This window comes from Bradyrhizobium sp. (assembly GCF_030646015.1).
Classification (GTDB): Bacteria; Pseudomonadota; Alphaproteobacteria; order Rhizobiales; family Xanthobacteraceae; genus Bradyrhizobium.
Genome location: NZ_JAUSLT010000150.1, coordinates 1 through 55,525 on the forward strand (window position 1 = coordinate 1; position 55,525 = coordinate 55,525).

56 protein-coding genes and 1 tRNA gene (1 of these 57 cut by a window edge) are annotated in these 55,525 nt (G+C 63.4%); 30 read left to right on the plus strand and 27 right to left on the minus strand.

The features are described from left to right. A partial coding sequence (locus Q7T45_RS22700; RefSeq protein ID WP_370691343.1) for a D-alanyl-D-alanine carboxypeptidase family protein occupies positions 1–551 on the minus strand: 551 nt, incomplete at its 3' end. A gap of 165 nt (positions 552–716) precedes the next feature. Here Q7T45_RS22700 and Q7T45_RS22705 point away from each other — a divergent pair. Further along, on the plus strand, positions 717–1,667 hold the full coding sequence (locus tag Q7T45_RS22705; protein WP_304873738.1) for an alpha/beta fold hydrolase: 951 nt from the start codon (positions 717–719) through the stop codon (positions 1,665–1,667). A gap of 9 nt (positions 1,668–1,676) precedes the next feature. On the opposite strand, the gene Q7T45_RS22710 is transcribed toward Q7T45_RS22705, so the two are convergent. Together Q7T45_RS22710 and Q7T45_RS22715 are read right to left on the minus strand one after the other, a co-directional pair. Continuing rightward, positions 1,677–2,609, minus strand: a complete 933-nt coding sequence (locus Q7T45_RS22710) for a septal ring lytic transglycosylase RlpA family protein (protein ID WP_304873740.1) — start codon at positions 2,607–2,609, stop codon at positions 1,677–1,679. A 200-nt stretch (positions 2,610–2,809) separates the two neighbouring features. Beyond that, a complete protein-coding gene (locus tag Q7T45_RS22715; protein ID WP_304873742.1) occupies positions 2,810–3,109 on the minus strand; it encodes a hypothetical protein in 300 nt (99 codons plus the stop codon). Positions 3,110–4,311: 1,202 nt separating this feature from the next. On the opposite strand from Q7T45_RS22715, the gene Q7T45_RS22720 reads away from it, so the two are divergent. Then, on the plus strand, positions 4,312–4,650 hold the full coding sequence (locus Q7T45_RS22720) for a hypothetical protein (RefSeq protein WP_304873744.1): 339 nt from the start codon (positions 4,312–4,314) through the stop codon (positions 4,648–4,650). Positions 4,651–5,103: 453 nt separating this feature from the next. Further along, entirely contained in the window at positions 5,104–5,241 is a 138-nt protein-coding gene (locus Q7T45_RS22725) for a hypothetical protein (RefSeq protein WP_304873746.1), read from the plus strand. A gap of 49 nt (positions 5,242–5,290) precedes the next feature. On the opposite strand, the gene Q7T45_RS22730 is transcribed toward Q7T45_RS22725, so the two are convergent. Together Q7T45_RS22730 and Q7T45_RS22735 are read right to left on the minus strand one after the other, a co-directional pair. Further along, positions 5,291–5,494 carry a hypothetical protein gene (locus Q7T45_RS22730; RefSeq protein WP_304873748.1) on the minus strand — a complete coding sequence of 68 codons (204 nt, stop codon included), beginning with the start codon at positions 5,492–5,494 and terminating at the stop codon, positions 5,291–5,293. Next, the gene (locus tag Q7T45_RS22735) at positions 5,494–6,006 is read right to left on the minus strand and encodes a hypothetical protein (RefSeq protein ID WP_304873749.1); all 513 of its coding nucleotides are present in this window, start codon (positions 6,004–6,006) and stop codon (positions 5,494–5,496) included. Before Q7T45_RS22735 ends, Q7T45_RS22730 begins: the two co-directional genes overlap by 1 nt. Before the next feature lie 703 nt (positions 6,007–6,709). Here Q7T45_RS22735 and Q7T45_RS22745 point away from each other — a divergent pair. Together Q7T45_RS22745 and Q7T45_RS22750 are read left to right on the plus strand one after the other, a co-directional pair. Next, a complete protein-coding gene (locus Q7T45_RS22745; RefSeq protein WP_304873752.1) occupies positions 6,710–7,204 on the plus strand; it encodes a site-specific integrase in 495 nt (164 codons plus the stop codon). Positions 7,205–7,294: 90 nt separating this feature from the next. Beyond that, positions 7,295–7,384 (plus strand) — tRNA-Ser (locus tag Q7T45_RS22750). A 125-nt stretch (positions 7,385–7,509) separates the two neighbouring features. Here Q7T45_RS22750 and Q7T45_RS22755 read toward each other — a convergent pair. From Q7T45_RS22755 to Q7T45_RS22765, 3 genes are all read right to left on the minus strand, one after another. After that, a complete protein-coding gene (locus Q7T45_RS22755) occupies positions 7,510–7,821 on the minus strand; it encodes a hypothetical protein (RefSeq protein ID WP_304873753.1) in 312 nt (103 codons plus the stop codon). Between the two features lie 457 nt (positions 7,822–8,278). Next, the gene (locus Q7T45_RS22760; protein ID WP_304873754.1) at positions 8,279–8,437 is read right to left on the minus strand and encodes a hypothetical protein; all 159 of its coding nucleotides are present in this window, start codon (positions 8,435–8,437) and stop codon (positions 8,279–8,281) included. A gap of 50 nt (positions 8,438–8,487) precedes the next feature. Next, positions 8,488–8,763 (minus strand): hypothetical protein, encoded by a 276-nt coding sequence (locus Q7T45_RS22765; RefSeq protein WP_304873755.1) that lies wholly within the window; start codon positions 8,761–8,763, stop codon positions 8,488–8,490. A 49-nt stretch (positions 8,764–8,812) separates the two neighbouring features. Between Q7T45_RS22765 and Q7T45_RS22770 the strand changes: the two genes are divergently transcribed. The 4 genes from Q7T45_RS22770 to Q7T45_RS22785 all read left to right on the plus strand — a co-directional run bounded on the left by Q7T45_RS22770 (position 8,813) and on the right by Q7T45_RS22785 (position 10,997). Then, on the plus strand, positions 8,813–8,938 hold the full coding sequence (locus Q7T45_RS22770) for a hypothetical protein (protein ID WP_304873756.1): 126 nt from the start codon (positions 8,813–8,815) through the stop codon (positions 8,936–8,938). A 132-nt stretch (positions 8,939–9,070) separates the two neighbouring features. Beyond that, entirely contained in the window at positions 9,071–9,274 is a 204-nt protein-coding gene (locus Q7T45_RS22775; protein WP_304740282.1) for a hypothetical protein, read from the plus strand. A 19-nt stretch (positions 9,275–9,293) separates the two neighbouring features. Next, positions 9,294–9,950 (plus strand): DsbA family protein, encoded by a 657-nt coding sequence (locus Q7T45_RS22780; protein WP_304873759.1) that lies wholly within the window; start codon positions 9,294–9,296, stop codon positions 9,948–9,950. A 78-nt stretch (positions 9,951–10,028) separates the two neighbouring features. Further along, on the plus strand, positions 10,029–10,997 hold the full coding sequence (locus Q7T45_RS22785; RefSeq protein WP_304873761.1) for a tripartite tricarboxylate transporter substrate binding protein: 969 nt from the start codon (positions 10,029–10,031) through the stop codon (positions 10,995–10,997). Between the two features lie 51 nt (positions 10,998–11,048). Here the strand turns inward: Q7T45_RS22785 and Q7T45_RS22790 are convergent, their stop codons facing one another. Next, positions 11,049–11,303 carry a PilZ domain-containing protein gene (locus tag Q7T45_RS22790; protein WP_304873763.1) on the minus strand — a complete coding sequence of 85 codons (255 nt, stop codon included), beginning with the start codon at positions 11,301–11,303 and terminating at the stop codon, positions 11,049–11,051. 296 nt (positions 11,304–11,599) lie between these two features. Between Q7T45_RS22790 and Q7T45_RS22795 the strand changes: the two genes are divergently transcribed. Continuing rightward, positions 11,600–12,001: a VOC family protein gene (locus tag Q7T45_RS22795; protein ID WP_304873765.1), complete on the plus strand. Its 402-nt coding sequence runs from the start codon at positions 11,600–11,602 to the stop codon at positions 11,999–12,001. A 248-nt stretch (positions 12,002–12,249) separates the two neighbouring features. On the opposite strand, the gene Q7T45_RS22800 is transcribed toward Q7T45_RS22795, so the two are convergent. After that, on the minus strand, positions 12,250–12,960 hold the full coding sequence (locus Q7T45_RS22800) for a Spy/CpxP family protein refolding chaperone (RefSeq protein ID WP_304873768.1): 711 nt from the start codon (positions 12,958–12,960) through the stop codon (positions 12,250–12,252). 520 nt (positions 12,961–13,480) lie between these two features. Between Q7T45_RS22800 and Q7T45_RS22805 the strand changes: the two genes are divergently transcribed. The 8 genes from Q7T45_RS22805 to Q7T45_RS22840 all read left to right on the plus strand — a co-directional run bounded on the left by Q7T45_RS22805 (position 13,481) and on the right by Q7T45_RS22840 (position 21,962). Then, complete coding sequence (locus tag Q7T45_RS22805; RefSeq protein ID WP_304873770.1) at positions 13,481–14,821, plus strand: ABC transporter substrate-binding protein; 1,341 nt, start codon at positions 13,481–13,483, stop codon at positions 14,819–14,821. A gap of 137 nt (positions 14,822–14,958) precedes the next feature. Next, positions 14,959–15,897 carry a carbohydrate ABC transporter permease gene (locus Q7T45_RS22810; protein ID WP_304873772.1) on the plus strand — a complete coding sequence of 313 codons (939 nt, stop codon included), beginning with the start codon at positions 14,959–14,961 and terminating at the stop codon, positions 15,895–15,897. After that, complete coding sequence (locus tag Q7T45_RS22815) at positions 15,897–16,811, plus strand: carbohydrate ABC transporter permease (protein ID WP_304873774.1); 915 nt, start codon at positions 15,897–15,899, stop codon at positions 16,809–16,811. The genes Q7T45_RS22810 and Q7T45_RS22815 overlap by 1 nt, the downstream gene beginning before the upstream one ends. Positions 16,812–16,816: 5 nt before the next feature. Continuing rightward, positions 16,817–17,917 carry an ABC transporter ATP-binding protein gene (locus tag Q7T45_RS22820; RefSeq protein ID WP_304873776.1) on the plus strand — a complete coding sequence of 367 codons (1,101 nt, stop codon included), beginning with the start codon at positions 16,817–16,819 and terminating at the stop codon, positions 17,915–17,917. 36 nt (positions 17,918–17,953) lie between these two features. Next, a complete protein-coding gene (locus Q7T45_RS22825) occupies positions 17,954–18,943 on the plus strand; it encodes a hydroxyacid dehydrogenase (protein ID WP_304873777.1) in 990 nt (329 codons plus the stop codon). A gap of 61 nt (positions 18,944–19,004) precedes the next feature. Continuing rightward, a complete protein-coding gene (locus Q7T45_RS22830; protein WP_304873778.1) occupies positions 19,005–20,429 on the plus strand; it encodes an amidase in 1,425 nt (474 codons plus the stop codon). Between the two features lie 104 nt (positions 20,430–20,533). Beyond that, entirely contained in the window at positions 20,534–20,965 is a 432-nt protein-coding gene (locus tag Q7T45_RS22835) for a hypothetical protein (RefSeq protein WP_304873780.1), read from the plus strand. Between the two features lie 196 nt (positions 20,966–21,161). Further along, positions 21,162–21,962: a DUF2147 domain-containing protein gene (locus Q7T45_RS22840; protein ID WP_304873781.1), complete on the plus strand. Its 801-nt coding sequence runs from the start codon at positions 21,162–21,164 to the stop codon at positions 21,960–21,962. 58 nt (positions 21,963–22,020) lie between these two features. Here the strand turns inward: Q7T45_RS22840 and Q7T45_RS22845 are convergent, their stop codons facing one another. From Q7T45_RS22845 to Q7T45_RS22855, 3 genes are all read right to left on the minus strand, one after another. After that, entirely contained in the window at positions 22,021–22,683 is a 663-nt protein-coding gene (locus Q7T45_RS22845) for an FkbM family methyltransferase (RefSeq protein ID WP_304873784.1), read from the minus strand. Positions 22,684–23,029: 346 nt separating this feature from the next. Next, positions 23,030–23,434: a cupin domain-containing protein gene (locus tag Q7T45_RS22850; RefSeq protein ID WP_304873785.1), complete on the minus strand. Its 405-nt coding sequence runs from the start codon at positions 23,432–23,434 to the stop codon at positions 23,030–23,032. A 41-nt stretch (positions 23,435–23,475) separates the two neighbouring features. After that, positions 23,476–24,174 carry a ribonuclease activity regulator RraA gene (locus tag Q7T45_RS22855; RefSeq protein ID WP_304873786.1) on the minus strand — a complete coding sequence of 233 codons (699 nt, stop codon included), beginning with the start codon at positions 24,172–24,174 and terminating at the stop codon, positions 23,476–23,478. A 227-nt stretch (positions 24,175–24,401) separates the two neighbouring features. Here Q7T45_RS22855 and pxpB point away from each other — a divergent pair, with 227 nt between their 5' ends. From pxpB to Q7T45_RS22870, 3 genes are read left to right on the plus strand one after another with little or no spacing between them, the layout of a single operon-like run. After that, positions 24,402–25,133 carry a 5-oxoprolinase subunit PxpB gene (gene pxpB, locus Q7T45_RS22860; RefSeq protein WP_304873787.1) on the plus strand — a complete coding sequence of 244 codons (732 nt, stop codon included), beginning with the start codon at positions 24,402–24,404 and terminating at the stop codon, positions 25,131–25,133. Further along, positions 25,130–26,155, plus strand: coding sequence for a biotin-dependent carboxyltransferase family protein (locus tag Q7T45_RS22865; RefSeq protein ID WP_304873788.1), 1,026 nt, complete (start codon positions 25,130–25,132; stop codon positions 26,153–26,155). Before pxpB ends, Q7T45_RS22865 begins: the two co-directional genes overlap by 4 nt. 21 nt (positions 26,156–26,176) lie before the next feature. Beyond that, complete coding sequence (locus Q7T45_RS22870) at positions 26,177–26,944, plus strand: LamB/YcsF family protein (RefSeq protein WP_304873789.1); 768 nt, start codon at positions 26,177–26,179, stop codon at positions 26,942–26,944. A 118-nt stretch (positions 26,945–27,062) separates the two neighbouring features. Here the strand turns inward: Q7T45_RS22870 and Q7T45_RS22875 are convergent, their stop codons facing one another. The 5 genes from Q7T45_RS22875 to Q7T45_RS22895 form a co-directional block, all read right to left on the minus strand. After that, a complete protein-coding gene (locus Q7T45_RS22875; RefSeq protein WP_304873791.1) occupies positions 27,063–27,215 on the minus strand; it encodes a hypothetical protein in 153 nt (50 codons plus the stop codon). 179 nt (positions 27,216–27,394) lie between these two features. Beyond that, entirely contained in the window at positions 27,395–29,005 is a 1,611-nt protein-coding gene (locus Q7T45_RS22880; RefSeq protein WP_304873793.1) for a sulfite reductase subunit alpha, read from the minus strand. After that, complete coding sequence (locus Q7T45_RS22885; RefSeq protein ID WP_304873795.1) at positions 29,002–30,789, minus strand: NirA family protein; 1,788 nt, start codon at positions 30,787–30,789, stop codon at positions 29,002–29,004. Before Q7T45_RS22885 ends, Q7T45_RS22880 begins: the two co-directional genes overlap by 4 nt. A 322-nt stretch (positions 30,790–31,111) precedes the next feature. Continuing rightward, complete coding sequence (locus Q7T45_RS22890; RefSeq protein WP_304873796.1) at positions 31,112–32,278, minus strand: CmpA/NrtA family ABC transporter substrate-binding protein; 1,167 nt, start codon at positions 32,276–32,278, stop codon at positions 31,112–31,114. Further along, positions 32,275–32,865, minus strand: a complete 591-nt coding sequence (locus Q7T45_RS22895; RefSeq protein ID WP_304873798.1) for an ANTAR domain-containing response regulator — start codon at positions 32,863–32,865, stop codon at positions 32,275–32,277. Before Q7T45_RS22895 ends, Q7T45_RS22890 begins: the two co-directional genes overlap by 4 nt. A 113-nt stretch (positions 32,866–32,978) precedes the next feature. Between Q7T45_RS22895 and rimO the strand changes: the two genes are divergently transcribed. Then, complete coding sequence (gene rimO / locus Q7T45_RS22900; RefSeq protein WP_304873800.1) at positions 32,979–34,304, plus strand: 30S ribosomal protein S12 methylthiotransferase RimO; 1,326 nt, start codon at positions 32,979–32,981, stop codon at positions 34,302–34,304. A 400-nt stretch (positions 34,305–34,704) separates the two neighbouring features. After that, positions 34,705–35,901 (plus strand): acetylornithine transaminase, encoded by a 1,197-nt coding sequence (locus tag Q7T45_RS22905; protein ID WP_304873802.1) that lies wholly within the window; start codon positions 34,705–34,707, stop codon positions 35,899–35,901. Between the two features lie 143 nt (positions 35,902–36,044). Here the strand turns inward: Q7T45_RS22905 and Q7T45_RS22910 are convergent, their stop codons facing one another. From Q7T45_RS22910 to pcsA, 3 genes are all read right to left on the minus strand, one after another. Beyond that, the gene (locus tag Q7T45_RS22910; protein WP_304873803.1) at positions 36,045–37,019 is read right to left on the minus strand and encodes a quinone oxidoreductase; all 975 of its coding nucleotides are present in this window, start codon (positions 37,017–37,019) and stop codon (positions 36,045–36,047) included. 94 nt (positions 37,020–37,113) lie between these two features. Beyond that, on the minus strand, positions 37,114–37,875 hold the full coding sequence (locus tag Q7T45_RS22915; protein ID WP_304873804.1) for a TerC family protein: 762 nt from the start codon (positions 37,873–37,875) through the stop codon (positions 37,114–37,116). After that, entirely contained in the window at positions 37,872–38,609 is a 738-nt protein-coding gene (pcsA, locus tag Q7T45_RS22920) for a phosphatidylcholine synthase (RefSeq protein WP_304873806.1), read from the minus strand. Before pcsA ends, Q7T45_RS22915 begins: the two co-directional genes overlap by 4 nt. A gap of 135 nt (positions 38,610–38,744) precedes the next feature. Here pcsA and Q7T45_RS22925 point away from each other — a divergent pair, with 135 nt between their 5' ends. After that, positions 38,745–39,950, plus strand: a complete 1,206-nt coding sequence (locus tag Q7T45_RS22925) for a UbiH/UbiF family hydroxylase (protein ID WP_304873807.1) — start codon at positions 38,745–38,747, stop codon at positions 39,948–39,950. Here the strand turns inward: Q7T45_RS22925 and Q7T45_RS22930 are convergent. Next, positions 39,923–40,876, minus strand: coding sequence for an AEC family transporter (locus Q7T45_RS22930; RefSeq protein ID WP_304873809.1), 954 nt, complete (start codon positions 40,874–40,876; stop codon positions 39,923–39,925). The two genes, Q7T45_RS22925 and Q7T45_RS22930, sit on opposite strands and share 28 nt — an antisense overlap. 121 nt (positions 40,877–40,997) lie before the next feature. Between Q7T45_RS22930 and hspQ the strand changes: the two genes are divergently transcribed. Next, positions 40,998–41,330: a heat shock protein HspQ gene (gene hspQ, locus Q7T45_RS22935; RefSeq protein WP_304740333.1), complete on the plus strand. Its 333-nt coding sequence runs from the start codon at positions 40,998–41,000 to the stop codon at positions 41,328–41,330. Between the two features lie 271 nt (positions 41,331–41,601). Here the strand turns inward: hspQ and Q7T45_RS22940 are convergent, their stop codons facing one another. Then, on the minus strand, positions 41,602–42,423 hold the full coding sequence (locus tag Q7T45_RS22940) for an invasion associated locus B family protein (protein ID WP_304873811.1): 822 nt from the start codon (positions 42,421–42,423) through the stop codon (positions 41,602–41,604). A 207-nt stretch (positions 42,424–42,630) separates the two neighbouring features. Here Q7T45_RS22940 and Q7T45_RS22945 point away from each other — a divergent pair, with 207 nt between their 5' ends. The 3 genes from Q7T45_RS22945 (at position 42,631) to Q7T45_RS22955 (ending at position 47,347) form a co-directional block, all read left to right on the plus strand. Further along, positions 42,631–44,514: an extracellular solute-binding protein gene (locus Q7T45_RS22945; protein ID WP_370691344.1), complete on the plus strand. Its 1,884-nt coding sequence runs from the start codon at positions 42,631–42,633 to the stop codon at positions 44,512–44,514. Positions 44,515–44,519: 5 nt separating this feature from the next. After that, positions 44,520–46,025 carry a class I adenylate-forming enzyme family protein gene (locus Q7T45_RS22950; RefSeq protein WP_304873840.1) on the plus strand — a complete coding sequence of 502 codons (1,506 nt, stop codon included), beginning with the start codon at positions 44,520–44,522 and terminating at the stop codon, positions 46,023–46,025. Positions 46,026–46,114: 89 nt separating this feature from the next. Beyond that, positions 46,115–47,347, plus strand: a complete 1,233-nt coding sequence (locus Q7T45_RS22955; protein WP_304873815.1) for a GGDEF domain-containing protein — start codon at positions 46,115–46,117, stop codon at positions 47,345–47,347. Between the two features lie 166 nt (positions 47,348–47,513). Here Q7T45_RS22955 and mfd read toward each other — a convergent pair whose 3' ends face one another. The 3 genes from mfd to Q7T45_RS22970 form a co-directional block, all read right to left on the minus strand. Continuing rightward, the gene (mfd, locus tag Q7T45_RS22960; RefSeq protein WP_304873816.1) at positions 47,514–51,032 is read right to left on the minus strand and encodes a transcription-repair coupling factor; all 3,519 of its coding nucleotides are present in this window, start codon (positions 51,030–51,032) and stop codon (positions 47,514–47,516) included. Then, on the minus strand, positions 51,029–51,316 hold the full coding sequence (locus tag Q7T45_RS22965; RefSeq protein ID WP_304873817.1) for a succinate dehydrogenase assembly factor 2: 288 nt from the start codon (positions 51,314–51,316) through the stop codon (positions 51,029–51,031). The genes mfd and Q7T45_RS22965 overlap by 4 nt, the downstream gene beginning before the upstream one ends. Positions 51,317–52,036: 720 nt before the next feature. Next, positions 52,037–52,837: a hypothetical protein gene (locus Q7T45_RS22970; RefSeq protein ID WP_304873819.1), complete on the minus strand. Its 801-nt coding sequence runs from the start codon at positions 52,835–52,837 to the stop codon at positions 52,037–52,039. Between Q7T45_RS22970 and Q7T45_RS22975 the strand changes: the two genes are divergently transcribed. Beyond that, positions 52,827–53,129, plus strand: coding sequence for a hypothetical protein (locus Q7T45_RS22975; RefSeq protein ID WP_304873821.1), 303 nt, complete (start codon positions 52,827–52,829; stop codon positions 53,127–53,129). The two genes, Q7T45_RS22970 and Q7T45_RS22975, sit on opposite strands and share 11 nt — an antisense overlap. Here the strand turns inward: Q7T45_RS22975 and Q7T45_RS22980 are convergent. After that, positions 53,126–53,524, minus strand: coding sequence for a hypothetical protein (locus tag Q7T45_RS22980; RefSeq protein WP_304873822.1), 399 nt, complete (start codon positions 53,522–53,524; stop codon positions 53,126–53,128). The genes Q7T45_RS22975 and Q7T45_RS22980 overlap by 4 nt on opposite strands. 239 nt (positions 53,525–53,763) lie before the next feature. Between Q7T45_RS22980 and recG the strand changes: the two genes are divergently transcribed. Then, on the plus strand, positions 53,764–55,525 hold the 5' portion of the coding sequence (recG, locus tag Q7T45_RS22985) for an ATP-dependent DNA helicase RecG (RefSeq protein ID WP_304873823.1). The gene runs 347 nt beyond the window's last position; the window shows 1,762 of its 2,109 coding nt (coding positions 1–1,762); its start codon is at positions 53,764–53,766; the stop codon falls past the right edge of the window.

Sequence of the window (55,525 nt, forward strand, 5' to 3'; positions counted from 1 at the left end):
AGGCCGATCTCGCGTGCACGCTTGGTCATCATCTCCGTGGCGAAGGTCCGTTCGTTGCCGGCCATCGCCTCGGCCAGGATCATGCAGGCGTCGTTGCCGCTCTGGATGATGGCCCCGCGCAGCAGGTCGTCGACCGGAATCTTGCTGTGGATCGCCGCGAACATCGTCGAGCCGCCCGACGGCGCGCCGCCCTTGCGCCAGGCATTTTCGCTGACGCGATATTCGTCGGTGAGCTTGATCTCGCCCTTCTTGATGGCGTTGAAGACCACCTCGGCGGTCATCAGCTTCATCATGCTGGAGGGGGCGCGCAACTCGTCGGCGTTCTTCTCGAACAACACGCTGCCGCTGGAGGCCTCGATCAGGATCGCGGTCGGCGCATCGCCGTCGAAGCCGCCCTCGACCTCCTTCTTGGCGCCCTGCACGCTGTTGTTGGCGGCGTAGACCATGCCACCCCACCCGACCGCCACGGCGACGAGCGCCGCCAGCAGGCTGCGCCACCGGCGTCCCGTCGCGGACCCGGATTTGCCGGAGGATGATGTTTCGACTGCCATTGGGGATGCCTTGAAGCCGGCCTTCTACCAGTTGGAAGTACCGCAAACAACACGGGTTTTGCCCGATGCCGCGGAGCCGGGTCCGATTGCGGAACCGGTCAAACGACCTTATCCTGCCGGCTTGCAGTTTCCTCAACAAAATCCCTGAAACAAGGCGGAAAAGCGATGCCATCCACACGCACAGTTTCCGCCAATGGCATCGAGATTTTTCTGCGCGAGCAAGGCGAAGGCCCCCTCGTCGTGCTGTGCCATGGCTGGCCGGAATTATCCTATTCCTGGCGGCACCAGATCCCGGCGATCGCGACCGCGGGTTTTCGAGTCGCGGCCCCCGACATGCGCGGTTTCGGCAAGACCAGCGCGCCCGCCGCTGTCGGCGCCTACAGCATTTTCGACCACGTCGGCGACATGGTCGCGCTGGTGGAGGCGCTCGGCGAGAAGCAGGCGGTCATCATCGGCCACGACTGGGGCGCGCCGGTCGCCTGGCACGCGGCGCTGTTCCGGCCCGATATCTTCACCGCCGTTGCCGGCCTCAGCGTGCCGCCGCCGTTCCGCGGACGCGGCCGGCCGCTCGATACCTTGCGCGACAGCGGCATCACCAATTTCTACTGGCAATACTTCCAGACCCCCGGCGTCGCCGAGGCGGAATTCGAGCGCGATGTCGCCCTGTCGATGCGAACCTTGCTGGGGCGCGGGTTTTCCGATCCCGCCGCGTCGCTGTTCGTCGAGGACGGCAAGGGATTTTTGGGTAACCCGCGCGCCGACCTGCCGTTGCCGGATTGGTTGAGCGAGGCCGACCTTGCTCATTTCACCGAAGCGTACCGGCAATCCGGCTTCCGGGGTGGGTTGAACTGGTACCGCAATATCGATCGCAACTGGGAGCTGACCGCGCCGTGGCAGGGCGCGCAAATCCATCAGCCCTCGCTGTTCATCGCGGGATCGAAGGATTCCGTCATCACCGGCCTGATCGGCGCCAAGCGGGTCGGCGACATGGAGCGGGTGCTGCCGGGATTGCGTCAGAAGCTGATCATCGAGGGCGCCGGCCACTGGATCCAGCAGGAACGCGCCGGCGAGGTCAACGCCGCGCTGGTCGATTTCCTCAAAGCCACTGCGGCTTGACCGCAAGGCTCAATAGAGCCCGCGTCCGGTCAGCAACTCACTGGGGCCGCGCGGATCGACCGGCGCATAGGCGCTCACCGGCCTGAGGCCGGGGGCATAGCGCGCATCATTTTCATAAGTTACGGCGCGGGGATTCTCGATCGCGCGAGCGGCCGGACGAGAACGGCTGGAGGCGGACATCTCGGATGTGGCGTTGATGGAGGCGAGGTCCTGGGAGGTATTGCCGAGGCTATAGGGCCTGCCCTCCGGCATCGGAACATCGCCGCGGATCGCGCGGGCCGAGACTTCGGGAACGAACGGACGGGCCGAGGCGACCCGGACCAGCGACGGCGATGGCGCCGGAACGCCGGTGCGCAAGGTCGCTACCAGCTGGCGGTCGTCAGACCCCTCGAGCGGCGCCCGGCCGACATATTCGACCCGCACGCGAGCGACGCCTTTGCCTTTGAATTCAAGTAGTTCGGAGGCTCTGTTCGAGACATCTATCAGCCGGTTGCCGTGGTACGGCCCGCGGTCATTGACGCGCACGATCAGCGATTTGCCGTTGGAGAGATTGGTCACCCGCGCGTAGCTCGGGATCGGCAGCGTCGGATGGGCGGCGGTCAGCGAGGCCATGTCGAACACTTCGCCATTGGCGGTCAGCCGGCCGTGGAAATCGTCGCCGTACCAGGACGCCATGCCCTCGGCGCGGTAGTTGGGATCATCTTCCGGCACATAGACCCGCCCGGCGACGGTATAGGGCTTGCCGACACGGTAGGTACCGCCCCCCTTCGGCACGGGTTCGCCCATCGCGACCACCCGGGGACTGGAGGAAACGCCGTATTTGGGATCTACCCGGCTGGCGAACTTGCCTGACGAGGCGCAGTTGGCGAGAACGAGACATGCGGCCACCGCGAGCGCGCCTCGCGCCACTCCGCCTGCCTGATCTGATTGTCGAATCCCCATCCGCCCCAATTACCATTTCGTCGGCCACGCGCCTACTTGGCGGCGTACGCTGGTCCCGCGTCTTGATGCAGCCCACCTCCGCACCAAGTGGTGAAGATACCGCATCCGGAACGCGGCGGAAATGGGGAGAGGGTCAGCGTGGTGAATCAATGGTTGCGGCGTCGCGCCATCACGGCCGACCGTCGCGCCGAGGCGGATGGCTAACGGGGCAACGGCGCCGGCGGCGGAAGCGGCGCTCCGCCTGTCGAGATGGAGCCGGTCGACTGCACGGCGGCCGGCTTCTTTGGCTTGGCGGCCGCTACCGGTTTCGGCGCGGCAGGAGCCGGAGCTGCGGCCGGGAGTGCGGCCTGCGCCGAGGAGAGCGGACGCTGCAGGAGATCCAGTTTTCCCGACAGTACGACAACCTGGTCCGACAGCCGCTTGATCTCGGCCTGTTGCGCCGCCAGAAGCCGTTCGGTCGATTGCACCGATCCCGCGACCTGCTGCTGGAGCGCCTGCAAGTCGCTCAGCGTGATTGGCTTGACCGCGGCGGGTGCGGGCGAACTGGCAACGGAAGGAGCTGACGTAGTTTAATTTTGGCGGTGGCAAGGCAGATTTCGGCGAAGTTGCTCAGGCCCGGCACGCTCGGGCGGCCCGTATTGCAAAGTCCGCGAGGGGTGCGGGGTTCCCCTCCCCGGCGAAACTGTTGTGCCAAAGCATCACTCCGGCCGGATCTTCGAATCCACCCCGGAATCCTTTTGACTGTGCGCGGTCTCGTGGCGTTGTGTTCGTGCCGGGGCGCGAAGGATCTTGCGATGATTGAGACAGTTACAGCGTTTTTGGGTCTGTTTAGCGCCGGTATTTTCCTTGCCCATGCATTTGAGGGTTTTCGCTCGAGGGCCTGACCTTGCGCGATGACCACCTCGTTCAAACAAGCTGATTCCGAAAGTTTTAATGAATTCGGATCAGCTTCGAGAGTGACAGGTGCAACATGCGTACTCATGACTTGGTGTCCGACAGCTTCCTCGCATTGACCGCAGCCGGTTTCGTGCTGCTGTGCTCGAGCCTGCTGGCTTTCGCGTTCGCTTGAGCCCGGCGGCGGGGTATTTCGCTGGAGCCGGCGATCGAGGCTCAGCGCGCGGCGACGCCTGCGCAAATCGGCGGCCCGCGCCCGCCCCTGACCGGCAATTGATACTTTCCCCCAGCCCATCCCCCTGCTAAGTCGCTGAACTCCAAAGACGGAAGGGTGGCCGAGCGGTTTAAGGCACCGGTCTTGAAATTCTCAACCGCTCGTATTGTCCTGTCTTCGCTAGTATTTTCCTGTATGCACAAGTCCTGAAAACTAAGGGATTTTGCGCTCGGTCGTATCGGACGATACCGCTTGATCCCACTAGGTCCGGTGCCAATTGCGGTGCCAATTCCCCGTGCAACCGATGCAACGCCAACAGAAGATCACGCTTGGCGAAATGCGGTCCTCAGGCGTCCAAGGTCGGGCCTCGGGCATTCGCGGCCTGTTGATCTACTGCGCCGACTACAAATGCGCGCATTCGATCGCCATCAGCGCCGATCAATGGCCGAACGACGTACGCCCTGTCCGACATGGATGATCCGCATTTCGTCTATTAGACCCAGATAAAGCCCTCGCAATAGTAGGTGACAAAAAAAGCACAGTTTCCTATAAGTTGTGTTTTGGGGACGGCTTATATGGGCGGGGGAGCATTTCATGACCAGCAATACCTTGGATCAGGAGACACGTGAACTTGACGAGCGAGCTTGGCGCATATTCCGCCGTGTGTTTGCCCCGCGACATATCTTCGTTTCATCGCTGCTGTTTTGGGCGGCAATTATCTTGGGACTGCCGTTTTGGAAGTCGTTGTTCCTTTGGGCGGTTGCGTATCTTCTGTTGATCGCACCATGCTTTCCTCTCGTAATCGATGCAATTTGCCTGGGTGCTTTTTTCGTCTCAGTTCTCGTTGGCTGGGGTAACTTGCCATCTTCTTTCGCTCTTAGTTCATTGCGCCTGGCCGGTAGTTGTCAGGTTGTGACCTCTCAGACGGACTGATTACTCTTCCAGAACGGGAAAAAGCTGGCCTTACTCCGGGCCGATTCAGGCAGCTTAGTTCGGGCCATGAGGTTGACCGCCACCATACCCGCGCTCGTCAGCATCGCTTGCTTGATGCTGCCTGGGTGCGCCACGGACACGGCGCCAGCGATAGGCGGCATGGTCCCGATGTGGCTCGGGGGTTTGCCAAACGACGTTCCGCCTAGACGGGGAACCCCGGAATACGAGGCGTGGCAACAGAAGCGCGCTGAGGACGCCGCAGCTCCTAAGCCATCACCGCCAAAATGAGACTGTCAGGGGCGTCGACGTGCGCCCATCCGGAGCCGCATTTCATCTGCAAGGTGTGCGGTCACCGCCAGTGCCCCCGCTGCTGCATCTGCTCACAAAGTCGATTAAGGGAAAATTAACCATAAATTCACATGGTGGTCCGGGGCCAACTTCGAGTCGATCAACATGAAAGAGCAAGACATTCGGATTTTCGTTGTTCTGCCGATCGCGTTCCTGCTGTTTCTGTTCGCTGCTTATACTGCTGCGGCTCCGAACTGGCGCGGCGCGCCGCAACCAGCAATAGCGATCGCGTCACTGAATTAGAGCTGTCCCGCCCGCGCACCTCTGCACACGGGCGGGACGTTCCGTTCTATCAGAGCGCGTCGCGTAGGGCCTTAACCCGCTTGGCAACATCCAGCGTGCTGAAGTCAAGCAACTGCGCGTCCTCGCCCATCGTTTGATACCTAGGCTTGCCGAGCCCCACCTCGATCAAGTCCGCCGCGGCACGGATCACTACTTCCACCATTTGTTGGATTTCGTGCAGGGCGCCGTCTACAGCATCGTTGTCCAGTGCCATCAGACCATCCCCCCGCGTTGCCAGTCCTGCGAACCGATCTGCTCCAGCAACCCGTCAAGGTCCACTATCCCCGATTCGGCGGGGTCTAGTTCGAGGTCGCGACGGCCACCGGCCGCCCATCTGGTTTGATCGCCCTGCCCGTCAAGGCTGCCAAGGGCGGGCTCTGCGGGGTCGCTGTCCTCGCCTGTGTCGCTGTCCTCGTCGTCCTCGGCAACATCGAAGCCTTCGCCGCTAATCATCCGTCGCGGGCCGCCCTCGGGATAGGACACATCGGCCTCGTCGCCGTCCGGCTCCCGCTCCATGTGGTTCTCGGTGTCATCCAAAAATCTCAGAAGCCGGTCGATCTCCTCGCGGGCGGCCCTGCGGAGTCGCCCTATGGCCTTAAACACTTCCTCGGGGGAAACGTCGGCTGGCAGGTAAAACGAATCCTGGGGCTTCTCTGGCGTTCCTAGAGGGGTTTCTGCAGACGTGTTTGTGGGTGGCGTGCTATGCACGCTGTCAGCCTGATCCATTGGGATTGACCTCTTCTGGTTCGGGTTAGAGCCGGGGCGGAAGTTGCTGCTTCCCCTCGGCTTGCTTTTAGGCTAAACCATTATTCGTACATGTCAATAAAGGCTAAACCAAAAAAGCCGCGGGGCCGACCCGCTACGGGGCGCGACCCAATGATGGGTTTTCGCGCGGCCCCAGTGCTGCGCGCTTCTATTGTTAAATGGGCCGAAAATCAGCCCGACACACCTAGCCTCTCTGAGGCAACCCGCCGGCTTGTAGAACTGGGGCTCAAGGCAAAATGAAAACGCGCTGGAGTTTTAAGGACCAGCGCCGCCTCATTGAAATTGCTGCGTCAGAGAAGTCGGTTGAAGAGGTAGCCGTTCGCATTGGGAGGACGCCAAGGTCCGTTCGCAGGATGGCACTTCAATTGGGCATTTCCCTCAAATTCAAGACGGGACGCGCTCGCCGGCAGGCGCCAAGACTGCGCGCAAAGGGAAAGTGGTGAATGCCCGCTGCACCTGATTTGCTTAAAAATCCACTCCCTTTCGGGGCGCTCTGGCGCGTCGGGCCTTGCTGTCCACCGTAGGTTGCGACTAGGTTATTACTTTCCCGGCCGGAATTGATTGAGAAAGTTATAGCAATGGCGGTTGATCCGAAGACAGTACGTGAAGTGAGTATCCGTTCTGATGGCATTGTCTCGCAAGTCGAATTAATCAAAACCCTGGTATGGTGGATATCGATCTCGACGGCGCGTTGCTCCGGGTCGAGCGGTCGCTTGAGCAGACCAAGGAAGCCGGACTGGTATTTAAAGCCCCTAAGACGCGCTACGGCAGGCGTTCGATCACTCTGCCCCCGTCTACCGTCGCCGAACTTCGAGCGCACTGGCGGACACAGCAGGAGGACCGACTGGCCCTCGGCTTGGGCAAGGCCCCGGAATCCGCTTTGGTGTTCGGCGAACCGGATGGCTCCCCCCGGTCTCCTAATGCCCTCACAAAGGAATGGGCTGCCGCCATGGAGAAGGCCGGCATCGCGGCCACGCTACACAGCCTGCGCCATACCCATGCCAGCACCCTGATTGCATCTGGCCTGGACGTGTTGACGATTAGCCGCCGACTAGGGCATGGATCACCCGCGATCACTCTCACGGTCTACGGCCACCTGTTCAAGACAGACGATCGGGCGGCTCAGATCATGGAAGCGGCGTTCGCAGGTACGGAATGAGAACGATTTTGGGGCCTGCGGTGCCAATCCGGTGCCAATTCCCGAATCCGGTGGCAAGCGCCCGCAGCTAAGTGTTTGATATCGCTACGCGGAAGGGTGGCCGAGCGGTTTAAGGCACCGGTCTTGAAAACCGGCGTGCCTGCAAGGGTACCGTGGGTTCGAATCCCACCCCTTCCGCCAGTTTTATTTGTAATACATTGTAAATAAAGGGAAATTTATGATGGTCACTTTTTAGCCCCAAATATCACCCCACATCTAATTCGCGTCGTCCTGAGCGTCAAAAGCCCTTAGAAAACGGGCACTTTTCACTGATCGATGCGATCGGCTTCGGCAAGCGCCCAGCTCGACCAAAGCTCAATTTTCTCCGACGATATGGAAGCAATTTCATTCGTCAAAACAGCCCTCACGGCATCAACATAAGCGCGGATGTCCATCGCTCGCCGCAACGAAACTGCTTCATCGAAGAGGCGATCTACCCTGGCTTGCTCAAGTCTATGCCGATGCTCCTGCACTTCGCGTTTGGCTTGCAATTGGCGATTGCGAATATCCTCCTCCAGCTGTGCCTTGCGCCGGACGCGCCGCTCAAACGCGAAGACGCTCCGCCCGATCCGCTTCACGGGCAGCCTTCTGTGCTTCGTCGCGGGCGTGCCGTGCATGTATCTTGGCGCCCATGATTTGCGGGGCCAGATGGACGTTCGAGACTTGGTGCTCATGACAGGCATTACAGCGGCCCTTGCGGGCCCCGGCAATGCCACTACGATTAGCTGAGTGGAATACGGCACCGGCCATACCGGCAGTACGCGCACTGCTCTTCACCTGGGTAAACCATGCCGTCTTCCGACACCCCCGCAGCCCTGCCCCTCGAAACGATCAAGCCGCCCCGTTGCGCCATGTGCCGAGCACGAATGGCGCTGGCAAGCCGGGAGCCAGGCGCCAACGGTGCGGAGAAGCATGTTTTCAAATGCCCGAAGTGCGAATTCTCTAAAACGAAAATCACCGGTGACCCGGCCGCCGTCGGACGCGATCGCCCGCGCCGCAAAAGGTGAGTGCTCCCGCCGTCATCGGGCCCGTCCGTCAGCCCTTGGATTTGTTGATCTGCTTCACCTTGGCGTCGGTCGCCTCGATCGAGGCCGCCAGTTCCAGGATGGCCTTCGAGAGCAGTTCGATCGCCTCTTTCTCGTCCTGCGAGCGCGCGGCGCGAAGCGCATAATTTTTTGCTGAGGATAACGACATCGGCAATCTTTCTCACGAAGAAACCCGCCGGTTGAGGACGGCGGGTTTCGTTAGTTCTCGCGGTATGAGTTACGAGGCCCGCGATTACGCAAACGGTAGTCGTTGCCGGTTAACAAATACTCCGGCCGGAAAAATTGCCGCGTGAACCGGCCTGGAGCGGCTTCGACGAACGCGTTGGCGAGGCCGCTCATGGTTAACGGAACCTGTGTCATCTCATCCCAGCCTTGATTGCGCGTCGCGATCGCCACAATGGCGTGGCATCCCCCCGGGATGAATCGATTCCCGCCCATGCTCCATTGCGCCTTGCTGTGCCTTGCGGCCGTCATGCTGACATCCTGCGCCGGGGGGAAAACCGCAGGCGAACGGATAGCGGACATGCCGCACTGGATGGGCGGCATGCCTTCCGACGTTCCGCCGCGGCGTGGCACGCCCGAATACGATGCCTGGATGGCCGCACGCGCCCAGGAAGCCGCCAGGCCGAAGAACGAGCAACCCAAATAGCTCTCTCACCATCCCATCGTACCGCCACAGAGGCGACGAACCACTGCACGGGTGGCATGCTCGCAACAGGCTGTTGCACCGCTCCGCAGGCTGATAGACACTTCAACCGGAAATAGTGCGCGGGAGCGTGAGATGAGTAAGCAGGACGAGGGATTTGACTACCACCGCTATCGGACCCTGCTGGCCGAAGCCGTCGACGAGTCCAGCCGACTGGCGTTTATCGACCTGTTGATCGAAGAGCGCGCCAGGGAACGGCTGAAAGCCCACAGCACCTCCGAACGGCTTGCGATCACGGCGAAGACCGTTGCCAGCATTCTCGGCACGTCGAGGAACTGAATTGCACGGGAGTTGTCGGTTGCGCGCACTTCGTAGGGCCTTCGTTGCGCTGACAACGGCCGGGTTTGCCGCCCTGCTCGGGCTGATGGCACTGCAGCCGATCAGCGGCGCGATGGCGCAGCTCGCTACCGCCGCGCTGGTGGCACAGCCGGTATCGCTGCCGGACATGGCGCTCGGTCCCGCCAATGCGCCGGTGACCATCACCGAATATTCGTCGATGAGTTGCCCGCATTGCGCGACGTTCGGCGAAAACGTCTTCCCGATGCTGCGCGCGAAATATATCGATACCGGCAAGGTGCGTTTCGTGTTCCGGGAGTTTCCACTCGACATCAAGGCCGCGGCGGCATCGATGCTGGCCCGCTGCGCCGCCAATGGCGATGCCGAGAAATTTTTCGGCACGGTCCAGCTCCTGTTCCAGCAACAGCAGATGCTGATGGCGCAGACCAACATGACCTTGCGGGTGATCGGCAAGCAGGCCGGGATGACCGAACAGGCTGTCGAGACCTGCGGCAGGGATCAGACCCTGCTCGACAAGCTCGCCGCCGACCAGCGGTTTGCCCATGAGGTCATCAAGGTGGAATCGACGCCGACGTTTTTCGTCAATGGCGAAAAGCTCAAGGGCGCGATGTCGTTCGAGGAACTGGAAGAGATACTCAAGCCGCTGCTGAAGAAGTAGCCGCTGTCGCTTTGCCCTTGTTCTGTACGACGCGCTGGCCGATGATGGCGCCAACAAGAACATATCGGGGGGAGCGTCATGGCGTCCGTATTGCGCGGATTTCTTGCAGCCGCGTTGTTGCTGTCCGGCGTCGCGCCATCCCTGGCGCAGGGCTATCCGAACCGGCCGGTGCGCGTGGTGGTCGGATTTCCTCCGGGCGGTCCAACCGACGTCATCGCGCGCATCGTGGCGCAGAAACTCTCCGACAGTCTCGGCCAGCAGTTCTTTATCGAGAACGTCGGCGGCGCGGGCGGCAACACCGCGGCCGGTCAGGTCGCACGCGCCACCCCTGACGGCTACACCATCATGGCGATCTCAACCGGCTTCATGGTGAACCCCAGCCTGTACGCCAAGGTGCCGTACGACCCGGTGAAGGATTTTACCGCCGTGTCACTGGTCGCGGTTTCTCCGAACGTGGTGGTGGTCAACCCGTCGGTGCCGGCCAAAACGCTGCCTGAACTGGTGCAGCTGATCCGGGATAATCCAGGCAAGTACAGTTTTGCCGGCCCGGGCGTCGGCTCGACACCGCATCTCGGCGGCGAATTGTTCCGGCTGGCGTTCAAGCTCGACCTGGTCCACGTCCCCTTCCCGGGTGCTGCACCGGCCGTCCAGGCCACGGTCGGCGGCCACACCCCGATCGCGTTCACGGCGTTGCCGTCCTCGCTTTCGGCCATCCAGGCCGGACAGGTGCGCGCGCTCGGCGTGGCGGCGACCGCGCGGGCGGGCGGCGTACCCGACGTGCCGACCTTCGCCGAACAGGGCGTGAAGGATCAGGAAGCCGATACGCTGACCGGCATCGTGGCGCCGGCCGGCACGCCGAAAGAGATCGTCGAGCTGCTTTCCCGCGAGATCGCCAGGAGCGTTGCGCGGCCTGACGTCAACGAACGCCTCGCCGTGCTCGGCTTCAAGGGCGTCGGCAATACGTCGGAGGAGTTCGGGGCGCGCATCAGGCTGGAGATCGAAAAGTGGGGCAAGGTGGTGCGCGATGCGAAGCTGAGGATCGACTAGCCGGCTGCGGCCGGGCGAGACGAACCGCGTCCCTGCCCGGTTCGGACGGTGCTATGTCGGCGCCGTCTCGACGAAGGTCAGGCCGATCCGGTTGCGCTGGATCCAGGCCACCTGACATTCGTGGACCGACGAGCCATTGGCCATCACCAGACGAAACCGTGCGGGGACGAAGGCCGGGTTCTCGATATCGATGGCCGCGCCCTCGGCCGAGACATTCCGGACCGTGCAGCTCATGACCGAGCCGCCGGACGAAACGTAAGCCGTTTCATTGACTTCGGTGCGCGGGTGTTTTCGTTTTTCTTCCATCGGCGTCGGCCCAGGCTGGCATCTGCGCGAAAGCCTAGCGCCAAACCATAAATAATTCGCGCTGTGTCATGCTGCGCGCCGGCGAACCCGGCAACAGCCGCGGGCTTTGGACTCGCCCCGCGCACGAGCCTGGCGACTGCGGCAATCTGTAGTCACCCTTCAGAACCCCGGACCCGGTCAAGCACGCTGCAGCGCATCATGCGCATCAGCCTTGCGTATCGACAGGCTTTCGTCGAAGCGGTCGGTGTCCGATGATATGCGCCGATACCGACGTCACCTTCCAGGGAGAAGACTCCATGCCACTCGGCGTCCTGCAGCACTACACCATCGAACCCTCCGATCTGGAACGCACCCGGGAATTCTATTGCGACGTGCTCGGGCTCGAGAACGGGGACCGGCCGCCGCTCGATTTCCCCGGCTACTGGCTCTATTCCGGCGGCGTCGCCACCGTGCACCTGATGGGCACCCGCAAGCCACGCGAAGGCATCGTGGTGCGCGGCACCGAGAAGAAATACGAGGATACCGGCCGGCTCGATCACATCGCCTTTGCCGCGACCGATCCCGCTGGCGTGCGCCAACGCCTGCAGTCGAAGAATGTAAAATTCCGCGAGAGCATCGTGCCGCGCACCGGCGATACGCAATTCTTCATGTACGATCCCGACGGCGTCGGCGTGGAGCTGAATTTCCCGAAGGCGTAGCGTTTCCCTGAAGTCTCCTTGGGCTCCCATGTTGCACGCTCGACACATCGGCCGGCGAAATGCGGGGCCGATCGCGTTTTGGCGGCATGTCCCGACAACGCCCCGAGTCAGCCATCACTCGGGCCTGAATTGGTCGGCGTTTGCCCAATATTGCGTGACGATTTGAATGGCCGCGCCGCTGCGGCAGGATAGCCGGGTGCCGCGCCTTCGACCCCTACCCCAGAGGCACGTGTGCCCGGCTATTCGCGCTAATCCAGCCCGCGCTCCCGGCTCAGCCGCACCATCTCCTCGATGAACCGCGCCTTTTGCTTTTCGTCGAGGCTCGCAAACAGCGGCTCGGCCGCATCGGCGACATTGCGCTGGTCGACCGCGCGGTCGTTGAGGAACTGGGCTTCGTTGCGCATCTGCTCGATAATATCGTCCGGCGGGTCGCGCTTGGCGCGGGCCACGCGCAGATTGAGGCGGTCGGCGCCGTTGTGACCGAGATAGTGCATCGCGCTGTTGAAGCCGGCCCAATGCTTCTCCTGCTCGGGCGTCAGCTTCAATTCAGTCTTGATCCGGTCGATATTGGCATCGCTGTTGGCGACGATCTGTTCGGCAGTCAATTGCGGAGCTCCGTCCTGGGTCAGCACGGCGTTCTGCCTGGCGCCCTTCTTGCCCTTGGAACCCTTGTCGGATTTTGCCGAGCTGCCTTGTTTCTCATTCGCTGATGGCGGCGATGCCTTCTGTTGCCCGGCGCCGAGGACGCCGGTAAAGACGCCGACCACGCCGCCGATCGCGCCGCCCAACACGCCGCCGACCGGTCCGGCGGCCTTGTTGCCTTCGCGGGCGCCCTTTTGAACGCCCTCGACCACTTGTGCATTTACCGTCGAGGGAGCGCTGAGAAGCAGCGCAACAATTGCGCCAAGCACAAGATGCATTCTCAACCGCGCACGCGCTGCGGGTGTCGGGTTGATCATTCGTCGGTCTCCATGGTGATTGCGACAGGCAGGCGCGGATGCGGCAGCGCTTCGTGTTGAGTCGGACATTATCGTTTTCGCATCAGCCTCGTCTATGCTGCAAAGCGACCCGTCATCACGAGAAACCGCCGGCACAGGGTGCAAATCAAGTTGGCCGCGGCGGAACCTGCGGCCCGATGGCGCATCCCGGACGCGCCATTGCGCATCCGGGATGACAGCGCGCGCGGCATGTGTGCGACGCAATATGCATCGTCAGCCGCGCAGGCCGGCCTCACGCCAAAGGCTCCGCAATCATTGACGGATCATCGACAATCCGCTGCTGCCGATTTGACCACAACGTTAGTTCTACGGGCAGCGTCACCGGATTTCTCGACAGACGCCGACAATTCTGCTCTGATCGTCAATAACGAAGTCTCCGCGACGTCTTGCAATGCCATCTCGGCCTGCCCGGCGGCGAATGAAAAAAACAAAAAGAGGCTTCCGCACGCTTCACGATTTGGCTCACCAGGGAGAGAATGCCATGTCACGGAAGAAGCTTTCACGTCGACAATTCGTCGCTGCTACCGCCATGTCATCGGCGGCATTGATAACGGCGCCATACATTCGAGGCGCACACGCCGCCGGCAAACTCAACATCGGTTTCTGGGATCACTGGGTGCCCGGCGCCAACAAGGCCTCAACCGAACTCGTCAACGAGTGGGCCGCCAAAGAGAAGGTCGAGGTTTCGATCGATTACATCCCGAGCCAGGGCAACAAGAACCTGCTGACCATCGCCGCCGAAGCCCAGGCGAAGTCCGGCCACGACATTCTGGCGATGCCGACCTGGTGGCCGCATGCACAGGCCGAATTGCTCGAGCCCATGAACGATGTCGTCGAAGCGCTGATCAAGCAGAACGGCGATGTCAACGGGACCGTCAAGTATCTCGGCAAATCCGGCGACAAGTGGCTGGCCGTGCCGGCCTGCATCGGAAGCCAGATCAAGGGCCCCTGCTCCCGCATCGATCTGATGAAGCAGCACGCCAACATCGACGTGCAGGCCATGTATCCTGCCGGCCAGGCGCCGAAGGCGGACGCCTGGACCACGGATGCGTTCCTGAAAGCCGCCGAGGCCTGCCACAAGGGCGGCGTTCCCTTCGGCATCGGTCTTGGCGAGACCAGCGACTCCGTCGACACCGTCGGCGCGTTCTTCCTCGCCTTCGGCGCGGAGGTCGTCGACGCCAAGGGCAACGTCGTGGTGAAGAATGACAACGTGCGTCAAGTTCTCGAGTTCTACAAGAAGCTGATGGCGTTCCTGCCGTCGGACGCCCCGGCGTGGGACGATGGCTCCAACAACAGGTGGCTGGTCTCGGGCAAGGGCGCGCTGATCATGAACCCGCCGAGCGCATGGGCCGTGGCCAAGCGCGATGCGCCGCAGATCGCCGAGCAGTGCTGGACCCACGGCTTCCCGATCGGTCCGAAGGGCCGGTTTGCGCCGTTCCTCCCGTATTTCTGGAGCGTCTGGAACTTCGGCAAAAACAAGCCGGCGGCCAAGAGCCTGTTGACGCATCTGTCGCAACCGGCCGCGGTGGAGAAGCTGGTGGCGGCGAGCGGCGGCTACGACTTGCCGGCGTTCGAGAAACTCACCACGCTGAAGACCTGGGCGGAGGAAAGTCCCCCGAAGGGGACGCTCTACCACTATCCGAATCCGCACAACCACCAGAAGCTGTCGATCTCGGCAGCGGGAGCGCCGCCGAAGATTGCCCAGCAGATCTACACCCAGGCGACCCTGACCAAGATGTGCGTGCGTTACTACCGGGGCGAAGCCATGGAGAAGACGCTGGCCTGGGCGCAAGGCGAACTCGAAGGCTTCATGCGGAGCTGAGGGGGACTGCCCGCTACGGCCCAACGCGGGCCGCGGCGGCGCCTGTCCGCCTGCCGACACGATTGGGAGCCGGCGCGCGCCGGCTTCCCGACGAGATCTCACTTACTTGAAATCAAGCTTCGCGAGGAAGATGCATCATGGTCGATGTCGCGGTTGAACGGAACAGCGCCGCCCCTGCGCCAAAGATTCGCAAGCGCGCCAGTCTGCGAACCGCGCTAAAGCGAAAATCCACCGCGGCCTTTCTGATGACGCTGCCGCTGATCCTGCTGATCTCGCTTCTGGTCATTTATCCCGCGTTCTACTCGCTACATCTGGCGACGCTCAACAAGTCGATGCAGCGCTTCGTCGGACTTGGAAATTTCCAGTTCCTGTTCACGCGCGAAACGTTCTGGCTGGTCGTTGAGCAGTCCTGCATTTTTGCGATCACGGCCGTGGTCTTCAAGGCGCTGATCGGGTTTGTCGTCGCCCACTTCGTCCACAACATTCCGGCCAAGGGCCAACGCAAGTGGCGCGGAATGCTGCTGGTGCCGTGGGTGATTCCGCCGGCCATGAGCACGCTGGCGTGGTTGTGGCTGTTTGACCCGTCATACAGCGCTTTCAACTATCTGCTAGCGGGCGTCGGCGTCGACCGAATTCCCTGGACCGGCGAGACCGGATGGGCCCGGTTCTCGGTCATCCTGGTGAATATCTGGGTGGGCGCTCCGTTCTTCATGATCATGTATCTGGCTTCGCTGAAATCGGTGCCCGATCAGCTCTATGAGGCCGCAGCCATCGACGGCGCCAACTGGTGGCAGCGCATCTGGTACGTCACGCTGCCGATGATGCGCAACATCATCGCGATCACGACGCTGTTTTCCCTGATCGTGACCTTCGCCAATTTCGATATCGTGCGCATCCTGACCGCCGGCGGTCCGCTCGACCGCACCCATATTTTCGCGACATGGGCATTCCGCATTGGTATCGAGGGCGGCGACATTCCACTGGGCGCCAGCGTCTCGCTGTTCATGATACCGATCCTCGCAATCGCGGCGGTCTTCATCCTGCGCGATATCAACAAACGTGGGAATGAAGCCTGATGACCAGCACCACCGTGATCGACAAATCGGCACCGACCCGTGCCGTCAAACTACGCAGCATGAGCCGTGACCGCACCTGGGCGTTGCGATGGTCGTACTTCTTCCTGACGCTGTTCGCGATCTTCGCGCTGATACCGCCGCTCTACATGCTGATTACATCGCTGAAGACCAGCGCCGAAATCTCCGCGGCGACCAATCCGTGGTGGGTCTACCACCCGACATTGTCGAACTACGTCGAACTGCTGACGTCGAACCAGTTCCTGACCTTTTTTCGCAATTCGGCGCTGGTCTCGATCTTCGTCGTGACCATCACCATGCTGATCAGCGTGCCCGCCGCTTTCGCGCTGGCGCGAATGCGGTTCTGGGGTTCGGCAACACTCGCGACCGGCGTGTTTCTCACCTACCTGATCCCCGAGACGCTGCTGTTCCTGCCGCTGTTCAAGATGTTCGTGGTGTTCGGCGATCTCACCGGGATTCAGCTGATCAACAAATGGTACGTGCTGCTGATCGTCTATCCGACGCTGACCGTGCCGTTCTGCACCTGGATCATGATCGGTTACTTCGCCTCCATCCCCAAGGAACTCGACGAGGCCGCGATCATCGACGGCGCGTCATGGTTCCAGACCCTGACCCGGATCTTCATCCCGGTCGCCCTGCCCGGCCTGATCGCCGCGACCATCTTCGCCTTCACGGTGTCATGGGCGCAATTCCTCTATCCGCTGGTGTTCACGACATCGACCGATCAGCTGGTGCTGCCGGTCGGCATCATCACCACGCTGATCAAGGGTGACGTGTTCGCCTGGGGTCAGATCATGACTGGCGCCCTGCTCGGCGCCGCACCACCGCTGATCATCTATGCCTTCCTGATGGACTACTACATTGCCGGCCTGACCGCCGGTGCTACAAAAGGTTGAACTCAATGGCTGACGTCACGTTGCGCAAGGTTGTCAAACGTTACGACGAGGTCGAGGCGGTGCGCGGCATCGATCTCGACATCGCCGACCATGAATTCGTCGTGCTGGTGGGCCCATCGGGCTGCGGCAAGTCGACCACGCTGCGGATGATCGCGGGGCTCGAGGATATCACCGACGGCGATATCATGATCGGGGGCGACGTCGTCAACGACGTGCCGCCGAAGGACCGCGACATCGCCATGGTGTTCCAGAACTATGCGCTCTATCCGCACATGACGGTGGCGGAGAACATGTCGTTCGGGCTGCGGCTGAAGCGCTATCCGAAGGCCGAGATCAAGACCCGGGTCGACGAGGCCGCGCGAATGCTCGACATCGTCGAACTGGTCGACCGCAAGCCGAAGCAACTGTCCGGCGGCCAACGCCAGCGCGTCGCAATGGGCCGCGCCATCGTGCGAAACCCCAAGGTGTTTCTGTTCGACGAGCCGCTGTCGAACCTCGACGCCAAGCTGCGGGTGCAGATGCGGATCGAGATCAAGAAGGTGCACCAGAAGGTCCGCACCACCACCGTCTACGTCACCCATGACCAGGTCGAAGCGATGACGCTCGCCGACCGGGTCGTGGTCATGAACAATGGCCGTATCGAGCAGATCGGCACGCCGAACGAACTCTATCACAATCCGGCCACGCGCTTCGTGGCAGGCTTCATCGGTTCGCCGGCGATGAATTTCATGGCGTGCAGGCTGGAAGACGTCGGCGGCAAGCTGCACATCCGCCTGACCGACCGGATTGTTTTCCCGCTGCCGCCGGCCCGCGCCGACCGCTACAAGAACGTCTCGCGAACCGACAAGCTGCAGCTCGGCCTGCGTCCCGAACACATCACCGAAGCCAGTCCCCACGCGGAGCCCGGAGTCGAGAACTTCGATGCGGTACTTGATGTCATCGAACCGATGGGCATGGAGACGATGATTTATTTCATCATGGAGGGCGTCGAGATCTGCGGACGGGTCAATCCCAATGCCGACGCGCGCGCGGGCGCCCCGATGCGATTAGCAATAGACCTCAACAATATGCACCTGCTAAATGAGGCCACAGGCGCCGTCATTTGACGACCGCACGATCAGAAATGCAGCAAGGGCGCGCGAATGACGACCAACAAGAAGAAAATTTTCATCACTGAATCGTTTTCGCAAGCCGGAAGAGCTCTGCTGCAGGAACGCGACGACCTCGATCTCGTCGAATTCCCCAACATGATTTCCGCAGGCGACTTCGAGGCCAAGCTCAGGGAGCATGCGCCGGTCCACGGCGTGGCGCTCGGCGCCACCCGGTTCGGCGAACCGGAGCTGGAGGCTTCCGGCGACATGAAGGTGGTGACCCGGATCGGCGTCGGTTTCGACGCCGTCGACGTTCCCGCGCTGAGCCGCCGCAAGGTCCCGCTGATGGTGGCGGGCACCGCGAATTCGCCGTCGGTTGCCGAACAGGCGCTGTTCATGATGCTGACGCTGGCCAAGCGCGCCGTCGAAATGCATTCCATCGTCAAGGACGGCAAATGGGCCAGCCGGCTCGGCATGCTGCCTTACGACCTCTACGGCAAGACCGTGCTGATCATCGGCTTCGGCCGCATCGGCACGCGCACCGCCAAGCGCTGCCTGGCCATGGAAATGAACGTCCTGATCTACGACCCCTACAAATCAGCCGCTGAAATCAAGGCCGCCGGCTGCGAGCCGGTGACGGATCTCGATGCGGCGCTGCCGCGCGCCGATTTTGTCAGCATTCACTGCCCGAAGAACCCCGAGACCGTCGGGATGTTCAATGCGGCGCGGCTAGCGCGCATGAAGCCGACCGCCTACCTGATCAACACCGCGCGGGGCGGCATCATCGACGAGCCGGCGCTGTATGACGTGCTGTCGTCCGGCAAGCTTGCCGGCGCGGGTCTCGACGTGTTCGAGCAGGAGCCGCCGCCGTCCGGCCATTCGCTGTTCGCGCTTCCCAATGTCATCATGGCGCCGCACGTGGCGGGCGTGACGCGGGAGGCGGTGGACCGGATGAGCGAGCAAACCGCACGCAATATCCTGAGCGCGCTCGACGGCCAGCCGCTGCGCCAGAACGTCATCAACCAGGACGTGCTCGGCTGAGTCGGGCGCGACCGCGTCCGGCCTGAATAGAACGCTTCGGCGCTTCCCCACGGATATCCGCATGGCTTTCAAGGAATACGGCAACTATGACGGGATCGGCCTTGCCGATCTCGTCCGCAAGAAGCAGGTCAGCGCCACGGAGCTGCTGGACGAGGCGATCGCCCGCACCGCCAGGGTCGATCCACAGATCAACGCCGTCGTGGTCAAGCATTACGACGATGCGAAGCGGCAGATCGACAAGGGGCTGGCCGATGGTCCCTTTACCGGCGTGCCGTTTCTGCTGAAGGATCTGGAACTTCTTGAGGGCACGCGGACCACCTTCGGCGCCAGCATCTACAAGGACAATGTCGCCAACCATAGCGGCACCCTCGCCCAGCGCTTCCTCGACGCCGGCCTCGCGATCTTCGGCAAGACCTCCAGTCCGGAGTTCGGTCTGATGCCGACCACCGAGTCTCGCTTGTTCGGGCCGACCCGCAATCCGTGGAATCTGGCGCATTCGTCGGGCGGCTCATCCGGCGGCGCCGCCGCGGCGGTCGCCGCGCGCATTCTGCCTGTCGCGCATGCCAGCGACGGCGGCGGTTCGATCCGCATTCCGGCCTCGGCATCCGGCGTGTTCGGATTGAAGCCGACCCGGGCGCGCACCCCGCTCGGGCCCGATCGGGGCGAAGGCTGGGGCGGATTTTCCTGCGGCCATGTCGTCAGCATCAGCGTGCGCGACAGCGCGGCGATGCTGGACGCGATCCACGGACCGGAGCCGTCGAGCCCCTATGTGGCGCCGCCACCGCAGCAGCCCTTCCTCGAGGAAGTCGGCCGCGATCCCGGCCGCTTGCGCATCGCCTTCACCGACAAGTCGCCCTATGGCGACGCGATCGATCCGGAAATCGCCGCGGCGACCCGCGAGATCGCTGCGCTGCTCGCCGGCCTCGGCCATCACGTCGAGGAACGCGCGCCGGTGCTGGCCGCCGACCCGGCGGTGGTGATGTCGACCATCGTGGCCGCCAACACCGCGCTGACGGTGCGGCTTGCCGAGCAGCTCTTCGGCCGCGCCATGACTTCAGACGATTTCGAGGTCCTGACGCTGGCGAGCGCGCATAACGCGCAAAAGGCGACATCAACCGACTATGTCGCCGCGCAACTTGCCGCGTTCCAGATTTCGCGCGCCCTCGCCACGTTCTTCGAGGGCTGCGATGTGCTGCTGTGCCCGACGCTCTGTTCGCCGCCGCTGCGGATCGGCGAGCTGAATACGATGTCGGAGGATCTGTCGCACATCGCCCCGATCCTGCGGCGCTACATGCCGGCGACGGCCATGTTCAACATGTCCGGCCAACCCGCGATGTCGGTGCCGCTGGCATGGAACGCGGCCGGATTGCCGCTCGGCATGATGTTCTCCGCACGCTTCGGCGACGAGGCAACCTTGTTCCGCCTGGCGGCTCAACTGGAGCAGGCGCGGCCCTGGAAGGGCAAATTGCCTCCAGTTTGCGCGTAAACTGACAAAACTCAGCCTTATTCAAGAGCGAGGAAGGGAACTCGGCGCTGGCAGCGGAGTTCCCCCTGTTCGCCTGCCAATACAATGCCCGGAGGCTTCAGATCTTGAATCAAAGCGACCCGACCGATCATGCGCTTGCGGCCATTGCCAGTATTCTCGATCATCCGGAAACCCAACGCGAGCCGGAGAAATTGGCAATACCGGAGAAACCGGCGGTGGAGGATCAGCCCGTTGCGCCTGTTGCGCCGGAGCCGATCGAGGCCGACGGCTATTCGAAAATCGGCCCCGGCCCGATGGCTGCGATCCGCTTCAGGTGGACGGTTCGCCGCGAGGCCAATGACGAATATTTTGTGGACGAGACGATCGGCGAAAATTCCGCGCCGGTTGTCAGCGGACCGTTGGCGCCGGATGAAGCGATCAGGTTTGTGGATGATCGCGCGAGCGAGGCGCGGGAGCGCTTCGAGCAGATCCGAAGCGAAATGTCCGGACGCGCCGCGGCGGCGAATTTGCTCCGCAAGGACGTCGGCGAAATGTAATTTTCGGGCGCCGGATGGATGCCGGCGCCAAATTGACCGTGTCCGTCGCCGTCACCTAAACTGGCTGCACACACACGCATTTGAACCAAACCTGTTAGCCCACGACTCATAGCTATGAAAGTGATGTAGGTCACGTTGCAAGAGACTGTCGCAACGTACGGTGAATGCTGAGATTTCACCTGCTCAGGAGGTCTTGATGAGAAAGCTTTTTGTGATCGCCGCGTTGTTGCTGGCAAGCACCGCCGCGCAGGCCCAGTACACCTTCGACTACGGCGGACGCACCATTACCATTGATCCCGATCGCGGCACGGTTTCGATCCCGGGCGTCTACGACAACACCGGAAAGAAAGCGAAACGCTCGCGCGACGACCAGGACAGCGACAGGTCGCGCAAACAGGCGCCGCAGCAGGCCAAGAGCGATCCACAAGCGCCGGCCCAGCAGGCCCCGGCGCCGGCCACCACGGCAATCGAGCCTTCGCCGGCTCCCGTGGCTGCTGCACCCGCAACCGCTGCAGTGGCCCCCGCCGCGACAACAACCCAGCCTCCGCCCAGTGCACTCGCGCCGCAGGCGCAGCCGGATCCGCCGACCCGTGCTACGGCCCAGCCGGCTCCGGCGCCGGTCGTGGCGACGGCTCCCCCTGCGCCCGTGCAAGCACCTGCTCCGCAGCCGCAGGCAGCCGTCCCCGCCGCCGCGGCCAACTCGCCGCTCGGCGTGTGGTTGACCGAAGAGAAGGAAGGCAAGGTCCGGATCGAGCAATGCGGTCCCAACCTCTGCGGATATTCCGTGGACGCCAAGTCGAACCAGAACGGCGAACAGGTCCTGATCAACATGAAGCCCGCCAAGGACTCCAAGTGGAGCGGACGGATTCTGGATCCGAGCAGTGGCAGCACCTATGATTCGACGATCGCGCTGAAAGGCTCCGACCGGCTGCGCGTTCAGGGCTGCGCGTTTGGCGGCATGTTCTGCGGCGGCCAGACCTGGAGCCGGTTGAATTAGACGGGGCTCGCAGCGCCAGCGCCGCTATCAGAACCGGGCCTTTGGCGGCGTCAGGTTGCTATGCCGCCTTGCTGCTGGCCGCATTTTTCCGGCGAAAGGTTTCGGTACTGCGCTTCAGCGCGACGGTGTCCTGTTCGGCTTCGAAGATCGCAAAGCCGCCCTGCTCCAGCTTGTTCGCGAGATCGGCGGCATCTGCCCTGGTCATGCTTTCGGTTTCATAGATCACGAGCTTGGTCGAAAGCCGGGCAAAATCGAACTGCGACAGGATGAGGTGGTCGAACCCCTCCGCATCAACCACGATGATGTCGGGGTCGCGATGCGCCGCGCGGTCGAGCAGGTCCGGTACCGTGATGCACTGGACTTCGTCCGATCGGATATAGGATTCGATGTCGTCGATCTGGTCGCCGAACTTGCGGATCTGCTGTTGCGAAAGCGTGCCGACGCCATGGGCCCAGCCGGGCAGCCGGCCGCTGCTGCAGTCCAGCGTGTACATGGTCATGGTGCCGCTCTCGGCGGCAATGGCATATTGCAGGAAAGCCATGCCGGGGAAATCGCGGTAGGTTTTTTGCAATTCACGAAAGTAGTTCGACTGCGGCTCGACAAACGTACCTGCCAATCGGTGACGGAAGATGGCGAGGTTGAGCGGGTCGGAGAGATAGCCATCATTGGCGCCAATTTGCAGGAAGGTCCGTGCGCCATCCAGCAGGACGAGGTCTTCCACCAGGACTTCAACCGGGCGCCTTGTATATCCGCCCAGGCTGTAGGCGATGCTCCGAATGTTCGACTTCTGACGTGCCGATAGACTACGGGCCGCTAACGATCTGATCATCCGTCGTATCCTTTTTGGACAGGCGCTGTGTCATCTCAGAACAGCTGCATCACCAACAGGAAAGGATTGCGAGGACCGTGCCAACGTTCAGAGTGTTAACCTTTAGAGGACCGCTGGGTCGCTGATGCCTGCAATATCAGCGTGCTCGGGGCACCTGGACCCCGAGTTTAGCCGTCAGCCAGCGAGCCGTTCCGCGTAAGCGGTGGCTAACCGGCAGGGCGCGAGAGGATTGCCACCATCAACCGACCTTCGCCGAATACTCCGCGTCGGTCACCGGCTCCATCCAGTTGACGAAACTTCCGTCCAGCGCTTCCTGCATCGCGATATGGGTCATGCCGTTGGTCGGCGATGCGCCATGCCAATGCTTTTCACCGGCCGGAATCCACACCACGTCGCCCGGCCGTATCTCATGGATCGGGCCGCCCTTGGTTTGGACCCGGCCGACACCTGCGAGGACGTAGAGCGTCTGCCCCAGCGGATGCGTATGCCAATTGGTCCGCGCGCCCGGCTCGAAGGAGACGCGGTTCGAAGCAATCCGCGCCGGGGCCTCGGTGGCAATGATAGGATCCTGCCAGACCGTGCCGGTAAAATGCTCTTTCGGCGCCCGGCGTGTCGGCCGCGATCCCGCGAGATGGATATCCATGGAGTCCTCCTTGTTGCCGACGCCTTATCGTTGCGCCCTGGCTATTTCTTCGAAGCGGCGTAGCGCGCCTTGGTCTCGGCGTTCATGGGATAGAGGCCCGGCAATACGGCGCCGGCATTCACCTGATCGACGATCCAGGCCTCCATACGCTCCTGCTCGGCGCCTTCGGCCAGAATGAGGTCGAGGAATGCCGCCGGGATCACCACGGCGCCGTCCTGGTCGGCGACAATAATGTCATTCGGGAAGATCGCGACCCCGCCGCAGCCGATCGGCTCGCCCCAGCCGACGAACGTCAGCCCGGCGACCGAGGGCGGTGCCGCAAAACCGTCGCACCACACCGGCAGGCCGGTGCCTAGCACGCCCTCGAGATCGCGCACCACGCCGTCGGTTACCAGCGCCGCCACGCCGCGCTTGGACATGCGCGCGCACAGGATGTCGCCGAAGATGCCGGCGTCGGTGACGCCCATGGCGTCGACCACGGCGATGCAGCCCGCGGGCATGGCTTCGATCGCGGTCCGGGTCGAGATCGGCGACGACCATGATTCCGGCGTGGCCAGATCTTCCCGCGCCGGCACGAAACGCAGCGTAAAGGCCGGCCCGACCAGCCGGGCCTGTCCCGGCCGCAGCGGTCGCGAGCCCCGCATCCAGACGTTACGCAGGCCCTTCTTGAGCAGAACCGTGGTGATGGTGGCGGTGGACACGCGCGACAGGGTCGCGATCGCTTCAGGGGTCAGGGACATCGAGAAATCGGCTCCGGTCGGGATTGATGGGCGGCGCATCTTGCGGGGCACGGCCATCGCGTCAAGTGGCGTTGGCTGGGGGTCTGCACCGCGCGGCGCGATCATCACCCCTTATCACGGGTATACGGATTAATTTATTGAACTTGCAGGCTGATTTGCGCGAAGCGAATTCCACTCAAGCGCAAAACACGCTAGAGCATGATATCCGCCGAAGAGTCCATGAGGCCATGTCCGCGACGCTCCCCCCGCCCCGCCTTTTGCCCAGTGGCGACAGCGCCATCACGGTGGAATTCAGCCGCAACATCGATGACGCGGCCAACCAGCGCGTGCTGGCGCTCGATCGCACGATCGCGCGTGAGCCGATCGCCGGCGTGACCGAGACGGTGCCGACCTATCGGTCCCTGCTGGTGCATTACGATCCCGTGCAGATCGGTTTCGACGCGCTGAGCGAGCAACTGGTGGCGCTGGCTCAGCTGCCGGTTCCGCCGGTCACGACGTCAAGGCGCTGGCGCATTCCGGTGGTCTATGGCGGCGAGCACGGCATCGATCTCGAGGACGTCGCCAGGACGCTGAACACCACGCCGGACGATATCGTCGCGCGGCATGTCGCCGGCGACTACCGGGTCGCCATGATCGGCTTTACGCCGGGCTGGTCCTATCTCAGCGGGTTGGAAAAATCGCTACACATGTCGCGGCGGCAAAATCCGCGGCTGTTGACGCCGGCCGGCACGATCTCGATCGGTGGCGTGCAGACCGGAGTGCAGTGTCTCGCCGGCCCGAGTGGCTGGCATCTGTTGGGACGGACTCCGGTCCGCACCTATCAACTGCATCGCGATCCCACCTTCCTGCTCGAACCCGGCGACGCCGTCACCTTTGCCGCGATCGACGCCAAGACCTTCGCGGACCAGGACCGCGCCGCCGAAGCTGGCGAGATCGTCGCCGAAATGATCGCCGCATGACCAAACTCGTGATTTCAGCTGTTGGTCCCGCAAGCTCGGTGCAGGACGGCGGACGGCACGGCGCCCAGCGCTACGGTCTGACGCCGAGCGGCGCGATGGACCGGCTCGCACTGGCCGCAGCGAACGTTCTGGTTGGCAATGCGCCACTGGCGGCGGCGATCGAGATCGGTCCGTTTGGCGCCGCCTTCACCGCGCGCGACGGCGCGGTCCGCGTCGCCTTGGCCGGCGCCTCACGCAATGCCGACATCTCAGGGCACACAGCGGCATTCAACACCTCCACGACGATCGCCGATGGCGAGACGCTGACGCTGGGCTTTGCGCGCGCTGGTTCCTTCAGTTATCTCGCAATCGAGGGCGGCATTGCCGGCGAGCCGATGTTCGGCAGCCTCGCGGTGAATGCCCGCGCCGGCCTCGGCAGTCCCTATCCGCGCCCGCTGCAGGCCGGCGACGAATTGCAGGCGGCGGCCGCCAGCGGCGCGGCCGAGCGGCGGATCGATCTTCCCGCGGTGACGGAGGCGCCGATCCGCGTCGTGCTGGGTCCGCAGGACGACGAATTCGACGACGTCCAGAAACAACTGTTTCTGGACTCGGAGTGGAAGATATCGGCGACCAGCGACCGCATGGGCTACCGGCTCGAAGGTCCCGTGATCAAACATCTGCACGGCCACAACATCGTCTCCGACGGCACGGTTGATGGCAGCATCCAGGTGCCCGGCAATGGGGCGCCCATCGTGCTGATGCCGGACCGCGGCACCAGCGGGGGCTATCCCAAGATCGCTACCGTAATTTCGGCCGATCTCGGGCGCTTCGCGCAGACACCGGCCGGCAAGGTTTTTCGGTTCAAGGCCGTCAGCATGGCGGAAGCGCAGGCCGAGTTCAGGAAATCGGCCGAGTTCCTGCGCACCCTGCCCGACCGCCTCAGGCCGATCGAAAGCTTTGATCTCAATATCGAAGCGCTGCAAGATGCCAACGTCGCCGGCGCCGCCGTCAGCGCCGTCGATGCCGGGACGTGGTCGCCCTAAACAAGAATGCGAGCAAACAGTATGAAGACAGTCGATCTGAATTGCGATCTTGGCGAAGGATTTGGCGCCTGGGAAATGGGCAATGACGCCGCCATGATCGAGCTGGCCACCTCGGTCAACATCGCCTGCGGCTTCCATGCCGGCGATGCCGACATCATGCGCAGGACGGTAGACCTTGCGAAGGCGCGCGGCGTCAGCATCGGCGCCCATCCGGGCTACCGCGACCTGCACGGCTTTGGCCGGCGGCCGTTTCCCGGCATGAAGGCGTCGGAGATCGAAAACCTCGTCGCCTACCAGATCGGCGCGCTGCAGGCGATCGCCACCGCGGCCGGCCACAAGGTGACGCACGTCAAGGCGCATGGCGCGCTGTCAAATGTCGCCTGCGAGGACGACATGACCGCAAAGGCCATTGCCTCCGCCATCAGGGCGGTCGACCCGAACCTGGTGTTCGTGGTGCTCGCCAACTCAAAACTGGTGCAGGCCGGCGAAGCCGCCAATTTGCCGATGGTGCACGAAGTGTTCGCCGACCGCGCCTATGAGGATGACGGCTCGCTGGTGTCGCGGCGCAAGCCCGGCGCGGTGCTGCACGACCCGGCGAAAATCGCCGACCGCGTGGTGCGGATGGTGCAGGACGGTGCAGTAGTGTCGGTCACTGGCAAGGTGATCAAAATGCGCACCGACACCGTGTGCATTCACGGCGATACCCCGGGCGCGGTCGATATCGCGCAGGATATCCGGCAGGCGCTGAAGGCGGCGAAGATCGACGTGGCGCCGTTCAAGGTTAGTTGAATCGTAGGGTGGGCAAAGTGAACGGAAGCGCGAATGCGCGTCCGTGAGCGTGCCCACCACTGCGCCAAGGAAAAAATGGTGGGCACGGCGCAAGGGCGCCTTTGCCCACCCTACGATCTCAGAACGGATGAACCGACAGCGTGCCGAACATCACCGCCGCGATCAGCGCGAGCGAGCCATAGAGCGCTGCGGTATGAAACCCGGTTCCGCCCTGTCGCGAAAGCTGGCGCGCGTAAAGATGCAGGCGGGCTTCCGCCGATAGTTCGCGCATGGTCGATCTCCTGGGCAACATGGTCCCATAATGAAGGGCTGTTTGCTGCCGGATGCAAGATGACCGGCGAAATAGCGACGCGGACGTCCAAATAGAGTCAGGTTGCAGCCTAAAATTCTCCGCCGGGGATTCCGGCGAGAATTTTATTCGCTGCAATTTGATGCGGATTGACGGTTCCGTCAGTAGACGTCCTGCTGGAACCGGCCTTTCTTCTTGAGGTCGGCGACAAACAGCACCGCCTCGTCAGTCGAACGCGCGCCGAATTGTGCGACGATGTCGACCAGCGCACGCTCGACATCCTTCGCCATCCGCTTGGCGTCGCCGCAGATGTAGATGTTCGCGCCGTCGGCCAGCCAGGTCCATACTTCGCGGCCGAGTTCGCGCATGCGGTCCTGCACATAGAACTTCTTGTCGCCGTCGCGCGACCACGCCAGCGACAGCCGCGTCAGCAAGCCCGAGGTTTTCATCGCATTCAATTCGTCGGCATAGAAGAAATCGGATGCGCTGCGCTGATGGCCGAAGAACAGCCAGTTCTTGCCGGGCGCGCCGGTCGCCTTGCGGTCGAGCAGGAAGGCGCGGAACGGTGCAATGCCGGTGCCCGGCCCGATCATGATGATCGGCACTTTCGGATCCTGCGGCAGCGCGAAGCCGTGGGCCTTCTGCACATAGACCTTGAGCTCGTCGCCGGGCTTGATGCGCTCGGCGAGGAAGGTGGAAGCGAGCCCGAGCCGCTTGCGCTTGCCGATCACGTAGCGCACGCAGTCGACCGTCAGCGACAGTTTGCCCGGCGTCGCGTTGTGCGACGAGGAGATCGAATAGAGCCGCGGCTGCAGCGGCTCCAGCGCCTCGACGAAGGCTTCGGGATGCGGACGCACGCCCGAAAATTTCTGCAGCGCCGCCATCACGTCGAGCGTGGCGGCATCGCCGTCGGGATCCTCGCCCTGCGCCAGCGCCCGCGCCTTCTCGCGCTGCGCGCCGCCGGTGATGTAGGAAATGAGTTCGAACAGACTGTCCGGCGCCGGCGACAACGAGACTTCGTCGGTCAATACTTCGCGCAGCGTCTTGCCCCGGACCTTGGTCGTGTGCGAGGCGCCCAGCAAGGCAATGATCTGGTCGACATGGCCGAGATCGTTGCGGGCAAAGATGCCGAAGGAATCGCCGACGACATAGTCGAGCCCGGCGCCCGAGAGGTCGAAATCGATGTGCCAGGTTTCCTTTTCCGATCCGGCCTTGTTGAGCAGCCGGCGCGACAGGAAGGTGGCCGCGACCGGGTTGTCGCGTGAACGGCCGGGCTCCGCCGTGACAACAGGTGCAGCCGTAGCAGGCGCTGCCGCCGCCGGGCCGGATGACGCCGCCGGCGCTTTTTCCAGTTCCTCATGCAGCGCCTTCAGCATCCGGGCGGTTTCCTTGCCGCCGGGGACACAGAGATTGAGACGCGGTTCCGCCTTGCTCGCGATCGCGTCCGAATAGTCGTGGCAATTGTAGCCGCATTGGCCGCAATCCTGCTGCGCCATCGCCGCCATCATGCGCCGGCGCAGCGGCCGGCCTTCGGCGAGTTTCATGCGATCCGCGATGGGCATGGTCTGGTCGTGCCAGGGCGCCTCGCCATCGTCGCCATCGCCGGCGGGCCCTTGCAGCATCGACGCACCCTGCTCCGGCGACAGCGCCGTCGGGCCGCCATCCGTCAGCAGCCCGGCGAAGAAGCCGTTCAGCCACGAGCGCTGCGCATCGGAAAATGGCGCGCTGGAGGGAATGATCTCGATCTTCGGCGGTGGTGTCATCTGGTTCATGAGGAAGCCTCGGCATCGGCCAATTTGCGCAGCGTCTCGCCGTCATGGCGGCGCGCGAAGGTCAGGAACGTCTCGTCAGGTGAAGTGCGATGGGAGATGTAGGCCTTCAGCAGCCGCTCGACATGGACAGGTGCATCCTCCGCCGTGACGTCGTGAAACACCTCCTGCCCCATCTCGGCTTGCGGACCGAAGCCGCCGCCGGTGAAGATATGAAACCCATCGACGGTGTCGTCGGTATCGCCGACCGCGATGCGCGCGCCGACCATGCCAATGTCGCTGATGTAATGCTGTGCGCAGGAATGGTGGCATCCGGTGAGATGGATGTTGATCGGGGTCTCGACCGGTACCCTCGGGTCGCACCAGTCCGCGATCCCGGCGGCGGTGCGCTTGGTATCGGCATTGCCGAACTTGCAACCGGCGCGGCCGGTGCAGGCTATCAGCCCGGCGCGGATTTCCGAGGTTTTGATCGCAAGGCCGATCGCCTCGATCGCGGCCGTGGCCAATGCCACCTTGTCGTCGGCGACGCCTGAAATCAGCAGGTTCTGCCAGACCGTCAGGCGGATATCGCCATCGCCGAGATCTTGCGCGATCTTGGCGAGGCCGCGCATCTGGTCGCAGGTCACCTTGCCCAAAGGCAGCGCGACGCCGATCCAGTTCAGGCCGTCCTGCTTCTGCCGGTGCACGCCGACATGGGCGGTGCGGTCGAACGCCGGACGCGGCGCGAGCGCCTCCGGCGGTACGCGTGTGAAGGCATGCCCGAGTTTTTGCTCGACCAGGTCAAGGAATTTTTCCATGCCCATGCCGTCGATGACGTATTTCAATCGCGCCTTCAGCCGATTGGTACGGTCGCCGAGATCGATGAAGACGCGGACAATAGCGTCGGACACCTTCGTCGCGTCGGCCGGCTTGACGACGATGCCGGTATCGGTGGCAAAATCCTTGTGGCCGGTGATGCCGCCGATGCCGAGCTTGAACCAGACGCCGGGCTCGACATCGAACCCCTCTTTGACCTCGACCGCGGCAAAGGCGATGTCGTTGGTGTCTTCCAGCACCGCGATCTTGCCGGCGCCGTCGAAGGCGACGTTGAATTTGCGTGGCAGGCCGGTCAGCGAGCGGTCGTTGAGGATGTGGTAGTGCCATTCGCGGGCGTATTTGCGGGTGTCGAGCAATTCCTGCGGATCGATGCCCGCGGTCGGCGTGCCCGTGACGTTGCGAATGTTGTCGGCGCCCGAACCGCGCGAGCACAGGCCGAGGTCCTGAATGCCCTCGATCAGCATCACCGCGTGCTTCGGCGGGATTTCGCGCACCTGAAGGTTGGCGCGGGTGGTGACGTTGCTGAACGGGCCACAGAGCGGTTCGATCAGATCGGCAAGCCCGGAAAACTGCCAGTGCTTCATGATGCCGTTCGGAATCCGCAGACGGCTCATATAGGAGTCCTGCGTCGGCCCGACATAAAACAGGCCGTAATAGCGCCAGCGGAAATTGTCCGCCGGCGACGGTCGCTCATCGGCCAGCGCCTGCTCCTTCAGCCGCGGATAGGCGTCGAACGGATGCTGCTCGCGCTTCCACTTTTCCTGGTCGACGAGTTTCTTGCCCGCGGCAAGCGTGCGGTCCTGCGCCTTGATGTGCGACGCTTCAGGGCCGATCGGCTCCGCATTGGCTTTACCCGCGGCTGCGCCGCCGAGGCCGCGCCCGACCCGGCTGATCTGCAGCCCCGTCGTGAATCCTTCGAGGTAGCGTTTCTGCTCGTCGGTAAAATCGACTGAGAGCGTTTCTAGTTTCATGGTGCGCGACGAAGCTCCTGCGGCCACAACGGGTGGCTTCAACCGAAAGGAATGCGGACCCGTTCATGTCATGCGAACCGGCCCGACCAGCTTCGTTGCTGCGGAAATCCATCTTGGACGTTGGCCAACGGGCATCTGCGACGGCTGGCCGCACTGCAACATACAAGTTGCGTGCCATCCCGATTCGGATAAAATATATAGCGATTTCAATTGGTTGTGTTTTGGATCTGGAACCTGGCGGCCGGCGCCACCGCTGATTCAAGCAGACCGCCTAATAATTAGACGGTTGGATCGGGTGCCCAACATCGCTCCACGGGCCGCCTCACGGGGTTTTGCGACCGATCTTGAATGCGGCCAGATGGCCGGCAATGTCGTTGGCGTCGAAGGCGGGTCCCGCGAAGGCGCCGATCCCGTCGGAGGCTTCGCTTGGCTTCGCCGCGCGTCCAAGGGCTGCGTCGTACAGGTCCGGCCTGAACACCGCCATCGCGACTTTCAGCGCCTCCGGGCTGATCGGGGTCTGTCCCCAGCGCACCATCTGGGCGTAGAGCCATGCGGCCTGTGCGGGGTCCGGCCGCGCCGCGCCCTGCCGCCCCACCAGCAGATAGCGGTTGCTCTCGCGCATGGTCCCGTCAGGAGAAATCTTGAGGCGGCCGTCGAGCGTTCGCTGGATCACCTCCGGATCGACACCGATGCGCTCGGGTGCGCCGAGGATGCGCGCCGCCTCGGCGCGATTCTGCGGCTGCTCGATGAATTCGGCAGCGCGATCATGCGCCCGTATCAGGGCGGCCAGCACGTCCGGATTCTTCTCCGACCAGTCCTGCCTGACCGCCAGCACCTTTTCGACCGCGCGGACCAGAATGTCGGCACCGAAATGCAGGATATGGCCGACGCCGAGATCGACCGCGACGGAATTCCAGGGCGCGCCGACGCAGAAGGCATCGACGTGACCGTTGACGAGACTGTCCACCATATAGGGCGGCGGCAGCACCACCAGGCGGACGTCCTCGTCGGGATCGACGCCGCCGGCGGCCATCCAGAACCGCAGCTGATAATTGTGGGTCGAGAACGGAAACGTCATGCCGAAGGTCAGCGGTTCGGCGCCGCTCTTGCGCCGCGCCGCGACCACGCGGGCCAGCGCCAGCGCGGTCGCCATCGGGTCGAACGGATCGCCCTCTATCTCACTCATGATCGCCGCATGCAGCGCCGGCGATACCGTGATGGCGTTGCCGTTGAGGCCGAGATTGAACGGGGCCACGATCGGCACCTTGACGTGTCCGAGCCCGAGGCTTGAGGCGATCGCGACCGGCGCCAGCAGATGGGCGGCGTCGAACAGGCCGATGTTGAGCTTGTCGCGGACGTTGGACCACGACACTTCCCGGACCAGCGTGACATCGAGTCTTTCGGCCGCGCAAAACCCCTTGTCGACGGCGACGATCAGGGCCGCGGCGTCGACCAGCGGAATGAAGCCTATGCGCAGCGGTTTGGTCATTTCAGCAACTCCGAAGCGGTCAGGATCGACTGCGCGATCTCGCCGATTTTCTTTTTCTCGCGCATCGCGGTGGAGCGCAGCAGCACATAGGCCTCGTCTTCGGTGAGGCCCTTCAGTTTCATCAGGATGCCCTTGGCGCGGTCGATCACCTTGCGGTCCTCGAGCGCGGATTTGGCGCGGTCGAGTTCGTCCTGCAGCTTGGAGAAGGCGTTGAAGCGCGAGATGCAGAGGTCGAGGATCGGCTTGATCCGCTCCTTCTTCAGGCCATCGACGATATAGGCGGAGACGCCGGCATCGACCGAGGCCTGGATCGAGGCGGAATCGCTCTGGTCGACGAACATCGCGATCGGCCGGCGCACCGCGCGGCTGACCTGGAACATCTGCTCCAGCACGTCGCGGCTTGGGTTTTCCAGGTCGATCAGGATGACGTCGGGGTCCAGCGCATAGATCCGGGCCAGCAGATTGTGCATCTCGCTGATATGCGTAACGCCGGTAAAGCCCGCCTCCCGCAGCCCCTCCTCGAGGATCGCTGCGCGGATCGGGCTTTCGTCAACAATGACGATGTTGGGAGACGTCTCGGAGCCCATCGATCACTCGCATTTGCGGCAAAGCACCTCTTAGCATGCTAGAGGCCGGCTTAAAGCCTTGTAATTATGGACAATTGGGACTAGCTCCTGCCCATCATTCAGGCATATCAGACATGAACCAGGCCGCCGCGCCCAAAGTCAGCTTTGTTTCCTTAGGGTGTCCCAAGGCGCTGGTGGATTCCGAGCGGATCATCACCCGGCTGCGCGCCGAGGGCTATGAGCTGGCGCGCAAGCATGACGGCGCCGACCTGGTCATCGTCAACACCTGCGGCTTTCTCGACAGCGCCAAGCAGGAATCGCTCGGCGCCATCGGCGAGGCGATGGCCGAGAACGGCAAGGTGATCGTCACCGGCTGCATGGGCGCCGAGCCCGAACAGATCGAGGCCGCCTACCCCGGCGTGCTGTCGATTTCAGGGCCGCAGCAGTATGAGAGCGTGCTCGCCGCGGTCCATCGCGCGCTGCCGCCGGTGCATAATCCACACCTCGACCTGGTGCCGCCGCAGGGCATCAAGCTGACGCCGCGGCACTACGCCTATTTGAAGATTTCCGAAGGCTGCAACAACCGCTGCAGCTTCTGCATAATCCCGAAATTGCGCGGCGATCTGGTGTCGCGGCCGGCCGGTGAGGTGCTGCGCGAGGCGGAAAAACTGGTCACCGCCGGCGTCAAGGAATTGCTGGTCATCTCGCAGGACACCTCGGCCTACGGCGTCGACATCAAATATGCCGAGAGCCCCTGGAAGGATCGCCAGGTCCGCGCCAAATTTTTCGATCTGGCAAAAGAGCTCGGCGAACTCGGCGCCTGGGTCCGGCTGCAATATGTCTACCCCTACCCGCATGTCGATGAAGTCATCGGCCTGATGACGGAAGGCAAGGTGCTGCCGTACCTCGACATCCCGTTCCAGCACGCCAGCCCGGAAGTCCTCAAAGCCATGAAGCGTCCCGCCGCCCAGGACAAGACGCTGGCGCGGATCAAGAAGTGGCGCGAAGAGTGCCCCGAGCTGACGTTGCGCTCCACCTTCATCGTCGGTTTTCCGGGCGAGACCGATTCCGATTTTGCGTATCTGCTCGACTGGCTGGAAGAAGCCGAAATCGATCGCGCCGGCTGCTTCAAATACGAGCCGGTCGCGGGCGCGACCTCGAACGCGCTCGGCAACCATGTGCCGCCGGAAATCAAGCAGGAGCGCTGGAATGCGCTGATGGCGCGGCAGCAGAAGATTTCCGCCCGCCGGCTCAAGCGCAAGGTCGGCACACGGCAGCAGATCATCATCGATGAAGTCGGCCCGACCGTCTCAAAGGGCCGCTCCAAGGCCGACGCACCGCAGATCGACGGCGCGGTCTACCTGTCGAGCCGCCGCCCGCTGCGGGTGGGCGAAATCGTCACCGCGAAGATCGAACGATCGGACCAATACGATCTGCATGGCAGCGTCGCGGGGTACTAGCTCGCTGTCGTCCCTGCCTAGTGCGCAATTGCGCACGGGGCGCAGGGACCCATAATCCCGGTCGCCTGTTGTCGACAAAGGTACCTGCATCCAAACCGGAACGATGGGCCGCGGCGTATGGGCCCCTGCGTTCGCAGGGGCGACTCGTGGAGAGATATCGAACGCTCCGCTTGACAACATCAGCCCTCCGGCTGTATGGCCCTGCCCCATGATCCTGAACCGGACCAACGCCCGCGCCACGTTCCGTCGTCGCTCGCTCGACGATGATGGGTCGCGCCGTGTCCGACGACAAAGCTGAAGCACTGGATCAGCAACGTTTTCGAGAAGGCCGCACCCGCAAAGTGCGGCCTTCTTGCGTTTCAGCCCGCTTTGCTTCCCAACCCCGCTGAGGAGTTTTGATATGAGCAACGCCACGCATTCGTTTGACGCATTGATGGAAATCACCTCCCGGCCGCCGACGGTCTTCGTCCGCGGCGAAGGTTCGTTGCTGTGGGACGACAACGGCAAGCGCTATCTCGACTTCGTCCAGGGTTGGGCGGTCAACTGCCTCGGCCATTCGCCGCCGGTCATTGCCGATGCGCTGTCCGCTCAGGCAAAACTGCTGCTGACGCCGAGCCCGGCGTTTTACAACGGCCCCAGCCTCAAGCTGGCGAAGGCGCTCACCGAACACAGCTGCTTCGATCAGGTGTTCTTCGCCAATTCCGGCGCGGAAGCCAACGAAGGCGCGATCAAGCTCGCGCGCAAATACGGCGCCCTGCACAAGAACGGCGCTTACGAGATCATCACCTTCGAGGGCGGCTTTCATGGTCGCACGCTGGCGACGATGTCGGCATCCGGCAAGAAGGCGTTTGAGCCCTTGTTCGAGCCGAAGGTGCCGGGCTTCCCCAAGGCCAAACTGAACGATCTGGATTCGGTGAAGCGATTGATCACGGACAAGACCATCGGCGTCATGCTGGAGCCGATCCAGGGCGAATCCGGTGTCTGGGCTGCAACTGATCACTTCCTGCAGGAGCTGCGAGCACTGACGAACGAGCATGGCTTGCTGCTGATCTTCGACGAGATCCAGACCGGCATGGGCCGCACCGGAAAACTGTTTCACTACCAGCATGCCGGAATCGAGCCCGACATCATGACGCTGGGCAAGGGCATCGGCGGCGGCGTGCCGCTGGCGGCCTTGCTGGCGACGAACAAGGCCTCCTGCTTTCAGCATGGCGACCAGGGCGGCACGTTTAATGGCAATCCGCTGATGTGCGCGGTCGGGCTCGCGGTTCTTGCCGAGGTCGGCAAGCCGGAATTCCTGAAGTCGGCTGTCGATGCCGGGCTGTTCCTGGAAAGCGAGTTGCAGCGGATGTCGGCGCGGCACGGTCTCGGCGAAGTCCGCGGCCGCGGCCTGTTGCTGGCGCTCGACCTCAGGCACCCGATCGGTGCCTCGATCGTCGCGCAGGCGCTGGCGGACGGCCTTCTGCTGAACTCGCCGCAGCCCGACGCGCTGCGCTTCATGCCGGCGCTCAACGTTTCGCGCGAGGAGATTTCGGAGATGATCGACGGGTTAGATGCAATCCTGACGCGGATGGGAGCGGCACGGCGGGTGGCGTAGGGTTCTCACAACGTCATTGCGAGCGCAGCGAAGCAATCCATCTCGAAGCGCAAAGAAAGAATGGATTGCTTCGTCGCATCCGCCTTCGCCCGAAGGCGGGCTTCGGCGGACAAGAGGGCTCCTTGCAATGACGGTGCTGAGACCTACGGCTTCAAGATCGACGCGCCCGTCGTGGCCCGGCTCTCCAGGTCGGTATGCGCTCTCGCCGCATCCTTCAGCGCGTAGGCGTGGTTGATCGGCACGTGCAGCTTGCCGTTGATGACGGCCGAGAACAGGGTGTCGGCGCCCTCCAGCAGATCCGCGCGCTGGGCGATGTAGTCGTTGAGTTTCGGACGGGTCGCAAACAGCGAGCCGTGATTGTTGAGTTCGGCAATCGAGAACGGCGGCACTGGGCCCGAAGCGTTGCCGAAACTCACGAACAACCCGCGCGGCTTCAGGCAGGACAGCGACCCCGGAAAGGTGGTTTTGCCGACGCCGTCATAGACGACATCGCAGAGCTCGTTGCGGCTGATCTGCTTCACGCGGGCGACGAAATCTTCCTCATTGTAGAGGATGACGTGATCGCAGCCATTGGCCAGTGCCAGATCCGCCTTGGCCCTGGTGCCAACGGTGCCGATGACATGCGCGCCCATCGCCCTCGCCCATTGGCACGCCAACAGGCCGATGCCGCCGGCCGCGGCATGAATCAACACCCGGTGGTGCGGCTCGACCTTGAACGTCTTGTGCAACAGGTACCAGACCGTCAGCCCCTTGAGCATCAGGACGGCGCCCTGCTCGTAGGTGATATGGTCGGGCAACTTCACCAGCTTGTCCCAGGGAATGTTGCGTTCGGTGGTGTAGCCGCCGAGATTGAAATAATAGGCGACCCGGTCGCCGGGATGAAAATTGGTGACGCCCGGCCCCACCGCCAGAACCTCGCCGGCGGCCTCATTGCCGGCGATGAAGGGCAGCCCCGGCGCCTTGTAGAGGCCGGTGCGGTAGTAGACGTCGATGAAGTTCAGACCGATGGCATGCTGGCGGATGCGAACCTCGCCGGGTCCGGGCGCGGGCACGTCGACCGATTCGTAAACCAGGGCTTCCGGGCCCCCCACCTTGTGCACGCGCACGGCCTTGATCATATCGAATTCTCCTTAGGCCAAGTTCTTCTTGGGCCTTGCCTTGAGGTCGAGCGAAAGCCATCGGGACTGCGTTGTCAACTCGCGGCGGCAGCCTCTATCCGCCGCCCTGCTGGACCGGTTTCTTGAGGGTCTTTTTCGCGGTCTTCTTTCGGTTGTTCTTGGCGAGAACATTGAAGAATTCGACGGCGACCGAGAACGAGATCGCGAAGTAGATGTAACCGCGCGGAATGTGGAATTGGAAACCGTCGGCCACCAGCGCCAGGCCGATCAGCACCAGAAACGCCAGAGCGAGCATCTTGGTGGTCGGATGTTCCGCCACGAATTTCGTGACCGGAACGGCCGATACATACATCACGATCACGGCGATAATGACCGCCGCGATCATGATCTCGAGTTGCTCAGCCATGCCGATCGCGGTGATGATCGAATCCAGCGAGAACACCAGGTCGATGATGATGATCTGGACGATCACCCAGAAGAACGCGTTGGGCGCCGGCGCGTCCACGTGTCCCTCCTCACGCGCTTCCATTTCGCGGTGAATTTCATGGGTGGCCTTGGCGATCAGAAACAGTCCGCCGCCGATCAGGATGATGTCGCGCCAGGAGAACCCCATGCTCTTCACGGTGAAGACGGGCTGCGTCAAACCGATCAGCCACACCAGCACACTGAGCAGCATGATGCGGAACACCAGCGCCAGCGCCAGCCCGATCTGTCGCGCGCGTTTCGCCTGTGGTTCGGGAAGACGCGACACGATGACCGACAGGAAAATGACATTGTCGATGCCGAGCACGATTTCCAGCGCCGTCAGGGTCAACAGCGCGGCCCATGCTTCCGGGCTGGTCAATAATTCCATCATGGCTTGAAAAACCTCACGATTCGGATCGCCGCGTCGCTCGCCACGATATAGAGGGCGATCGCACAAAGTCCGATGGTTACGGGCGCGCTTACATCAAAATCCCTGGCCAGCGCGAAGATCGCGAGCACCGCCCAGATGGCCATCAGCGAAAACGTCAGGCCGCGCAGCCGCACGACGCGGACCGGATGCATCACATTGATGGGCACGAACGTCAGTATGATCAGGACCGCGACCATCAGGCTCGCCAGCCACGGCCGCGGATGCAGCAGGAACAGATAGAACGCCGCGGCGTTCCACAGCGCCGGAAAACCGCGGAAATGGTTATCGTCGGTTTTCATGCGGCGATCGGCGAAATACAGCGCGCCCGATACCACGATGCCGGCGCCCAGCAACGGCGCCATGACCGGCAACAACATGCCACTGGCGGTGATCGCATAGGCCGGCACGAAAACATAGGTGACAAAGTCGACCACGAGATCGAGTACCTCACCCGACCAGTTCGGCTGCAGCCGCACGACATCGAACCGCCGGGCGATCGGGCCATCGAGCGCGTCGACCACCAGCGCCAGCCCGAGCCACGCGAACATCGCCGCCCAGTGCTCACGCACCGCCTCCAGCATCGCGAGCAGGCCAATGCCCGCCCCCATCGCCGTGAAGATATGGACGGAAAATGCCGCCGCCCGCGTTCCCGGCGTCGCTCGCGGTGTAGAAACTGGCTGGTTCGACTCGTCCATCGGACCGCACTGCTATCAGGAATTGCGGCGATTTGCACACCGCAGCTTGCGGCGTTCGGCCGCGCAAACCGCAGGGAACATTAGACCTGATGATGCAGACTTGAAAATGCCGCCGGGAACGTCAATTGTCCCGATATGAATGATGGATCCGATACCTATGACGTCGTCGTGATCGGCGGCGGCCCCGCGGGACTTGGCGCCGCGGTCGCCTTGGCGGAGACCGGCGCGCGCACGGCGCTGGTCGCCCGCCGCTTGCCCTATGCCGACAACCGTACCACGGCGCTGCTGGGCGACTCCATCGATCTGCTCGAACGGCTGGAGGTCTGGCCGCGCTGCAGGGACCAGGCGGCGGCATTGCGCGTGATGCGGCTGGTCGACGATACCGGCCGGCTGATCCGGGCGCCAGAGGTCCGGTTCGCTTGCGAGGAAATCGGCCTCGATGTGTTCGGCTACAACATCGAGAACCGTGCGCTGATCGAGGCGCTGGAGCAACGCGCCGCCGGACTTTCCGGGCTGACGCGGTTCGACGATGAGGCTGCAACGATCAGCCCCGATGACGCCGAGGTCGTCATCCACACGCGCGCCGGCCAATCCCTGGCCGCGCGCCTCGTGGTCGGCGCGGACGGGCGGCAATCGCTGTGCCGCCAAGCCGCCGGCATCGAGGTCAGCCGCCGCAGCCTCAACCAGGCGGCGTTGACCTTCAACATCAGCCATTCGCGGCCGCATCGAGACATCTCCACGGAGTTTCACACCCCGCACGGCCCGTGCGTATTCGTTCCCCTGCCCGGCAACCGCAGCAGCGTGGTGTGGGTTGCCGCGCCGAAAGAAGCCGAACGGCTGATCGCATTGGGCGATGACGAATTGTCGGAGGCCGCGGAACGGCAATCGCATTCCATTCTCGGCCGCGTCAGCGTTGAGCCGGGGCGGCATTTGTTTCCGCTCGGCATCGAACAGCCCCGGCAATTCGCCAGGGATCGTATCGTGCTGGTCGGCGAAGCCGCGCATGTGGTGCCGCCGATCGGCGCGCAGGGCCTGAACCTGGGATTGCGCGACGCCGCAGATATCGCCGATATCGTGCGCGACGCGATGCTGGCAGGTGAAGACCCGGGTGCCCCGCAGGTGATCAAGCGTTACGACTCGGCGCGGCGCAGCGACGTCGCCAGCCGCACCTTCGCGATCGATATGGCGAACCGCTCACTGCTCAGCGATTTCCTGCCCGTGCAGTCGCTGCGCGCGGTGGGCATGCATCTGATCGGTTCGGTCGGCGCGATCCGCCGTCTGGCCATGCGCGAGGGCCTGGCGCCGTCGCGGGGTCACGGGAATACCAGCCGGCCGCTTTGAATGAACCACATCACGCTGGTCAGCGTGATGACGGAGGCGAATGTTCCAATCAGCACGGCGACCGACGCCGGCTCGACCCAGGTGTCGTGCTGACGGGCGATCACGAACACGCTGAGCGCCGGCGGCAATGCGGCCATCAGCACCGCGGTCGCCGCCCAGGGCTGCGGGAACGGCCCGAACTCCAGCATCAATCCGAATACGATCAGCGGATGGATCAGGAGCTTCACCGCGATGGCGCCGGGCACTTCCCAGGGCACGCCGGCCAGCGGGCGCAATGCAACGGTCACCCCTAGCACGAACAGCGCCACCGGCGCGGCGGAGTTCTGCAGAAACAGCAGCGTGTTGTCGATCGCCGTCGGCGGGCGAACGTGGAAGGCCGCGGCGAGCGCGCCGGCGCAGGCTGACATGATCAAGGGGTTCAGGACGATCTGCCGCGCCACCGAGCCGAGCGTGCGCAGCAACGACTGGTGTTCGCGGTCGGTGAGAGCGATCAACAGCGGCACGACCGTAAAAAGAAAGATGGCGTCGCAGCAGAAAATCAACGCGGTCGGCGCCGCGGCCTTCGAGCCGAGCACGGCCAGCGCCAGCCCGGGGCCCATATAGCCGATGTTGCCGTAACCGCCGGCAAGGCCCGCCAGGGTGGATTCCCGGACCGAAAGCCTGCCTATCAGCTGGCTCGAGAACATCGCGAGGAAGAAGGCGCTGGCGGTGCCGAAGGTGGTCGCAATCAGGAATGGCGGGTTATTCAGCTCCGCGAACGGCGTTTTTGCCATAATTCCAAACAGCAGCGCCGGCAGCGAGACGTAGAGCAGGAAGAAGTTCATCCACGCCAGCCCGTCCTCCGGCAGCGCCTTGGCCTTGCCGCAGGCGAACCCAATGAAAATCAAGCCGAAATAGGGCAACGCAAGGTTGAGGATGTCGATCATCGGGATGGGTCTTTTTCATCATTCTTGCCCCGCTGGACAGCCTGGACGGACCGGCATGGCAAAGGTTAATTCGGCTGTTTGCCTCTAGCATCGGCCACAATCATGGTCTATTCGACGAGATATGATAAAAGCGCGGACCGCCAAATTTCAGATCGGACAAATCGTCCGGCACCGGATCTTTTCGTTCCGGGGCGTGGTCTTCGATATCGACCCGGTGTTCAACAATACCGAGGAATGGTGGCTGTCGATCCCCGAAGAGGTCCGCCCCCATAAGGATCAGCCGTTTTATCATCTGCTGGCTGAGAATTCGGAATCCGAATACGTCGCCTATGTTTCCGAGCAGAACCTGCTGCCCGACGATTCGGGCGAGCCGATCCGGCACTCGCAGGTCGCCGAGATCTTTGTCAAAGACAAATCGGGCGGCTACCGCCCCCGCAATCCGTCGCTGAATTAGCCAACACTCGTGTCCCGGACGCGGCGCAGCGCCCTCCCGGCGATGCGAAGCATCGTCCCTTCGCGCTGCTCCGCAGAGCCGGGACCCACGAGACTTGCTCCGCTGCTGGATGGACCCCGGCTTAGCAACGCGCCGCCATAGCGCGTCGAAGACGCGCGTAAACGCGCTTATGGCGCTGCGCTGCATCCGGGGCACGACGTTGAGACATTCCCCCAACGAAAAAGGCGCCCGATCCGGGCGCCTCTTGGTTGTCGACAGGATCGCCCTGCCCTTACTTCGCAGCCGGATTGGCCGCCGGCGTGCCGGCGGGCGGATTGGCCTCGAGCTTCTTGCGGGCTTCTTCCGCGCGCTTCTGCAGCTCTTCCTGCAGCTTCTTCTGGGTTTCCTCGAACACCTTGGGATCGGTCGGCGGACCGTCATAGGCCTTGGCGAATTCGGCCAGCGGCAGCGGCAGCGTGAGCGGCGCGCCGTTGGAGTTGATCGCCTGCACCACCAGGTTCTGGCCCTTCTTCATGCTGGCGAGCAATTCCGGCGTGACGTCGTAGTCCGACATGCAGCCATTGGCGAAGCAGATCACATAGGGACTTTGCGCGGGCGCATTGGCGTCGACGATCACGCGGGTGCCGTGAACCAGCTGCATGCCGAGCGGAAGCGTGACGCGCAGGATCTTCTTGGGCTCGCCTTCGGGCTCGATGATGACGGCCGCGATGACGGGCTGGCCGGACTCGATGCGGCCGTCCTTGCCGGTGAAGCAGACCTGCTTGGCGCCGGCGTCCTGGCCCTTCAGGCAGAACTTTGTCCAGGGCGCATAGATCAGCTGAACCTGCTGGTCGGCGGGCTGGGCGCCCGCAGCGGGAGCTGCGGCCGGCGGCGCGGCGGGCTGCTGAGCCGCCGGAGCCGGGGCTTTCGGGGCAGCCTTCGGCGCGGCCTTCGGCGCCGCCTTGGGTGCGACGGCAGGGGCGCCGGGGGCCGGTTGTGGCTGCTGGGCCTGCGCGCCGGAAGCCAGCAACGAGGCGGACAGTGCGGTCGCCACCAACAGGGCGGTAATCCGCCCACGCGGCCATACCGGCGCGGCCAAGATACGGAAATTCATTGCGGAAAACCCTTTCTGAACGGAAGCGGCAGAAACCGCTGCAGGCACCGACACCTAGCCGTTGAGCGGCTGTCTCTTTGCCAAATGAGGCGGATACGTGACAGGCCCTGCCGTCTTGGTCAATTGCCCGCCTTCAATACAGCGGCGGACGAAAAGATCAATGCCGACAGGCATCCTGGCGACCCGCCGGGACCGGGTGTGACGGCTATGGTAAAAGCCGCTGTGCACAATATCGAATCAAATCCGCGCGCTGCGTCGCCAATTTCCGGGCGCCCGCGCGTTCAAGCCGTGGTCTGCGCTTTACTGGCTTTGGCTGGTGGTCTTGCGCTCGCAGCCGGCACCTGCCGGGCGGCCGAGCCGCGCCATGCCATCGCCATGCACGGCGCCCCGGCCCTGCCGGCCGATTTCACCCACATGCCCTATGCCAATCCCGCGGCGCCGAAAGGCGGCCGGCTGCTGCAGGGTGTTCTCGGCACCTTCGACAGCCTCAACCCGGTGATCGTCAGGGGTCTCGCCGTGCAGCAGGTCAGGGGCTTTGTGGTCGAAAGCCTGATGGCGCGCGGTCATGACGAGCCCTTCACGCTGTACGGCCTGCTCGCCCAGCGCGTGGAGACCGACGACAGCAGGAGCTATGTCACCTTCCATCTCGATCCCAGGGCGCGTTTTTCCGACGGCAAGCCGGTGCTCGCCGAGGACGTGCTGTTCTCGTGGGCGCTGCTGCGCGACAAAGGCCGTCCCAATCATCGCCAGTATTACGCCAAGGTCGCCAAGGCCGAGGCGTCGGATCCGCTTACCGTGCGGTTCGACCTCGCCGGCGCCAACGACCGCGAGCTGCCGCTGATCCTCGGCCTGATGCCGGTACTGCCGAAGCATGCCGTCGATGTCGCGACGTTCGAAGAGACCTCGATGGCGGCGCCCATCGGTTCCGGCCCCTACCGCATCACCGCGGTGAAGCCCGGCGCCAGCGTCACGATGACCCGCAATCCCGATTACTGGGGCCGCGACCTCCCGGTCAATCGGGGCTTGTGGAATTTCGACGAGATCAGGCTGGATTTCTATCGCGAAGCCAACGGCGCCTTCGAAGCGTTCAAGCGCGGCCTCTACGATTTTCGCGTCGAGACCGAACCGCTGCGCTGGCACGACGGATATGATTTCGCGGCAGCCCGCAGCGGCGAGGTGATCCGCGACGCCATCAAGACCGGGATGCCGCAACCCGCCGAATTCCTGGTGTTCAACACACGGCGTCCGGTCTTTTCGGATATCCGCGTGCGCCAGGCGCTGACGCTGCTGTTCGATTTCGAATGGATCAACCGCAACTACTTCTTCGGGCTCTATGGGCGCACCGCGAGCTTCTTCGCAGGCTCCGTGCTGTCGGCCTATGGCCGCGCGGCGGATGATCGCGAGCGGGAGCTCTTGAAACCGTTCGCGTCGCATATGCCGCCCGATATTCTCGACGGCAGTTACCGACTCCCGGTCACCGACGGGTCCGGCCGCGATCGCGCCACGCTGCGCAGCGCGCTGAAGCTGTTGTCGGAGGCCGGCTACGAGCTCGACGGCGCGGTGCTGCGGCAGCGTTCGACCAGGGCCCCCCTCACCTTCGAAATCCTGGTGACGACGCGCGATCAGGAGCGCATCGCGCTGGCCTACCAGCGCGACCTGAAGCGCGCCGGCATCGAGGCGTCAGTGCGTGCGGTCGACGCCGTTCAGTTCGACCAGCGCCGTCTCTCCTTCGACTTCGACATGCTGCAGAACCGCTGGGATCAATCGCTGTCGCCCGGCAACGAGCAATCCTTCTATTGGGGCAGCGAGGCCGCGGGAATCCAGGGCACGCGGAACTATATGGGCGCCAGGGACCCCGCGATCGACGTCCTGATCGCGGCCTTGCTGGAGGCGCGCGAGCATACCGATTTCGTGCCGGCGGTGCGGGCGCTGGACCGGACCCTGATGTCGGGCTTCTACGGTATTCCGCTGTTTAACGTTCAAGAGCAATGGATCGCGCGGTGGAATCGGATAGAACGGCCTGACGCCACTGCCCTGACCGGGTATCTGCCGGAGACCTGGTGGCAGCGGCCCGACGCCCAACCGAAGTGATCCCCGTGATCCAGACCAACACATCGCCGACGCTCGACGGATTGTTCAAGCGGATCCTGGCCCGCAAGCCGGATGCGCCGGCGCTGCTCGATCCCATCAACAAGCAGCGCATCACCGGCCAGCCGCCGAGGAACCTGACCTTCGCGGAAGCGGACCGGGCGATCACGGCGCTGTCGGCGCATTTCATCGAATCCGGGCTGCCGTCCAATTCCGTGATCGCGGTGCAGCTGCCCAATACCGTCGAATTCGTGCTGACGGTATTGGCCGCGCATCGCGCCGGCCTGGTGGTGGCGTTGTTCCCGCTGCTATGGCGGCAGGCGGAATTGACAGTCGCGCTCAATCGCACCGGGGCGCGGGCGATCGTGAGCATGAGCCGGATCGATGGCGTGGTGCATTCCGATCTCGCCATGAATGCCGCGGCCGAGGCCTTTTCGATTCGCCATGTCTGCGGCTTCGGCAGCGACCTGCCGGAAGGCATGGCCTCGCTCGATCTCGCCCTGTCGGCCGACTCCACCACTTCGCGCGCCGTGGTGCAGGACGGCCGCAAGGCGGCGATTGTCTCGTTCGACTTCACCAGCGACGGCTTTCGCCCGGTGCCGCGCACCCATCTGAATTTGATCGCCGGCGGCCTCGCTCTGTCGCTCGAAAGCGACGTACCGCAGGGCTCGACGATCATGTCGGCGTTCACGCCATCGTCGTTCGCGGGCCTGACCTCGTCGCTGGTGATCTGGCTGTTGTCGGGCGGAACCCTGGCGCTGCATCATCCGTTCGACGGCGATGTGCTCGAGCAGCAGATCGTCGAGCACAGCTGCGATACGCTGGTCGCGCCCGCGCAGCTGGCGTTGCGGCTGGGCGAGATCGACATGGCGGCGCGTCTGCCGACCTTGCGCACGATGATCGGGCTGTGGCGCGCGCCGGAACAGGTCGCGTCGTCGCCGCCCTGGACGCAGCCGCAGGTGACGCTAACGGATGTCTATCTGTTCGGCGAAGCCGGCCTGTTCGCCGCCCGCCGCACCGCGGCCGATGGCGCGCCGGCGTTGGTTCGGCCTGGACCGCACAGCGCGCCACGCGAGGTTCCGGGCTCATCGATATCGGGCGAGATCTTTCTGACGCCGAGGGGAACGCTGGCTTTGCGGGGGCCGATGATTTCCGCAGCACCCTACGCGCCGCCACCGCCGCCGAGCGACTCCCTGATCGCGCAGCCGCCGCGCGATTACGTCGACACCGACTATGCCGCCCGGATCGATCGGCAGACCGGCGCGATCTGCATTACCGCGCCCCCCACGGGGATCATGGCGGTCGGCGGCTACCGGTTCCTGTCCGGCGATCTGCAGGAATGGGCCCGGCGGCTCGGACAGGGGGCGCTGCTGACGGCATTGCCGGACCGCCTCAGCGGTCACCGGCTTGCCGGACGCGCCCAGGACAATGGCCGCGCCCGCGAGGCGCTGGCCGAACTCGGGCTTAACCCGCTGATGGTGGAAGCGTTTCGCGACCGGGCCAATCAGACCTGACTGAAATCCAAGGGGTCCCGTTGACGCGGCATTAAGGCCGAGGAACTAGGGTTACCGCGTTCCGACTGACGCGTAATCCGAGTTTTAGAATGTCCCAGCAAGGCCCGCTCATCGTCGTATCGACCGCCGGGCGCCCATCATTCGCCAGCGCGCTCGATGATGCCAAGATGTTTCCGATGATCGATGCCGGCTGGGCCGATGCATCGCGCGCCGTCGCGCAGCTGCACCCGGCCGCGGTGCTGGTCGCGATGACCGGAACGGCCGAACCCGGTCTCGACGCGCTGGCCCAGCAGATCGCGGCGCAGCGGCCCTATCTGCCGCTGATCGCGGTCGACCCCACGACATCGCTGCCCGACAACGCCATCCCGTTCTCGCAAACCGGCGGCAGTTTCGATCGCCTGATCGCGCGGCTGCGCGCTGCCTTGCGGGTTCGCGCACTTGATATCACCGTGATGCGCCGCATGGATGGTGAGCCGTTGGCGCGTGCCGTGGCGGCCGACTTCGATCCGACCCGTGACGCTACCGTGCTGCTGATCGGCCGCGGCGCCGCCTACCCTGCGCTTTCGGTAGCGCTCGGCGAGCGGATCGGCGTGGTCGGCGCACTCTCGATCGAAGCTGCCGCCAAGCATCTCAACACCCGCGACATCGACGGCATCGTGCTCGGCGAGGGTTTCAGTCCGCGCGTGGTGGATGCCTTCCTCACGGTGCTGACCGAAGATTCGCGCTTTCGCAATCTGCCGGTAGTGATGACGTCGGATGCGCTGGCGCCGGCCTATGATCTGCCGAATCTCGAAATCATTTCCGGCGAGCCCGCGCACATTGCCGCCAACGCGCTGCCGCTGATCCGCCAGCATGCCTTCGAGGCCCATCTGACCCGGACCCTCCGATCGATCGATGCCGAGGGCCTGCTCGATGCCAGGACCGGTCTGTTGACACCGTCGGCCTTCAACCGCGACTTCGCCACGGCGGTCTATCAAACCCTCTCGCGCGGCGGCGGTTTGACGGTGGCGCGCTTCGCCTTCGATGCCGCCCACCCCCGCGCCCAGTTCGACGGCGCGCGGATCATCAGCCGGCTGATGCGGCAAATGGATTTCGGCGCCGCCCAGGACGACGGCTCGGTCATCGTGGCGTTCGCCGATACCGATCTGCGCAACGGCCACCTGATCGCCCGGCGGCTCTCCAGCGTGATGCGCCATACCAGCCACGGCAAGCGCGACGCCGGCTCCGGGCCATCCGTGACGGTGGCGACCATGATGCCATCAGATTCGGCGAAGTCGTTGCTGGCGCGGCTCTATGAAGAAGCGCGCCGCGCGGCGTCTTGAATCGGGCGACGCGCTGACCCTCTCGGCTCGCGTTCCCCGGACGCTGCGCAGCGCGAAGCGGTGCGCAGTAGAGCCGGGGTCCATCTTGCTTCAACGGAATGGGTCCCGGTTCTGCGGAGCAGCGCGAAGAGCGCTGCACCGCGCCCGGGACACGGCAGAGCGTCGACTACGCCGCCTTCTTGTTCTCGGCCAGGTTGGCGAGTTGCCGCAAGATCTCGGTGGTGCCGTACAGGCGCTCTTCCGGCGTCTCCCAGACCTGCAGGAAAACCACCTTCATGTCCGGCCGCACCTTCGCGGCGTTGCCGTGCTGGCGGATGAAGTAGACGAGGCGATCGGGCTGCGCGAACTTGTTGTCGCGGAAGGTGATGACCGCGCCCTTCGGGCCCGCATCGACCTTCTCGACATTGGCTCTTCGGCAGTAGCCCTTGATCGCGGCGATCTTGAAGAGATATCGCACCTCGTCCGGCAGCACGCCGAAACGGTCGCGCAGCTCGGCGGCGAAATTGTCGATCTCGTCGTCGGTGTCGAGATCGGCCAATCGCCGGTACAGCGACAGCCGCACCGCGAGGTCGTTGACATATTCCTCCGGTATCAGCACCGGCATGCCGATGGTGATCTGCGGCGACCAGCGGTCGGCGGCAGGCTCCACCACGCCGGCCTTGAGGTTGAGGATCGCCTCCTCCAGCATCGACTGGTAAAGCTCGAAGCCGACTTCCTTGATGTGGCCTGACTGTTCCTCGCCGAGCAGATTGCCGGCGCCGCGAATATCGAGATCGTGCGATGCCAGCTGGAAGCCGGCGCCGAGCGTCTCCAGCGATTGCAGCACCTTCAGGCGGCGCTCCGCCTGCGCCGTGATCTTGGCCTGAGCCGGCAGCGTGAACAGCGCATAGGCGCGCAGCTTGGAGCGCCCTACCCGGCCGCGCAATTGATAGAGCTGCGCCAGGCCGAACATATCGGCGCGGTGCACGATCAGGGTATTGGCAGTGGGGATATCGAGACCGGACTCGATGATCGTGGTCGACAGCAGGATGTCGTACTTGCCGTCGTAGAATGCCGACATGATGTCCTCGATCACGGTCGGCGGCATCTGGCCATGCGCCACCGCGACCTTCATCTCCGGCACGTTCTTGTCGAGGAAATCCTTCACGCCGGCGAGGTCCTCGATCCGCGGCACCACATAGAACGCCTGTCCGCCGCGGTAGCGTTCGCGCAGCAGCGCCTCGCGGATCATCAGGGGGTCGTGCGGCGCGACAAAGGTGCGGACCGCGAGGCGATCGACCGGCGGCGAGGCAATGATCGAGAGATCGCGCACCCCGGTCAACGCCAGCTGCAGCGTGCGCGGGATCGGCGTGGCGCTCAGCGTCAGCACGTGGACCTGGGCCCGCAGCTGCTTCAGTTTCTCCTTGTGGGTGACGCCGAAATGCTGCTCCTCGTCGACGATCACGAGGCCGAGATCCCTGAACTTGATCGCTTTTCCGAGCAGCGCATGGGTGCCGATCACGATATCGACCCCGCCTTCCGAGATGCCTTTCTTGACCTGCGTCAGTTCCTTGGCCGGGACCAGCCGCGAGGCCTGCGCGACATTGACCGGGAAGCCGCGGAATCGCTCGGTAAAATTCTTGCTGTGCTGCCGCGCCAGCAGCGTGGTCGGCACCACCACGGCGACCTGCTTGCCCTCCAGCGCCACTGCGAACGCCGCACGCAGCGCCACCTCGGTCTTGCCGAAGCCGACATCGCCGCAGATCAGCCGGTCCATCGGCCGGCCGGTTTCGAGGTCCTTCAGCGTGGCATTGATGGCGCCGAGCTGGTCCTCGGTTTCTTCGTAGGGGAAGCGCGCGCAGAATTCGTCATAGAGATGCGGCTGCACCGGCATTTTCGGTGCTTCATGCAGGTGCCGTGCGGCGGCGATCTTGATCAGTTCGCCGGCGATCTCGCGGATGCGGTTCTTGAGTTTTGCCTTGCGCGCCTGCCAGCCGCTGCCGCCAAGCCGGTCCAGCTCGACATTGGCGTGGTCGGAGCCGTAGCGCGACAACAGTTCGATATTCTCGACCGGGAGAAAAAGCTTGGTGTCGGCGGCGTAATGCAGCTCGAGGCAGTCATGCGGCGCGCCGCCGACCTCGAGCGTCTGCAGCCCGATGAAGCGGCCGATGCCGTGCTCGATATGAACCACGAGATCGCCGGTAGAGAGGCTGGTGACCTCGGAGATGAAATTGTCGAGCTTGCGGCTGGCCTTGCGCGGCCGCACCAGCCGGTCGCCGAGGATGTCCTGCTCGCTGATGACGGCGACATGCTCGGTCTCGAACCCGGACTCCATGCCGACCACCGCCAGCATGGCCTCGTTGCGCGGCGTCGCCTGCACCGTGCGCCAGCTATTGACGCTGGTGAGCTGGCCGAGCTTGTGGTCTTTCAGCATGCTTCCCATGCGGTCGCGCGAGCCTTCGCTCCACAGCGCGATCACCACCTTCTTGCGCAAGGCATGCAGCGCCCGGACGTGGGCAACCACGGCCTCGAACACGTTGACGGAGGTATCGGCGCGCTCCGGCGCAAAATTGCGGCCCTGCCGGGCCCCGGCATCGACAGTGCCGGCACTTCCCTCGGGCACCGCGAACGGCGTCAGCCGCGCCAGCGCCGCTTCCTCCAGCCGTTTGCCCCACTCGTCTTCGGTCAGATACAGCCGGTCCGGCGGCAACGGCTTGTAGATCGCGCCGCCGCCGGGATGCTCCAGCGCCTCGCGCCGCGCCTCGTAATAGTCGGCGATCTGCTTGAAGCGTTCCCGCGCCGCGTCCTCGCTCTGCGGCTCGATCGCAACCGGCGCGCCGTCGAGATAGTCGAACAGCGTGTCCATCCGGTCCTGGAACAGCGGCAGCCAGTGCTCCATGCCGGGGTGGCGGCGGCCTTCGCTGACGGCTTCGTACAGGAGATCGTCGCGCTGCGGCGCGCCGAAAGTGGCGACGTAGCCCATCCGGAAACGGCGGATGGTTTCGGTGACCAGTTGAAATTCCGAGATCGGCACCAGATCGAGCGAACGCATCGGCAGCAGCGTGCGCTGGGTTTCCGCGTCGAAACTCCTGATCGATTCCAGGCTGTCGCCGAAGAAATCGAACCGTACCGGCTGGTCGAGCCCGGCCGGAAACAGGTCGAGAATGCCGCCGCGCACGGCGTACTCGCCGGGTTCACGCACCGTCGACGAGCGGTTGTAGCCGTTATGCTCCAGCCACGAAATGATGGAGGCCATCGGCACCACATGGCCCGGCGCCACCGACAGCGCCTGCGCCGCGACGGTTTCCCGCGCGGGCACCCGCTGCACGATGGCGTTGACCGTGGTCAGCACGATCAGCGGCTTGTCGCTGCCGACCAGCCGCGACAACCTTGCCAGCGTGGTCAACCGTTGCGCCAGAATGCCGCCATGCGGCGACACCCGGTCATAGGGCTGGCAGTCCCACGCCGGGAACTGCATGACCGGCAAATCCGGCGCGAAGAATTCCAGCGCGCGGGCCAGCTGCTGCATGCGCGGACCGTCGCGGCAGACCACGGCAAGGCTGACCGCCGGCGGGTTCGGCCGCGCTGCCACCGCGCGCGCGAGGTCGGAAACCACGAGGCCTTCGGCGCCCTCGGCGACATTGGCAAAGGTCAGCGCGCTGCCTGATGTCAGCATCTGCGCCGGCGATTGTGTCGGAGCCTTCATGCCACGGGACCCGCCCGAAATGACTGGATGCGGTCGAACAGGCCGTTGGCATAGTCCGGCGCCGGCGGCATTTTGCCGGTCAGTGCGGCGTAGAGATCGGGGTCGGGCACATCCATCAGATATTCGAACTGAACCAGTTCGTCGTCTGACAGATTTTCGATCTCGGCATCGGCAAAGCGGCCGAGGATGAGATCCATCTCGCGGGTGCCGCGATGCCAGCAGCGAAACAAAAGCCGCTTGCGGCGGTCATCGAGGCCGTCGCTCGATCGTGTCGATCCCGTCATTGAAGTTTCCCATTCGAACGCCAAAAGCCCGGACGTGCCGGGCGGGGTTGATATAGCCATGGGAGCGAGGAATGTCAGCCCCGATGTTCCGGGAATGGACCATTCTGTTGCAACGGTGCCGTGCATAAACGCACCTTCGCGATCTCGCGGCGCGGTTCGCCCGAGGTTTGCCGGAATTTTCCTTCGCCCTCCAATCAGAGGGCGCAGGGAAAGCCGGGTGCGCGCTGCACCCGCGGTCTCGTGTGCAATAGGGTAGAGGTAGGCGGCACACGAGCATACAGGTGAAGCGGAGGCATCCGACTTTCCCTGCGCGATAGTTTACGGCTTATACGTGCTCTTCTCGGTGAGCCCTGCACTTTTGCCACCGTCGCCCGCGCTGCCTTAAGCTGCGAACTTGATACCTGCCCTTGGGGTATCGGAACCACACGACTTCGCCGTCCGCTTCAGGTGCCCTCGTCAGTCGCACCGTCGACGTCCACCGCATCCCGCCCCGCGCTGGTACGTTGCGCAACGCCCCCTGAGTGGGACGGGATGGCGAGACATATAGTTCAATTTACTTTTCTGGAAAACAGAAATATTTTATCGCGAGGGGATTGACAGGATTTCCGATAACCAGAAGTGATTTGCCCGTCGGGTAGATTTGTTGAATTGATTGAGGAAATCAGTTTGGGGCACGCACGAACTGTCCAAAAAAGGGGGCGAATCGCCGCCTCAATAGAATCAGAGTTTGTCGTTCAGCAGGACGGCCACGAGTCTGTTAGCCGTTTCCCACTCATCGCCGTAGCTGAACGTGATGGTGAGCCGGTCTTTGCGGAGAAAAGCCCGATTGAAAGACTTGAGTTCGCGTGCGCTGATCTCAAAGCGATCGTATTTCGTGAATTGATCTTCCCCACGGTCGTTCGGACAACGGAGAAGCAGGTAGTTTCTTAACTCGGTCAGTGACCGACTATCCAGCATTGGCTGAAACAACGGTGTGACAGTTATCGCCGTCGATCGGTCGATCTTACGGCGCTCTGCGATTCTGGCGACAACCCCCGCAAACTCCCGGTCATCCTGGCTTTCGACATCAGCCTCCTCCGCACCACGGGCCGGATTGATATACCGTGCATCGATCACCTTCCGCGCGATCGGACGAAGTCGTAGAACAGAAAACCAGATCAGCGCACCAACGGCATAATTGGCCAGGCAGAGTATCGAAAAGCCAAAAAACACTCCGAAGAGCATGAAGGCAGGATATCTATCGGACCCCGGGATTATGTAATCACCCGAAGAATATTTCTGGGCTTGAAAAAATCCGTCGATCGCAAGTGCGACGTAGCAAAAGAGAAAGCCGTAAGAGAATATTGAATTTCTGATGATGATCATCACAAGAGCAGGAACAAGAGCTCCCAAAGCGTCGAATGGCCGAAAAACCCCGTAACGCGCATGTTCTACATAGAGCATCTCAATAACCACGACGCACGCCACGACCAGCGCACAAACGTTCGCTATCCATGTTGGTCGCGAGCCAGTGAAGTTCATTGACGTCCCCCTGAAGAAGAGGAACACGGATGCGGCGGTCAAATCGATAGCACATTCGTGCTATCTTCCGGATTTGCGCGGATCGATGATCCGCCTTACCTTCCAGATGGCGGACTACGCCTCCGGCTCCAATCCGCCCTACGGGCTTAATCGATTGAGGAAATCGCTTTTTTTCAGGCACGACGCTGTCAAAATACTTTTCGTGCACGCCGACGGAGCCAAGGAGCTAGATCTCGACGGGCAAATCACCCGCCTCAATAGAACAAGAGCTGGCGTTCAGCAGGATGGCTAGGAGCCTGGGTTACTAGCTTGTCCAAAAATTCGAACCACGGCCGCGCCAAGTAAATACAGCCCAACGACACACATGCTCAGCAGCAGTATCGCGGTGAATGAAACGGTTGCGCTGGACACATATGAGACACGCTCGTCACCGACATAAGCCGCCCTCGTCAGGTAAGTCATCTCTGCGAAGAGGAGCGCATGAGAAACGGCTAGAATGATAGATAGGGGACGATTGCGAAGAATGAACGAAACCGCACCCGGCAGCAGCAACACCAGCATGTTCCCGATTGCATAATCTCCATAACTCTTGTGATTTATCCAAGAACGTTCCGCCAGCGCACCGGTTGCGAAGCAGAATGTCAGAAGGTTCAGGACGAAGGTGGTGCGATTACCTATGATGTTCATTTTCTCGCTCCACGAACCGACGGTGCAGCCATCGGGTATTTTGCGTATTTCCACTTCAGCATAAATCCGACCGGCAAATCGATGGCACGTTCGTGCTATGCACATCATTCCAACAGGTCCGCAGATCTATCGAGCGGTTCAGAAAATCGCTCGCCGATACGCTTTCTCCAGCCCGCGAAAAAGCCGTGGATACCCAGCCCAAAGCCGGGCATATGGACAGGAACGGACTAGATATCGCGATGCGCCCTGCTCTGCTCAATCCCCTGTTTGCGCCGGTCACGACCCTTGGGGGCGTCGGGCCGAAGCAGGACAAATTGTTCCGCTATCTGCTCGGCCGCGATGAGACGCCGCGGCTGGTGGATTTGTTGTTGCATCTGCCGGCCAGCGTGATCGACCGCCGGGCGCGGCCGAAGATCCGCGACGCCGCCCAGGGAGCCGTGGTCACGCTGGAGGTGACCGTCGACCGGCATCGCCCGCCACCGCCGCGCAATGCGCGGGCGCCGTTCCTGGTCTATGCCAGCGACGACACCGGCGACGTGGTGCTGACCTTCTTCCGCGCCAAGCCCGGCTACGTCGAGAAGCTGTTGCCGGTCGGCGCCAAGCGCTACGTCTCCGGCACCTTGCAGATGTATGACGGCATCCCGCAGATCGTGCATCCCGACCGCGTCGTCGATGAAGAGGGATTTGCAAAACTGTCGGGCATCGATCCGGTCTATCCGCTGACCGAGGGGCTGGCGCTGGGCTCGCTGCGCCGGGCGATGGCGCAGGCGCTGCAGAAGCTGCCCGCGCTGCCGGAATGGATCAGCCCGGAAGTGATCCGCCGCTGCAAATTTCCTGCGGTCGCCGAAGCGCTGCAGCGCGTGCATGTGCCGGTCGAGCTCACGGACATTCTGCCTGACGGCCCGTTCTGGTCACGGCTGGCCTTCGATGAATTGCTGGCCGGCCAGTTGGCGCTGGCGCTGGTGCGGGCGCAGTTGCGCCGCCCGGCCGGCGACCGCCACGCCGGCGACGGCCACCTGCGCAGCCGGATCATCGACGCGCTGCCCTATGCACTGACGACCTCGCAGCGCGACGCGGTCGCCGCCATCACCGACGATCTGCGCCAGCCGGTGCGGATGTTGCGGCTGCTGCAGGGCGACGTCGGCTCCGGCAAAACTGTGGTGGCGCTGCTGGCGGCTGCCGCCGTCACCGAAGTCGGCAAGCAGGCCGCACTGATGGCACCGACCGAAATTTTAGCGCGGCAGCATATCAAGACCATCACGCCGCTGGCCGAACGCGCCGGCTTGCGGGTCGCGATCCTCACCGGCCGTGAAAAGGGCAAGGAGCGGCGCGAACTGCTGGCGCGGCTCGCCGCCGGCGAGATCGATTTCCTGGTCGGCACCCACGCGTTGATCCAGGACGACGTGGTGTTCCAGTCGCTGGCGCTGGCGGTGGTCGACGAGCAGCACCGTTTCGGGGTGCGCGAACGGCTGGCGTTGACCAACAAGGGCGAAGCGGTCGACGTGCTGGTGCTGAGTGCGACGCCGATCCCGCGCACGCTGGTCATGACCTATTTCGGCGACATGGACGTCTCGGAATTGCGCGAGAAGCCGGCGGGACGCCAGCCGATCGATACCCGCACGGTGCCGAACAGCCGGCTCGGCGAGGTGATGGACGGTGTCGGCCGCGCGCTCGACAAGGGCAAACTGGTGTACTGGATCTGCCCGCTGGTCGAGGAATCCGAAGCCGAGGGCATCGAGCATCTGACCAATGCCACCGAACGGTTCGAGAGCCTGAAGCAGCGGTTCGGCGACCGCGTCGGCCTGGTGCATGGCCAGATGAAGGGCACCGAAAAAGACCGCGTGATGGCGCAGTTCGCCGCCGGCGAGATCGGGCTATTGGTCGCCACCACCGTGGTCGAGGTCGGCGTCGACGTGCCCGCCGCCACCATCATGGTGATCGAAAACGCCGAACGCTTTGGCCTGGCGCAATTGCACCAGCTGCGCGGCCGGATCGGCCGTG

Excerpts from the sequence above, each read along its gene's own strand:
- Q7T45_RS22870 (WP_304873789.1), top strand. The coding sequence starts at position 26,177 with ATGAAGACAGTCGATCTGAATTGCGATCTTGGCGAAGGATTTGGCGCC.
- Q7T45_RS22915 (WP_304873804.1), bottom strand. The coding sequence starts at position 37,875 with ATGATGGAATTATTGACCAGCCCGGAAGCATGGGCCGCGCTGTTGACC.
- Q7T45_RS22865 (WP_304873788.1), top strand. The coding sequence starts at position 25,130 with ATGACCAAACTCGTGATTTCAGCTGTTGGTCCCGCAAGCTCGGTGCAG.
- Q7T45_RS22855 (WP_304873786.1), bottom strand. The coding sequence starts at position 24,174 with ATGTCCCTGACCCCTGAAGCGATCGCGACCCTGTCGCGCGTGTCCACC.
- Q7T45_RS22955 (WP_304873815.1), top strand. The coding sequence starts at position 46,115 with ATGTCCCAGCAAGGCCCGCTCATCGTCGTATCGACCGCCGGGCGCCCA.
- Q7T45_RS22910 (WP_304873803.1), bottom strand. The coding sequence starts at position 37,019 with ATGATCAAGGCCGTGCGCGTGCACAAGGTGGGGGGCCCGGAAGCCCTG.
- Q7T45_RS22930 (WP_304873809.1), bottom strand. The coding sequence starts at position 40,876 with ATGATCGACATCCTCAACCTTGCGTTGCCCTATTTCGGCTTGATTTTC.
- Q7T45_RS22725 (WP_304873746.1), top strand. The coding sequence starts at position 5,104 with ATGAAAGAGCAAGACATTCGGATTTTCGTTGTTCTGCCGATCGCGTTC.
- Q7T45_RS22770 (WP_304873756.1), top strand. The coding sequence starts at position 8,813 with ATGCCGCACTGGATGGGCGGCATGCCTTCCGACGTTCCGCCGCGGCGT.
- Q7T45_RS22735 (WP_304873749.1), bottom strand. The coding sequence starts at position 6,006 with ATGGATCAGGCTGACAGCGTGCATAGCACGCCACCCACAAACACGTCT.
- Q7T45_RS22705 (WP_304873738.1), top strand. The coding sequence starts at position 717 with ATGCCATCCACACGCACAGTTTCCGCCAATGGCATCGAGATTTTTCTG.
- Q7T45_RS22710 (WP_304873740.1), bottom strand. The coding sequence starts at position 2,609 with ATGGGGATTCGACAATCAGATCAGGCAGGCGGAGTGGCGCGAGGCGCG.
- Q7T45_RS22760 (WP_304873754.1), bottom strand. The coding sequence starts at position 8,437 with ATGTCGTTATCCTCAGCAAAAAATTATGCGCTTCGCGCCGCGCGCTCG.
- Q7T45_RS22885 (WP_304873795.1), bottom strand. The coding sequence starts at position 30,789 with ATGAAACTAGAAACGCTCTCAGTCGATTTTACCGACGAGCAGAAACGC.
- Q7T45_RS22820 (WP_304873776.1), top strand. The coding sequence starts at position 16,817 with ATGGCTGACGTCACGTTGCGCAAGGTTGTCAAACGTTACGACGAGGTC.
- Q7T45_RS22880 (WP_304873793.1), bottom strand. The coding sequence starts at position 29,005 with ATGAACCAGATGACACCACCGCCGAAGATCGAGATCATTCCCTCCAGC.
- Q7T45_RS22940 (WP_304873811.1), bottom strand. The coding sequence starts at position 42,423 with ATGAATTTCCGTATCTTGGCCGCGCCGGTATGGCCGCGTGGGCGGATT.
- Q7T45_RS22965 (WP_304873817.1), bottom strand. The coding sequence starts at position 51,316 with ATGACGGGATCGACACGATCGAGCGACGGCCTCGATGACCGCCGCAAG.
- rimO (WP_304873800.1), top strand. The coding sequence starts at position 32,979 with ATGAACCAGGCCGCCGCGCCCAAAGTCAGCTTTGTTTCCTTAGGGTGT.
- Q7T45_RS22905 (WP_304873802.1), top strand. The coding sequence starts at position 34,705 with ATGAGCAACGCCACGCATTCGTTTGACGCATTGATGGAAATCACCTCC.
- Q7T45_RS22925 (WP_304873807.1), top strand. The coding sequence starts at position 38,745 with ATGAATGATGGATCCGATACCTATGACGTCGTCGTGATCGGCGGCGGC.
- Q7T45_RS22890 (WP_304873796.1), bottom strand. The coding sequence starts at position 32,278 with ATGACCAAACCGCTGCGCATAGGCTTCATTCCGCTGGTCGACGCCGCG.
- Q7T45_RS22825 (WP_304873777.1), top strand. The coding sequence starts at position 17,954 with ATGACGACCAACAAGAAGAAAATTTTCATCACTGAATCGTTTTCGCAA.
- Q7T45_RS22785 (WP_304873761.1), top strand. The coding sequence starts at position 10,029 with ATGGCGTCCGTATTGCGCGGATTTCTTGCAGCCGCGTTGTTGCTGTCC.
- Q7T45_RS22980 (WP_304873822.1), bottom strand. The coding sequence starts at position 53,524 with ATGAACATCATAGGTAATCGCACCACCTTCGTCCTGAACCTTCTGACA.
- hspQ (WP_304740333.1), top strand. The coding sequence starts at position 40,998 with ATGATAAAAGCGCGGACCGCCAAATTTCAGATCGGACAAATCGTCCGG.
- Q7T45_RS22720 (WP_304873744.1), top strand. The coding sequence starts at position 4,312 with ATGACCAGCAATACCTTGGATCAGGAGACACGTGAACTTGACGAGCGA.
- Q7T45_RS22730 (WP_304873748.1), bottom strand. The coding sequence starts at position 5,494 with ATGGCACTGGACAACGATGCTGTAGACGGCGCCCTGCACGAAATCCAA.
- Q7T45_RS22830 (WP_304873778.1), top strand. The coding sequence starts at position 19,005 with ATGGCTTTCAAGGAATACGGCAACTATGACGGGATCGGCCTTGCCGAT.
- Q7T45_RS22745 (WP_304873752.1), top strand. The coding sequence starts at position 6,710 with ATGGTGGATATCGATCTCGACGGCGCGTTGCTCCGGGTCGAGCGGTCG.
- Q7T45_RS22800 (WP_304873768.1), bottom strand. The coding sequence starts at position 12,960 with ATGATCAACCCGACACCCGCAGCGCGTGCGCGGTTGAGAATGCATCTT.
- Q7T45_RS22850 (WP_304873785.1), bottom strand. The coding sequence starts at position 23,434 with ATGGATATCCATCTCGCGGGATCGCGGCCGACACGCCGGGCGCCGAAA.
- mfd (WP_304873816.1), bottom strand. The coding sequence starts at position 51,032 with ATGAAGGCTCCGACACAATCGCCGGCGCAGATGCTGACATCAGGCAGC.
- Q7T45_RS22765 (WP_304873755.1), bottom strand. The coding sequence starts at position 8,763 with ATGACGGCCGCAAGGCACAGCAAGGCGCAATGGAGCATGGGCGGGAAT.
- Q7T45_RS22895 (WP_304873798.1), bottom strand. The coding sequence starts at position 32,865 with ATGGGCTCCGAGACGTCTCCCAACATCGTCATTGTTGACGAAAGCCCG.
- Q7T45_RS22815 (WP_304873774.1), top strand. The coding sequence starts at position 15,897 with ATGACCAGCACCACCGTGATCGACAAATCGGCACCGACCCGTGCCGTC.
- Q7T45_RS22805 (WP_304873770.1), top strand. The coding sequence starts at position 13,481 with ATGTCACGGAAGAAGCTTTCACGTCGACAATTCGTCGCTGCTACCGCC.
- Q7T45_RS22775 (WP_304740282.1), top strand. The coding sequence starts at position 9,071 with ATGAGTAAGCAGGACGAGGGATTTGACTACCACCGCTATCGGACCCTG.
- Q7T45_RS22810 (WP_304873772.1), top strand. The coding sequence starts at position 14,959 with ATGGTCGATGTCGCGGTTGAACGGAACAGCGCCGCCCCTGCGCCAAAG.
- Q7T45_RS22795 (WP_304873765.1), top strand. The coding sequence starts at position 11,600 with ATGCCACTCGGCGTCCTGCAGCACTACACCATCGAACCCTCCGATCTG.
- Q7T45_RS22945 (WP_370691344.1), top strand. The coding sequence starts at position 42,631 with ATGGTAAAAGCCGCTGTGCACAATATCGAATCAAATCCGCGCGCTGCG.
- pxpB (WP_304873787.1), top strand. The coding sequence starts at position 24,402 with ATGTCCGCGACGCTCCCCCCGCCCCGCCTTTTGCCCAGTGGCGACAGC.
- Q7T45_RS22875 (WP_304873791.1), bottom strand. The coding sequence starts at position 27,215 with ATGCGCGAACTATCGGCGGAAGCCCGCCTGCATCTTTACGCGCGCCAG.
- Q7T45_RS22970 (WP_304873819.1), bottom strand. The coding sequence starts at position 52,837 with ATGAACTTCACTGGCTCGCGACCAACATGGATAGCGAACGTTTGTGCG.
- Q7T45_RS22790 (WP_304873763.1), bottom strand. The coding sequence starts at position 11,303 with ATGGAAGAAAAACGAAAACACCCGCGCACCGAAGTCAATGAAACGGCT.
- pcsA (WP_304873806.1), bottom strand. The coding sequence starts at position 38,609 with ATGGACGAGTCGAACCAGCCAGTTTCTACACCGCGAGCGACGCCGGGA.
- Q7T45_RS22840 (WP_304873781.1), top strand. The coding sequence starts at position 21,162 with ATGAGAAAGCTTTTTGTGATCGCCGCGTTGTTGCTGGCAAGCACCGCC.